General features: G+C 41.0%; 52 protein-coding genes (1 of these 52 only partly in view). 27 read left to right on the forward strand and 25 right to left on the reverse strand.

Going from position 1 to position 57,671, the window contains the following annotated elements:
- A protein-coding gene (locus JWR23_RS09615; RefSeq protein WP_299515636.1) for a hypothetical protein crosses the window boundary here: on the forward strand, positions 1–26 show its 3' end. Its footprint begins 778 nt before the window's first position; the window shows 26 of its 804 coding nt (coding positions 779–804); its start codon lies off the left edge, out of view; it ends in the stop codon at positions 24–26.
- A 47-nt stretch (positions 27–73) separates the two neighbouring features.
- Here JWR23_RS09615 and JWR23_RS09620 read toward each other — a convergent pair whose 3' ends face one another.
- Together JWR23_RS09620 and JWR23_RS09625 are read right to left on the reverse strand one after the other, a co-directional pair.
- Entirely contained in the window at positions 74–283 is a 210-nt protein-coding gene (locus JWR23_RS09620) for a helix-turn-helix transcriptional regulator (protein ID WP_299515637.1), read from the reverse strand.
- Positions 283–1,206, reverse strand: coding sequence for an IS1595 family transposase (locus JWR23_RS09625; protein WP_299515638.1), 924 nt, complete (start codon positions 1,204–1,206; stop codon positions 283–285). Before JWR23_RS09625 ends, JWR23_RS09620 begins: the two co-directional genes overlap by 1 nt.
- Before the next feature lie 128 nt (positions 1,207–1,334).
- Between JWR23_RS09625 and JWR23_RS09630 the strand changes: the two genes are divergently transcribed.
- From JWR23_RS09630 to JWR23_RS09640, 3 genes are all read left to right on the forward strand, one after another.
- Entirely contained in the window at positions 1,335–2,435 is a 1,101-nt protein-coding gene (locus JWR23_RS09630) for a P63C domain-containing protein (RefSeq protein ID WP_299515639.1), read from the forward strand.
- A 192-nt stretch (positions 2,436–2,627) separates the two neighbouring features.
- Positions 2,628–2,984: a hypothetical protein gene (locus JWR23_RS09635; protein ID WP_299515640.1), complete on the forward strand. Its 357-nt coding sequence runs from the start codon at positions 2,628–2,630 to the stop codon at positions 2,982–2,984.
- A gap of 131 nt (positions 2,985–3,115) precedes the next feature.
- Positions 3,116–3,577: a hypothetical protein gene (locus tag JWR23_RS09640; protein WP_299515641.1), complete on the forward strand. Its 462-nt coding sequence runs from the start codon at positions 3,116–3,118 to the stop codon at positions 3,575–3,577.
- A 281-nt stretch (positions 3,578–3,858) separates the two neighbouring features.
- Here the strand turns inward: JWR23_RS09640 and JWR23_RS09645 are convergent, their stop codons facing one another.
- Entirely contained in the window at positions 3,859–4,032 is a 174-nt protein-coding gene (locus JWR23_RS09645) for a hypothetical protein (protein WP_299515642.1), read from the reverse strand.
- A gap of 244 nt (positions 4,033–4,276) precedes the next feature.
- On the opposite strand from JWR23_RS09645, the gene JWR23_RS09650 reads away from it, so the two are divergent.
- The 3 genes from JWR23_RS09650 to JWR23_RS09660 all read left to right on the forward strand — a co-directional run bounded on the left by JWR23_RS09650 (position 4,277) and on the right by JWR23_RS09660 (position 7,700).
- Complete coding sequence (locus tag JWR23_RS09650; RefSeq protein ID WP_299515643.1) at positions 4,277–6,505, forward strand: transglycosylase domain-containing protein; 2,229 nt, start codon at positions 4,277–4,279, stop codon at positions 6,503–6,505.
- Positions 6,506–6,575: 70 nt separating this feature from the next.
- On the forward strand, positions 6,576–7,205 hold the full coding sequence (locus JWR23_RS09655; RefSeq protein WP_299515644.1) for an NAD(P)H-dependent oxidoreductase: 630 nt from the start codon (positions 6,576–6,578) through the stop codon (positions 7,203–7,205).
- 129 nt (positions 7,206–7,334) lie between these two features.
- On the forward strand, positions 7,335–7,700 hold the full coding sequence (locus JWR23_RS09660) for a response regulator (RefSeq protein ID WP_299515646.1): 366 nt from the start codon (positions 7,335–7,337) through the stop codon (positions 7,698–7,700).
- Here the strand turns inward: JWR23_RS09660 and JWR23_RS09665 are convergent.
- Complete coding sequence (locus JWR23_RS09665; RefSeq protein ID WP_299515648.1) at positions 7,697–8,407, reverse strand: LytTR family DNA-binding domain-containing protein; 711 nt, start codon at positions 8,405–8,407, stop codon at positions 7,697–7,699. The two genes, JWR23_RS09660 and JWR23_RS09665, sit on opposite strands and share 4 nt — an antisense overlap.
- A 132-nt stretch (positions 8,408–8,539) precedes the next feature.
- Between JWR23_RS09665 and JWR23_RS09670 the strand changes: the two genes are divergently transcribed.
- From JWR23_RS09670 to JWR23_RS09680, 3 genes are all read left to right on the forward strand, one after another.
- On the forward strand, positions 8,540–9,643 hold the full coding sequence (locus tag JWR23_RS09670; protein ID WP_299515649.1) for a sensor histidine kinase: 1,104 nt from the start codon (positions 8,540–8,542) through the stop codon (positions 9,641–9,643).
- A 167-nt stretch (positions 9,644–9,810) separates the two neighbouring features.
- A complete protein-coding gene (locus JWR23_RS09675; protein ID WP_299515650.1) occupies positions 9,811–10,719 on the forward strand; it encodes a hypothetical protein in 909 nt (302 codons plus the stop codon).
- A 35-nt stretch (positions 10,720–10,754) separates the two neighbouring features.
- Complete coding sequence (locus JWR23_RS09680) at positions 10,755–13,649, forward strand: outer membrane beta-barrel protein (RefSeq protein WP_299515651.1); 2,895 nt, start codon at positions 10,755–10,757, stop codon at positions 13,647–13,649.
- Between the two features lie 228 nt (positions 13,650–13,877).
- On the opposite strand, the gene JWR23_RS09685 is transcribed toward JWR23_RS09680, so the two are convergent.
- Complete coding sequence (locus tag JWR23_RS09685; RefSeq protein WP_299515653.1) at positions 13,878–14,528, reverse strand: YceH family protein; 651 nt, start codon at positions 14,526–14,528, stop codon at positions 13,878–13,880.
- Positions 14,529–14,654: 126 nt separating this feature from the next.
- Here JWR23_RS09685 and JWR23_RS09690 point away from each other — a divergent pair, with 126 nt between their 5' ends.
- A complete protein-coding gene (locus JWR23_RS09690) occupies positions 14,655–15,473 on the forward strand; it encodes an MBL fold metallo-hydrolase (protein WP_299515655.1) in 819 nt (272 codons plus the stop codon).
- Between the two features lie 442 nt (positions 15,474–15,915).
- Here JWR23_RS09690 and JWR23_RS09695 read toward each other — a convergent pair whose 3' ends face one another.
- From JWR23_RS09695 to JWR23_RS09710, 4 genes are all read right to left on the reverse strand, one after another.
- Positions 15,916–16,497 (reverse strand): DUF4142 domain-containing protein, encoded by a 582-nt coding sequence (locus JWR23_RS09695; protein ID WP_299515657.1) that lies wholly within the window; start codon positions 16,495–16,497, stop codon positions 15,916–15,918.
- 120 nt (positions 16,498–16,617) lie between these two features.
- Positions 16,618–17,577, reverse strand: coding sequence for a D-2-hydroxyacid dehydrogenase (locus JWR23_RS09700; RefSeq protein ID WP_299515659.1), 960 nt, complete (start codon positions 17,575–17,577; stop codon positions 16,618–16,620).
- Between the two features lie 5 nt (positions 17,578–17,582).
- Positions 17,583–19,334: an L-lactate permease gene (locus JWR23_RS09705; RefSeq protein WP_299515660.1), complete on the reverse strand. Its 1,752-nt coding sequence runs from the start codon at positions 19,332–19,334 to the stop codon at positions 17,583–17,585.
- Positions 19,335–19,547: 213 nt separating this feature from the next.
- Positions 19,548–20,090, reverse strand: a complete 543-nt coding sequence (locus JWR23_RS09710; protein WP_299515661.1) for a DUF4142 domain-containing protein — start codon at positions 20,088–20,090, stop codon at positions 19,548–19,550.
- A 133-nt stretch (positions 20,091–20,223) separates the two neighbouring features.
- Here JWR23_RS09710 and JWR23_RS09715 point away from each other — a divergent pair, with 133 nt between their 5' ends.
- The gene (locus JWR23_RS09715; RefSeq protein WP_299515662.1) at positions 20,224–21,687 is read left to right on the forward strand and encodes a glycosyl hydrolase family 28 protein; all 1,464 of its coding nucleotides are present in this window, start codon (positions 20,224–20,226) and stop codon (positions 21,685–21,687) included.
- A gap of 331 nt (positions 21,688–22,018) precedes the next feature.
- Here the strand turns inward: JWR23_RS09715 and JWR23_RS09720 are convergent, their stop codons facing one another.
- Genes JWR23_RS09720 through JWR23_RS09730 form a run of 3 tightly spaced genes read right to left on the reverse strand, consistent with a single transcriptional unit; the run spans position 22,019 to position 26,519 of the window.
- Entirely contained in the window at positions 22,019–22,873 is an 855-nt protein-coding gene (locus JWR23_RS09720; RefSeq protein ID WP_299515664.1) for a sugar phosphate isomerase/epimerase, read from the reverse strand.
- 35 nt (positions 22,874–22,908) lie between these two features.
- On the reverse strand, positions 22,909–25,203 hold the full coding sequence (locus JWR23_RS09725) for a c-type cytochrome (protein WP_299515666.1): 2,295 nt from the start codon (positions 25,201–25,203) through the stop codon (positions 22,909–22,911).
- Between the two features lie 29 nt (positions 25,204–25,232).
- On the reverse strand, positions 25,233–26,519 hold the full coding sequence (locus JWR23_RS09730) for an MFS transporter (RefSeq protein ID WP_299515667.1): 1,287 nt from the start codon (positions 26,517–26,519) through the stop codon (positions 25,233–25,235).
- Between the two features lie 407 nt (positions 26,520–26,926).
- On the opposite strand from JWR23_RS09730, the gene JWR23_RS09735 reads away from it, so the two are divergent.
- Complete coding sequence (locus tag JWR23_RS09735; RefSeq protein WP_299515669.1) at positions 26,927–28,015, forward strand: type I phosphomannose isomerase catalytic subunit; 1,089 nt, start codon at positions 26,927–26,929, stop codon at positions 28,013–28,015.
- A 216-nt stretch (positions 28,016–28,231) separates the two neighbouring features.
- On the opposite strand, the gene JWR23_RS09740 is transcribed toward JWR23_RS09735, so the two are convergent.
- The 4 genes from JWR23_RS09740 to JWR23_RS09755 form a co-directional block, all read right to left on the reverse strand.
- Positions 28,232–28,591 (reverse strand): hypothetical protein, encoded by a 360-nt coding sequence (locus JWR23_RS09740; RefSeq protein WP_299515671.1) that lies wholly within the window; start codon positions 28,589–28,591, stop codon positions 28,232–28,234.
- 129 nt (positions 28,592–28,720) lie between these two features.
- Positions 28,721–29,854 (reverse strand): glycerate kinase, encoded by a 1,134-nt coding sequence (locus tag JWR23_RS09745; RefSeq protein ID WP_299515673.1) that lies wholly within the window; start codon positions 29,852–29,854, stop codon positions 28,721–28,723.
- Between the two features lie 434 nt (positions 29,855–30,288).
- The gene (locus JWR23_RS09750) at positions 30,289–31,071 is read right to left on the reverse strand and encodes a molybdopterin-dependent oxidoreductase (RefSeq protein WP_299515675.1); all 783 of its coding nucleotides are present in this window, start codon (positions 31,069–31,071) and stop codon (positions 30,289–30,291) included.
- Positions 31,052–31,750, reverse strand: coding sequence for a cytochrome b/b6 domain-containing protein (locus JWR23_RS09755; protein WP_299515677.1), 699 nt, complete (start codon positions 31,748–31,750; stop codon positions 31,052–31,054). Before JWR23_RS09755 ends, JWR23_RS09750 begins: the two co-directional genes overlap by 20 nt.
- Positions 31,751–31,892: 142 nt before the next feature.
- Between JWR23_RS09755 and JWR23_RS09760 the strand changes: the two genes are divergently transcribed.
- The 3 genes from JWR23_RS09760 (at position 31,893) to JWR23_RS09770 (ending at position 35,064) form a co-directional block, all read left to right on the forward strand.
- Positions 31,893–32,402, forward strand: coding sequence for a hypothetical protein (locus JWR23_RS09760; RefSeq protein ID WP_299515678.1), 510 nt, complete (start codon positions 31,893–31,895; stop codon positions 32,400–32,402).
- Between the two features lie 96 nt (positions 32,403–32,498).
- A complete protein-coding gene (locus JWR23_RS09765) occupies positions 32,499–33,005 on the forward strand; it encodes a hypothetical protein (protein ID WP_299515679.1) in 507 nt (168 codons plus the stop codon).
- 238 nt (positions 33,006–33,243) lie between these two features.
- Positions 33,244–35,064: an ABC transporter ATP-binding protein gene (locus JWR23_RS09770; protein ID WP_299515681.1), complete on the forward strand. Its 1,821-nt coding sequence runs from the start codon at positions 33,244–33,246 to the stop codon at positions 35,062–35,064.
- Between the two features lie 17 nt (positions 35,065–35,081).
- Here the strand turns inward: JWR23_RS09770 and JWR23_RS09775 are convergent, their stop codons facing one another.
- Positions 35,082–36,425, reverse strand: a complete 1,344-nt coding sequence (locus JWR23_RS09775) for a PQQ-binding-like beta-propeller repeat protein (protein ID WP_299515682.1) — start codon at positions 36,423–36,425, stop codon at positions 35,082–35,084.
- 174 nt (positions 36,426–36,599) lie between these two features.
- On the opposite strand from JWR23_RS09775, the gene JWR23_RS09780 reads away from it, so the two are divergent.
- Complete coding sequence (locus JWR23_RS09780; RefSeq protein WP_299515684.1) at positions 36,600–38,102, forward strand: PAS domain S-box protein; 1,503 nt, start codon at positions 36,600–36,602, stop codon at positions 38,100–38,102.
- Positions 38,103–38,253: 151 nt separating this feature from the next.
- Here JWR23_RS09780 and JWR23_RS09785 read toward each other — a convergent pair whose 3' ends face one another.
- From JWR23_RS09785 to JWR23_RS09805, 5 genes are read right to left on the reverse strand one after another with little or no spacing between them, the layout of a single operon-like run.
- Entirely contained in the window at positions 38,254–38,832 is a 579-nt protein-coding gene (locus JWR23_RS09785; RefSeq protein ID WP_299515686.1) for a YdeI family protein, read from the reverse strand.
- Between the two features lie 37 nt (positions 38,833–38,869).
- Positions 38,870–39,436, reverse strand: coding sequence for a DUF4256 domain-containing protein (locus tag JWR23_RS09790; RefSeq protein WP_299515687.1), 567 nt, complete (start codon positions 39,434–39,436; stop codon positions 38,870–38,872).
- Complete coding sequence (locus JWR23_RS09795) at positions 39,433–39,822, reverse strand: DoxX family protein (protein WP_299515688.1); 390 nt, start codon at positions 39,820–39,822, stop codon at positions 39,433–39,435. Before JWR23_RS09795 ends, JWR23_RS09790 begins: the two co-directional genes overlap by 4 nt.
- A 6-nt stretch (positions 39,823–39,828) precedes the next feature.
- On the reverse strand, positions 39,829–40,293 hold the full coding sequence (locus tag JWR23_RS09800) for an SRPBCC domain-containing protein (RefSeq protein ID WP_299515692.1): 465 nt from the start codon (positions 40,291–40,293) through the stop codon (positions 39,829–39,831).
- A gap of 1 nt (position 40,294) precedes the next feature.
- A complete protein-coding gene (locus JWR23_RS09805; RefSeq protein WP_299515696.1) occupies positions 40,295–40,615 on the reverse strand; it encodes a helix-turn-helix transcriptional regulator in 321 nt (106 codons plus the stop codon).
- 289 nt (positions 40,616–40,904) lie between these two features.
- Between JWR23_RS09805 and JWR23_RS09810 the strand changes: the two genes are divergently transcribed.
- From JWR23_RS09810 to JWR23_RS09840, 7 genes are all read left to right on the forward strand, one after another.
- Complete coding sequence (locus tag JWR23_RS09810; RefSeq protein ID WP_299515699.1) at positions 40,905–41,291, forward strand: hypothetical protein; 387 nt, start codon at positions 40,905–40,907, stop codon at positions 41,289–41,291.
- 137 nt (positions 41,292–41,428) lie between these two features.
- Positions 41,429–41,674: a heavy metal-binding domain-containing protein gene (locus tag JWR23_RS09815; protein WP_299515710.1), complete on the forward strand. Its 246-nt coding sequence runs from the start codon at positions 41,429–41,431 to the stop codon at positions 41,672–41,674.
- Between the two features lie 56 nt (positions 41,675–41,730).
- Positions 41,731–43,005: an efflux RND transporter permease subunit gene (locus tag JWR23_RS09820; RefSeq protein WP_299515712.1), complete on the forward strand. Its 1,275-nt coding sequence runs from the start codon at positions 41,731–41,733 to the stop codon at positions 43,003–43,005.
- The gene (locus JWR23_RS09825; RefSeq protein WP_299515713.1) at positions 43,002–44,894 is read left to right on the forward strand and encodes an efflux RND transporter permease subunit; all 1,893 of its coding nucleotides are present in this window, start codon (positions 43,002–43,004) and stop codon (positions 44,892–44,894) included. The genes JWR23_RS09820 and JWR23_RS09825 overlap by 4 nt, the downstream gene beginning before the upstream one ends.
- Before the next feature lie 4 nt (positions 44,895–44,898).
- A complete protein-coding gene (locus tag JWR23_RS09830; protein WP_299515714.1) occupies positions 44,899–46,131 on the forward strand; it encodes a TolC family protein in 1,233 nt (410 codons plus the stop codon).
- The gene (locus JWR23_RS09835; RefSeq protein ID WP_299515715.1) at positions 46,106–47,383 is read left to right on the forward strand and encodes an HlyD family efflux transporter periplasmic adaptor subunit; all 1,278 of its coding nucleotides are present in this window, start codon (positions 46,106–46,108) and stop codon (positions 47,381–47,383) included. Before JWR23_RS09830 ends, JWR23_RS09835 begins: the two co-directional genes overlap by 26 nt.
- Positions 47,376–48,626: an efflux RND transporter periplasmic adaptor subunit gene (locus JWR23_RS09840; protein WP_299515717.1), complete on the forward strand. Its 1,251-nt coding sequence runs from the start codon at positions 47,376–47,378 to the stop codon at positions 48,624–48,626. Before JWR23_RS09835 ends, JWR23_RS09840 begins: the two co-directional genes overlap by 8 nt.
- 453 nt (positions 48,627–49,079) lie before the next feature.
- Here the strand turns inward: JWR23_RS09840 and JWR23_RS09845 are convergent, their stop codons facing one another.
- Positions 49,080–49,580, reverse strand: a complete 501-nt coding sequence (locus tag JWR23_RS09845; RefSeq protein ID WP_299515719.1) for a hypothetical protein — start codon at positions 49,578–49,580, stop codon at positions 49,080–49,082.
- 321 nt (positions 49,581–49,901) lie between these two features.
- On the opposite strand from JWR23_RS09845, the gene JWR23_RS09850 reads away from it, so the two are divergent.
- Positions 49,902–50,636 carry a LytTR family DNA-binding domain-containing protein gene (locus tag JWR23_RS09850; protein WP_299515739.1) on the forward strand — a complete coding sequence of 245 codons (735 nt, stop codon included), beginning with the start codon at positions 49,902–49,904 and terminating at the stop codon, positions 50,634–50,636.
- Between the two features lie 445 nt (positions 50,637–51,081).
- On the opposite strand, the gene JWR23_RS09855 is transcribed toward JWR23_RS09850, so the two are convergent.
- Positions 51,082–51,888, reverse strand: coding sequence for an HNH endonuclease (locus JWR23_RS09855; RefSeq protein ID WP_299515720.1), 807 nt, complete (start codon positions 51,886–51,888; stop codon positions 51,082–51,084).
- A 176-nt stretch (positions 51,889–52,064) separates the two neighbouring features.
- On the opposite strand from JWR23_RS09855, the gene JWR23_RS09860 reads away from it, so the two are divergent.
- Together JWR23_RS09860 and JWR23_RS09865 are read left to right on the forward strand one after the other, a co-directional pair.
- Positions 52,065–53,798: an AAA family ATPase gene (locus tag JWR23_RS09860; RefSeq protein WP_299515722.1), complete on the forward strand. Its 1,734-nt coding sequence runs from the start codon at positions 52,065–52,067 to the stop codon at positions 53,796–53,798.
- Positions 53,795–54,736, forward strand: a complete 942-nt coding sequence (locus JWR23_RS09865) for a hypothetical protein (RefSeq protein WP_299515723.1) — start codon at positions 53,795–53,797, stop codon at positions 54,734–54,736. The genes JWR23_RS09860 and JWR23_RS09865 overlap by 4 nt, the downstream gene beginning before the upstream one ends.
- On the opposite strand, the gene JWR23_RS09870 is transcribed toward JWR23_RS09865, so the two are convergent.
- On the reverse strand, positions 54,729–57,539 hold the full coding sequence (locus JWR23_RS09870) for an ATP-dependent DNA helicase (protein WP_299515725.1): 2,811 nt from the start codon (positions 57,537–57,539) through the stop codon (positions 54,729–54,731). The genes JWR23_RS09865 and JWR23_RS09870 overlap by 8 nt on opposite strands.
- Positions 57,540–57,671 lie beyond the last annotated feature (132 nt).

Here is a 57,671-nt window from a genome sequence, read left to right on the forward strand (position 1 = left end):
ACTGGAAACTGCCTTTGAAGCAATAGTATTGACTAACGTTAATTTGTGCTTTTAATATAGTCCTTTTAAACAATTATAAAAATTCTTTCACATCCATACCCAATACATCCGCTATACTCTTTAAGCTAAGTATATGGCAATTTCGCATACCACGCTCTAAGAATGATAAGTTAGACATATCAATCTTACTTAGCTTAGCCATTTGATCTATGGGTATTTTCTTTGCTTTGCGGGCAGTCCTTATTTTCTGCCCCATTTCTTTAAGGTATATTTCGTTCTCCATTATTTAGCTGTTAATCGTTTCCATTTTAAAGTACCCTCGCAATTAGCTAAAGCATCTGCAAATCTTTCATCTTGTAAAGCTTTACGGTGGTTGTAACGAAACGCACTTTCATCACAATAGCGTTGTAGGTGCTTTGGACTAACCGAATGATGTATACCATTGATTTGTTTCTTTAAGATGTTCCAAAAGCCCTCTATTGAGTTTGTGTGAACCTTAATATCTTCATAACGTACATATTCTTTCTCTCTGTGATTAACACGTTTGTGAGTGTAATCTAAATGAAGTTTATTATATGCGTTATGCTCGTCTGTTACCATAATGCTATCAACGGCAACAAACTCTTTTATGGTAGGGATAATGTTATCTGCATCGGTTTTGGCTATAACTCTTGCTTTTACATTTCCGCCTCTTTCAACCGCACCTAATACCATAGCTTTACCACCTGCACCACCTTTTACAGTACGTTTGCTTGCATGTTTGTTTGATTGAGAGCCACCAACGTAGGTTTCATCTATTTCGACAATGCCCTCTAATAATTCAGGAGAAGCAACTGTCAGCATTTCACGGATGCGGTGGTTTAAATGCCATGCTGTTTTTTGCGTAACGCCTAACCATGCGGCTAATTGTAAACTGCTTATTCCTTTACTATGAACAGCAAGTATATAAGTAGCTAAAAACCATTTTTGCAAAGGGATTTTTGTATTTTCATATATAGTACCAACTGTAACGCTGAATTTCTTACGACACTCTTTCTCTTTACATTTAAAAATACGGTTGTTAGTAGCAAACCTTTTGACATTGGTAGAGCCACAGCAAGGGCAAGCCGGAGTATTGCCCCAACGTTGCAATTCCAGTTCTTCACGGCACTTTTCTTCTGTATTGAAGTGTGCTTGAAAGTCGAATATGTTTTTAAATATTTTCATTGTCGTATCGTTTGCTTTATCAAAGATAATATAATTTTGTGTCAAACCAAAATTATATCAAATAAATTGATAATTTATTTTTTGATATCAACTTTTTACGTATCATTGCATATCGAAATATTGAATATATGAATGCAGCACAACAAGTAATAAGCAAATTCGGTGGACAGACAGAATTATCGCAGTTAATTGGAAAGGGACAGAGCACCATCGCTCATTGGGCTAAAACGGGCATTGTTCCTGCAAAATGGCGAACAATATTATTGCAATTAGCTTCAAGTAAAAATATAGAATTGATAGCCGCGGATTTTGAGCAGGAACTGATTGTTTTAACTGAAACATACGAAGAAAATCAACTACAAAAAGCAACTCATTGGGGTGAACTAATGCTTGGCGAGAATAGCATCCCATGTTATGTTTTGAACGATGGACAGCGTATTTTTAGCCTAAGTGGGGTGGTTTCAGCACTAACGGGGGGAGACGGCGGACAGTTAGCAAGTTATATAAATGTTCGTGCCATTAGAGGGTATTTACCCGAAGAATTGATACCCGCGGAAAATGGCTCAATCCCTGCATTAATAAACTTCGATACGCTTGGCCAAGGGGTTGGGAAAACCGCTATTGGTGTCCCCGTTGAAAAATTTATGGATATCTGCATAGCGTTTTCTACTGCACTACAGGATTCAACAGATGCATCTATCAAACTAACTGAACGACAAAAAGAAATTGCTATTAAGGCAAATTCATTCCTTAGGGCAACTGCTAAAGTTGGGATTATTGCATTAGTCGATGAGGCTACGGGCTATCAATACGATAGGCCGATGGATGCCCTTCAATTTAAACTTAAACTTTTTTTACAGGAAGAAATGAGGGTATGGGAAAAAACATTTCCCGACGAACTTTGGATACAATTTAGTAGACTGACTAACTGGAACGGCAGCATTCATAGTCGACCAAAATATTGGGGTAAACTTATTAACGAATTAGTATATGGTTATTTGGATAAGGACGTATACGGATGGTTAAAAACAAACGCACCTAAACCCGTTGGAAATTTAAGCTACCATAGATGGTTGACAGAACAATATGGTTTGAAAAAATTAATGGAACATATATGGCAACTTGTAGGTATGGCATCTGCTTGTGTAACGATGGAGCAACTTCGTAGAAAAATGGCTGAAAAATATGGAAAGGTTGGGGTTCAAATCACTTTATTTATAGACCCCTGAAAATAAAAAAGGGGCGTAGAGCCCCTTAAAGATCGTCGTGACGGACGCAAGATTGATAAGTGCAAATATATACACTCTTAACCTCGGTAAACAGCCATCCCATGAGTGGTCTCTCATTAGGCGTAAGTGTTTATCGGGGCTTTCTTGTATAACAAATGTACGAAAAAGTAGTAACTTTATAATATGAATACAATGAGATTTGAAAATCCGCCATTAAGTTTTAACCCGAAAGTTCTATTTATAGAACAGCAAGAAAACGGATGGCAATATAAAATATATGCTGATGGAACTGAAATAGGATTGCTACTGTATCGTAATGATTATGAAGCTATACCGAATGACAATATAGTTTTCACTGATGAGGACAAAGATTTTTTAATAAATGCTACGAGCATCAACTTTAAGAAAAACCCCAAAGAAGCATCTAATATATTTCACTCAATAATTAAAGCGAGTGTTAGTAAGGCGGCTACCGAAAAGAAAGAAAAGCCAAAACCAAAATCTAAAGATAAGCCGAACGATGGTGCTACGGTAGTAGGCGGTGGATAAGGTAACGAATTAATGACTCCCTCGTCAGCGTGTCCCCATATTCGGAACGTCCGAAACGCTTTGCCCTATGCAAAGATAGCATAACTTACTAATTACTTGTATATTGAGGGGCTAAACCAATAGCCTCTTTTATGGATATAACGGAAATTACACCGATACAACAAATTGACAAAGTCTTAGATTTTTTTAAGGGTGATAGGGGGCATGTTTCTTTCGATCACGTGATTACGAGGCTTGACATAGATGGGGTAACGTTTAATGGAGATATACTAAGGCGTATCATTGAAAAATTAATACGGGACAACTATGTTTATATAGCAGTACCGCAAGGGGCAAATTTTGAAAAATATGCAGTCACTTTTGAGGGGTATATATTTATAGGATATGAACGGCAACAAACACTTCAAAATGAAGAGGTCTTTAGAATTTCCCAAATGGAAATTGATGCAAAGAAGTATCGGGACAAATTGTTTTGGGCAACCTTGATCGCAGGTATTGCTGCCTTTCTTCTTTTGTTATGGCAGGTTTTTCTTTGGATAAATCCAACTTACTCAAGTTTCCCCTATACAATTTTTGGAATAGTGAGAAAATAACGGCCTTAATTCTACTCATGGTCTAACAGGTATATAGTCTCCTCTTGATACAAAAGTAACCAAAAAATCAAGTCAGGACGATCGCTGCCACTACACAGGCCAGACTCCCGGCCGCGCGCCCTGACAGGCCAACGCTTCTTTTTATTGTTTATTAAATTAATATGAAAAATGTAGGTCCTGTTGAACAAAGCGTCAGCAAATAAGCTTCGGGCGAAAGCAGGAAAAACTGGTGGCCAATGCGCATAGGGAGGGGCATAGCGTCTTTTTGCCCGGGGAATGGCTCATGCGCGACCTGGAGCAAAATTATGCAGCCCGAGGTTTTTCCTGATTTGCAGGGCAAAGGCCTTGTGCGGCAAAGAAGCCTCTTTGCTGACTTGATTTTTTGTTACTTTTTCATCAAGGAAAAAGTAATGGGCCTTAGCGGCCAAGAGCGTCACCGAGCGGCTAACCGCCATGCTTAGCAGTGAGCATTGATCACCCATTTACACATCCGTAAGAAACATTTTACCTATCCTAACGTTTGTAACCATACAATTTAGTTTAGTTTTGCTGTCGAAGCGGAAAGCTGAAAGACTAAAGCTGAAAGCGAATTGCGTGGTTATTAATTTTCCACAAGCTGAGTGAGCAGAAAGCCGAAGGACCGAAGCTTAAAGCTTATTGCGTGGGCCATTAGTATTATGGAGGCCTTATTTATCATTTATGAAAACGAATAACTTGTTAAGTCGCCTCAACCCTAAGTACGTACGCATTGCGGGTGTTGTTGTTGCTATATTGTTTGTTATGCTGCTTATTGGCGGGTACCTTATCTATACCAAACGCGAGGCTATTTTACAGAGCGAAATTGCCAAAGCCAAGGCTAAGGCCATGAGTCTTTACCATTTGGATTTGCAAATTGAGTCGGCACATTTTACGGGGATCACTACGGTTAGCTGCCAAAATATTACTATTGTGCCCCAGCAGCGCGACAGCCTGCTAAGCATTAAGCATTTTGAGGTGAGCATTAAAATATGGCCCCTTATTTTCGGCAACATCAAACTGGCCGATGTGGAGATGCAAAACGCACACCTGAACCTGACGGATATTAAAGGGGTTAAGAACTTCGATTTTTTATTTAAGAAGAAAAAAGATTCGACCGCCACACATACTAAAGTCGACCTGAGCGAGCTGAGCAACAACCTGATAAAAGAGGTACTATATAAGATACCCGATAATTTGGGGGTGGATAATTTCCTGGTGTCGTTTACCAATGATAGTACGCGGGTTAAGCTGCTTACTACCACCGCCAAGATTGATGATGGCGACCTTACGTCAACCATAAAAGTTAATGATACTGTGGCTACCTGGCATTTTGCCGGCACCATGCACCCCAGCGATAAGGAGATTGACGTTAAGCTTTATGCCGATAAAGGCAAGGTTGAAATTCCTTTTATTGAGCGGCACTTTAAGGCCCGTGTTAATTTTGATAACCTAACCATACGCCTCAACAACGTTAAACACAGCAATGGCGAAACGCAGATTGCTACCTATTGCAGCGCGCATAACCTGCTGGTGAATCAGCCGGGGTTGGCGGCTAATGATATTGTGGTTCAGGATGGATCGATAGAAGCCAATGTTTTTGTGGGTACCAATTATGTGTCGCTGGATAGCTCGTCGGTTATTCATTTAAAGAAGCTGAGCGCGCACCCGTTTATAAAATATACGCTTAGTCCGGTTAAAATTTATGAGTTGAAGCTAACCACCGGCTGGCAAAACGCACAGGATATTTTTGACTCGTTCCCTGTGGGGATGTTCGAGACCTTAGACGGTATACAAGTTGCCGGCAAGCTAAACTACGGCTTAAACTTTTACCTGGATATGAGCAAGCCGGATAGCCTGCAGTTTGATTCAAGGATGGATAAAGACGCGGCGTTCCGCATTATAAAATACGGTAAAACCGATCTGGGCAAGCTAAACAAACCGTTTGTTTATACCCCTTATGAAAATGATAAGCCCGTGAAACCGCATGCTATAGGGCCCGAAAACCCGGAGTATACGCCGCTGGAAGAGATGTCGCCCTACCTGCGCAACGCGGTTATGACTGCCGAGGACCCTACGTTTTACAAGAACCACGGGTTTGTAGAGAAGGCCATACGGCAATCTATCATCACCGATATTAAGGACCATAAATTTAAGCGGGGCGGTAGTACAATATCTATGCAACTGGTTAAAAATTCGTTTTTAACCAGGCAGAAAACGCTGGCGCGCAAAATTGAGGAGATACTGATAGTATGGATGCTTGAAAACAATAACATCATGACCAAGGACCGCATACTGGAAGTATACTTTAACATTATTGAATGGGGCCCTGGCGTTTATGGCATTAGCGAGGCGGCGCATTATTATTTTGGTAAGTCGCCAAGCGAGTTGACGTTGGGCGAGAGTATATTTTTAGCCAGCATTGTACCCCGGCCCAAAGCAGGTTTATATGCTTTCCTGCCGGATGGTAGCTTAAGGCCGGGACTGGAAAATTATTTTAATTCGCTGGGGCGGATGATGACGGGTAAGGGATTTACACAGGCAGACAGCAGTTCGTACGGTTTTTATACGGTACGCTTAAAAGAGAGTATGCGCAGAAATGTTGCTCCGGTTGATTCGGCAGCGGCCAATAAAATGCTGAATGCGCCCGTTGATGATGATCTTGGACTCCAATTGCCAATTATAGAGGAGCCACAACCGGTGAAGAAGCCTACATTCTTTCAAAGACTTTTTGGGAAGAAGGATACCCTGGCAAAAAAAACAGAGCAGCGTTTAAAGGATGAGGAGCAGCAAAGAATAAATGCTATTGATACCGCGGGCAAAACCAAAAAACAAATACGCCAGGAAAAACGGGAGATAAAAAAGCAGGAAAAAGAACGCAGGCAAGCATTAAAAGACCAGGGATTATTATAATTACTCCGGGATGACGTAATTAAATGTTGCAACATGTAATTTTGTTTCAAATTTTATTCGGAACAACATCATGTCACTTTTAAAACAACTTAACTGGCGCTATGCCACCAAAAAATTCGACAGCACTAAAAAACTAAGTGCCGAACAATTAGATACATTATTAGCTGCAGTAAGGCTTTCACCGTCATCAGCAGGATTGCAGCCGTATAAAATATTGGTTGTTACAGATCCGGAGATAAGGGCGCAATTACGTGAGGCCGCTCATGGCCAGCCGCAACTGACAGACGCATCGGCGGTAATTGTTTTCGCTGCCGAAACCAACCTGGATGAAGCTTATGTAGCTAACTATATAGACCGTATTGCTGCCACGCGAGGTATCGATCGTGCAAACCTTGAAGTTTTTGAGCAAAACATTAAAGGCAATATAGACCGTATGGCCGAGGACCAGAAAATTGTATGGAACCATAAGCAAAGCTACATCGCTTTAGGTGTTTTACTTAGCGCAGCTGCCGAATTAGGTATTGATGCCTGCCCTATGGAAGGTTTTGCCGCCGGCAAGTTTGACGAAATATTAGGTTTAAAAGAATTAGGATTAGCCTCTTCTGTAATAGCTCCTATTGGTTTTAGGGCCGATGATGATATTTTTAGCAATGCCATCAAAGTGCGCAGGCCTACAGAGGAATTGTTTATTCATATATAATATTAGATTTAGTTTTTGCGATGAGCGGTGCGGGTGAAAAGTCGCATCGCTTTTTTGTTGTGTAAAATTTTTTAACTTATTGTTAATATGGCACGGGCTTTGTAATATAACCAAGCAAAATATAACACCATGTCGAAGAAAATATTAATTGTGGATGATAATGAGCTTGTGGTGGAAATAATGACATACATATTGATGAATAAAGGATATGATGTTATTGCACTTTACAATGGCGATGAAATATTGGATCATATAAAAACCGACCATCCTGATCTGATCATATTAGATATGATGCTGCCCGGAGCGGACGGACGCGATATCTGTAAAGAGATAAAGCTGAATAAAGACACCAGCAACCTGCCCGTGATAATGTGTTCGGGCAATGAGGATATAAAATTATCAATGCATCAGCAAGGCGCGCCAAATGATGTGTTGCACAAACCCTTTGATGTTAATTCGCTGGTAAATATGGTTGAATATCAGTTAGTTGCTTAGGTTAGCTTACCTGTCATGCGGGTAATTACATCTTTGTAGCTGTCGCTGAAAGGTATTTCTACACCGGCAATTTTTATTCTTCCCTTGCGAATGGAGTGCACATGCTCCAGGTTAACAATGTATGATTTATGCACCCTGAAAAACTCATCAACCGGTAGCTGGCTTTCTAATGATTTAATGGTAACCCTGGATATGATAGCCTTTGGTACACTGGCCAGATAAATTTTTACATAATCTTTCAACCCTTCAATATAAGTTATATCATCGTGGTTTACTTTGATTAGGTTATAATCGGCATATAAAAAAATGTATTTCTTCCGCTTCGCGGGATCAGCTTCGGCAGCCCGTTTAGATTGTTCGAATATTGTTGTGGCTTTATTGCAAGCCTTTAAAAAACGTTCTAATGCTACCGGTTTAAGCAGATAGTCAACCACGTCCAGTTCAAAACCATCCAGTGCAAACTGGTCGTAAGCGGTAACAAAAATTATTAGTGGTTTTTGTGCCAGGCTCTTTACAAACTGCAAGCCATTTATGCCGGGCATTTGTATATCGCAAAAAATAAGATCCACCTGTTGCTCCTGCATAGCTTGCATAGCCTGAGTAGCCGACCGACAGCTGGCCACCAGGTTCAAGCTATCCACCATGCGGATATTATCCTCAAGCAACTCCAGTGCAAGCGGCTCATCGTCTATTATTATGCAGTTCATAATGTTGGTTAATGCAATAATACTAAGATATTATTATAAAACAGCAAGCAGGTTAACAGCATTTCGTCGCAACAATACAGGCTTTTGTCTCATAGTTGTTACAGTCTCCTAATTTCTTATTTTATTTGTGCTATGAAAAAACTGATCAATAATCGTTGGTTCCTGTTCTCCATGCCTTTTGTAATATGGTTCCTGGTATTAATCTTGCCATTTTTAGCAAGTACCGATAGTAATAATAATTTTTTGCCGGAAGGCGCTCACCGCCGGTGGGTGCTTAATATCATGACCTCTAATTTTTTATTGTTGTGTGTTTTTTACCTGCACACCTATTTAATATACCCGTTAATTAATAAAAAAGTAATTTGGTATGTGCTGGCGCTTGCTGCATTGCTTGGTTTATACTGGTTATGCTGGTATTTTTTGCGATCAGAGCCTCACAACGCGCGCTTTATTATGCTGCGCACACAAGGCGGCCCGCTCTCTCCGCATTTTCCAAAATCGCCCAACATCCGTGTGCGCCGTTTTGGGGGACCACCAGATTTCTTCCCGCTTTTATCGCCACTGGTTGCCATTTTATGCAGTGTATGTTACCGTGTGATATTAGATAACCGCAGGCGCCTGCAATTATTAAAAGAACAGGAAACCAGTCATTTAAAATCAGAATTAACCTTTTTGCGGTCGCAGATAAGCCCGCATTTTATGTTCAATATTCTGAATAACCTGGTAGCATTGGCCCGCAAAAAGTCTGATGACCTGGAACCGGCTATTGTAAACCTATCGCAACTAATGCGCTATATGCTGTATGAAAGTGATGATCACCGGGTGTTTCTAAGTAAAGAAATTGAATACCTGAGAAGCTATATAAACCTGCAAATGCTGCGATTTGGCAACAACATGAAGGTAAACATCGACGTAAAGGGCGATCCGGATCTGTATACCATAGAGCCAATGCTGTTGATCCCCTTTGTTGAAAACGCCTTTAAACACGGTACAGGCATGGTTGCCGACCCCGTTATCGCCATATCAATATCCATAGATGAAGAAACCCATTTAATGCGATTTATAGTAGTTAATGGGGTTAGTGCCCTGGATGTATCAAAAGACAACAGCTCGGGAATAGGTATAGCCAATGTAAAAAGAAGACTGGCTATTTTGCACCCGGATAAACATGAGCTGACCATACTGAATGAAAATCATTCATTTACGGTAGACCTTTCAATCTATCTCTCCAATTAATTACTAATTTTTTAGTTTACCATAAAGCCTTGTCGCTTCAATACGTAAAGTGGTCGCAACAATCAACTTAATGGTATACTTTATTTTCGGCATTAATAATCCGTTATTATAATTGTATGGTGTTAGCTTTTAGGCTGATGCTTCTTTTAAACCTAATCAATAAAAAAATGAAAAAGCTAATCTCTTTAACAAGTTTATTCCTGCTTTCTTGCTTAACTGTGTTTGCACAAGAAACTAAAAAGTTAAAAGAAGTGCAGGCTGCTAATCTATGGGCACCTTCGCCAATAAAAATTGATGGGGTGCTTAAAGAGTGGGGCGATTCTTTTCAGGCTTATAATAAAGCCACCAAGTTATATTATACCATATCAAATGATGATAAAAATATTTACCTGGCCATAAAATCAACCGATGCGGTTAACAATAACAAAGTTACAGCTGGTGGCATAACCCTTACTATAAACACCGACGGAAAGAAAAAAGAAAAAGATGCATTTAGCCTTACCTATCCGGTTATACAAAGGCCAACAAGAACCATGCGAGGCCCGGGTGTAGGCGGCCCCGGTGGTGGTGGTCGTTCGGTAGCTGTTACTGATGTAGTAGTTACCGGCGGTCCAGGTGGCCCGGGCGGGCAAACCGTGGATTCGGCAATGATAAAAGCGGCACATGAGCGTACTATTGCGGCCGCCAAAGAAATAAAAGTTGCCGGCTTTAAAGACATAACCGATTCGCTTGTTTCTATATATAACGAGTATGGTATTAAAGCCGCTATTGGTTATAACGCCATGGGGAATTTTACATATGAAATGGCCATACCCATTAAACTGCTTAACTTAAAATCTGACGGACAGGAATTGAACTATAACGTAAAAGTTAACGGCATTGTAATACCCGCTGCGATGATGCAGGCTATGTCCGAAGGTGGCAACGGCGGCGGCGGTGGCGATGGCCAACGCGTTGTAATGTTTGGCGGTCCGGGTGGTGGTGGTGGTGGCCCACGTGGCGGCGGTGCCAGCACTTTCCAGGAAATGACAAGCCCCAGCGATTTTTGGGGGAAATATACTTTAGCAAAAAAATAATACCCCCTCTCTCTATACGATTATAAACTTACAACATGAAAAGATTACTTACCGTAGCCGTTTTGATATTATTATCGGGCAGGCTTTTTGCCCAGATGCAAACGCGCGCGGCTTCACCGGCCGCGTTGCCCCCTCCGTTAACCTCACGCGAGGTAAGCGGTGTTGTTAAAGACGAAAGCGGGCAAACATTAATTGGTGCTTTAGTTACGCTTAAATCAAAACTGGATACCATAAGAACCTCAACTAATGATGATGGCATATTCATAATAAAAAATGTAAAACTGGCCACTTTTAATATTACCGTTGAAAGCATTGGCTCGGTTTCTTTTATTAAAAAATACTTAAACAGCGATATTACCAAAAGGATAGTCTTAGACCCTATTACGCTTAAAACCAAAAGCAATGAGCTTAATGAAGTAAAAATTAATGGTACCCCTAGTATAACTTATAAAGTAGACACGGTTGAATACCGTGCCAGTGATTATAAAGTGCGTGCTAATGCAACCTTAGATGAATTGCTGAAAAAAATGGAGGGCATGGAAGTTGGAACTGATGGAACATTAACCCATCAGGGCCAACAGGTAGTAAAAGCTAAGTTAAATGGTAAAGACTATGCAGGCGGGGACGTTGCCCAGGCCATTCAAAATTTACCTGCAGACATTGTTGAAAAAGTACAGGTTGTTGACGATTATGGCGACCAGGCCGCAAGGACCGGTGTTAAAGATGGCGACCCGCAAAAGATATTGAATATTACTACCCGTGCAGACAGGTCTGTAGGTACTACCGGACGTTTAATAGGGCAATATGGAAGCGCCGACAGGTATAACGCTCAGCTTTTTGTTCAACGCATAAACGCTAACCAGCAATTAGGTATAATTGGCAACTTACGCAACACCGTGCTTGGTGTTGCCTCTACCGGCCTGCAGGGCGGCGCAACCAATAGCGGTGGCGGCGGCACAGGTGTTGGTACAAATGCCACCGGTGGTGGTGGAGGTGGTGGCACTGGCGGCAGTGGTGGTACAACCCGTTCCGGATCGCCATCATTTAACTACCGCGACCAATGGAGCAAAAGTGTACAGGCGGTGGGCAGTTATACCTATATGTTTAATAATAATAACGCTTTAAGCGATAGTTACGGACAAAGATATACCAGCTTTGGCCCGAGCAATTTTGTTAACAAGAGTACAAGAGAAACAGACACAAAATCGCACAATGTTAGGTTTGAAATGGATATCAACCTGGATAGCGCCAATTACTTGCAAATAACACCAACTTTTAGCTATAGCAATTCGCCAACCTCAAGCAATACCTATAGTGATAATATCAATCATTATACTACAGGTTTTGAGCACGTAGTAAATAACGGTATTAACTCTACTTTAAACTCAAGCAGCAATTTTGGCCTTACCGCTTTTTACCTGCACGTATTTAAAAAACCGCGTAGAAACATTTCTTTACAGGTAGGCATTACCCACGCTAACGCCAAGGCCGATGGCGAACAAAATACCGCATACCACTATTATGCCGATACAACTCAAAACGTTTTAATAAGAGACTCATTGGTACATTTATTAACTCACAGAACCAATGCGACAACAACCTATACAGCTACATTGACCTATGTTGAACCACTGAGTGCCCACTCTCAATTAGAGTTTGCCGGAAATTTGAGTCAGAGAAATAACAATACGGTATCCCTGCAGGATACCGTATTGGCAAACGGACAAATAGTGCCCGTTTCAAAGTATAGCACTATATATAATTATGATATTACCGATACACGCGCAACTTTAGATTATCGTTACAATGGAGCCAAAGTTAACTTATCAATTGGAGCTGCCGCTGTACCGTTTCTGTTAAAGGGCACTAAGTTTGACAATACAGTGGGTGCAAATGCGTCTACATCACGTTATGATTTCAGGGTAATACCGGCTTTCCGTTTTGCCTATAGCTGGTCTCGTACAGAACGGTTTACCTTAAACTATACCGGGCGTAACCAGGAGCCTGATTTTACGCAAATACAACCATTTACAGACAGATCAAACCCTGATAATATTGTGGTTGGTAACCCTAACCTTAGTCCCTCATTTACCAACACACTTACCGCCCAATACAATAATTATTTGGCAAACTCTAAATTTAATGTTTCGTTAGGGGTAACGGCAAGCAGTATTGATAATTCAATAGTTCAAAATACGCTGCAAATACGGGTGCCGCTTACGGTAAATGCTTTGGATCCTACTAAAAACACATTTAAAAACATATCAGAAACACATTATCTTAATTTAGATGGCGCCCAAACACTGGTTGGCAGATACACCATTGCCAAACAACTGGACGACCGCAGGTATAACCTGTCGTTAAATGGAAATATAACTTATAATTACTCGCCGGCAATGAGTAATAATCAACTATACCATCAAACAACCTGGAGATTGGATGAGCGTTTTGGTCCGCGTATAAACCCAAGTGAAAGCTTCGAGATCAATCCATTCGTTGGATATGATATTTCAAGAACATTTACAACATTGTTTAATGCAAATTCAACGCAATTACAAACAACCTCGTTAGGCCTTACCAGCAAGATGTATTTCTTTAAAACCTGGCAGATCAACTATGATGCTACCAAGAAATATATAACCGGTATTAGCGGTGCCAATACTAATCCATTAATTTTAAATGCCGGTTTTGAAAAAGAATTTTTTGCCAGACGAAACCTGGTACTAACATTTAATGTTTATGATTTGCTGCACCAAAACAATTACATACAGCAAACAGTAACCTCTACCGGGGTAACCAATACCTTGTCTAATTCATTGAGCCGTTACTTTATGGTGGGCCTGCGCCTTAACCTGCAAAAATGGAGCGGTACACCAACACGTAATGGCCAGCAAATGATGCGCCGTGGCGATGGTAGCTTTATATATTAAAAGAGAATAGTTTAAGTTAGATTGGAAGGTGATGGATTCAAATCCATCGCCTTTTTTTGTTGCATTAGAACGCGCGCCGTTGACTCACCCCACGGCACTTCGTGCGCGACCCTCTCTTCGCCTTCGGCGGAAAGAGGGTTGTTTCTTTTAAGCCGGAATCCCGGCACCCTCTTTCCGCGCAGCGAAGAGGGTCGACAAGCGGAGCGATGTCGGGGTGAGTAATCGACATTAACTCAACTCCTTCATCAACTTATCAAAAGCCGCCTTCAGCTCTGCCAGCTCCAGCTCAACTTTTGAAAGGCGGGCCTCAATGCCACTACCAGGCCTGCCCGGTAATTCATCCATTTCGTCATCCTCGCTTATCTCTGGCACGCCGGCCAATAAATGAGCGTACCGTGCTTCTTTTTGACCGGGGTGTTTGGGCAACTGCATTAAATATGGCATATCGCCGCCGGCAAGCTTATCTAAAACCTCCTGCACTTCTTCTATCGATTCAAATTCGTACAACCTGCCCGAATTGGTATTTAATTCGCCGGGGGTTAATGGCCCCCGCAGCATCAGCAGGCATAGTATAGCCAGTTCTGACGGTACAAGCGGATATACAATGGCAAAGTTGTGCTTATATTTTACCGATCGGATAGAGCCGCCTGTGGCTGTTGATATTAATCCACGCTTTTTGAGCGTGCTCAATGCGTCCATTACAATAGCTTCTTCATACTGCACCACTGGTTTGCGCGATGTTTTTTGATTACACGCTGCGGTAAGGCCATTAAGCGTCATGGGGTAATAGTCGGGCGTGGTTTTGCATTTTTCCATTAATGAGCCCAAAACACGCAATTCGGCAGCATCAAGTATTGGTAAAGTTTGTGGAGTGTCCATTTTATAATGTACTAAGCTGATTTGAATATAGAATTGTATTTCCGCTATTTAGATAGATGCGATTTTAGCAATAAATATTTAATCTTTTAGCTTAAATATTTAATTAAAACCGGTTAATTTGTAGTAATGTCTTTATTTGTAGCCTCGTTAAATTCCGGAAGCAATGGTAATTGCTATTACGTTGGTAATGAGCATGAGGCGGTATTGATTGACGCGGGCATATCCTGCCGCGAAACCGAAACCCGCATGGCGCGCCTGGGCCTATCCATGCGCAAGGTAAAAGCCATTTTTGTATCGCATGAACATTCTGACCATATACGGGGCGTTACCGTACTCGCAAAAAAATATAAGCTGCCGGTTTATATAACCCCGCTTACTATGCACCATGGTGGTTTAAGATTAGATGACAACCTGGTAACAACGTTCTTTGCCGACCAGCCCATACACATAGGCGAACTATTGATCACCGCGTTTTCAAAGCTGCATGATGCCGCCCATCCGCATAGTTTCACTATTGCCTGCGGCGATGTGAAAGTTGGTGTTTTTACCGATCTGGGTGTTGTGTGCGAAAATCTGATCCTGCACTTTCAACAATGTCACGCCGCTTTTTTAGAAGCTAATTATGATGAGGGAATGTTAGAGAGCGGCAACTATCCATTTCATTTAAAACGGCGCATTCGCGGTGGCAATGGCCACTTATCCAACAGGCAGGCATTAACGCTGTTTATAGATTATAAGCCTGCGCATATGAGCCACCTGTTTTTATCGCATTTATCAAAAGATAATAATGACCCTATATTGGTTCATAATCTTTTTAATACCCACGCCCGGGGTGCAGAAATTGTTATCGCATCAAGATATGTTGAAACGCCTGTTTACCACATCAGCGGCACGGGCAACCCAGCAAACGCCGCTATAGCGAGCCTTCAGTTCAGCTTATTTTAATCATAGATGAGCAGGCACCTTGACATGGTGCCAAAGCTATTGAGCCGTATACATTTCACGATGTCCTTTTAATACCTGTAAATAAAACGGGCGCTTTTTAACAGATAGTTTACGTTTTTTAGGAGTGAGAAGCGTTAAAAAAGGAGAAGTTCGCTAAAACTTCTCCTCTAAAATTAACTGATCTCATTATTCTCATAAAGAACGAATTGGTTTAGTCCGATTGTAACAAGTGCACAAAGGTATAAATTCCTATGTACTAGGTAGAATAAATTTTAAATTTCTTTTTTAATCTTTTCCCAAAATCTTATTAGGCAAAAGCACCATCTTGCAGTTTATACGTCTGCAATAAAAATATTTCAAAAAACAGGGCCATAATTGCAAAAAGCATATATAAGCGGTTTTTTTCTATGTGCTTTTTACAAATAATGTATTTTAATGAAAATTATTTCATGCCATCATGAATAGCCTTAATGTTTGTTAAATGCCCTTTAATTGTGGGCAATGTTTTATCAACAAAAGCTTTCAGATCAGCATCTTTAAGCTTTTTAGAAGCATTTTCAAACATATCAACAGTAGCTTTATGGTCAGAAACCATTTTATCCACATAAGCCTTATCAAAATCAGCGCCTGACTTTTTAGAAAGATCAGTAATTGCCTTTTTCGAATCGGCGTTAACTGAATCAGGCAGGGTAATGTTTTTAGTTTTTGCAACCGCTTTTAATTCCTCACCCGCTTTTGAGTGATCCATAACCATCATAGCAGCAAAATCCTTTACTTTGGCATTGGTTGCTTTTTGTTCGGCAAGCTTACTCAGTTCTACCTCTGTCATCCCGCCATTAGCCGCATCAACAGCAAATTTTGCGTCATCCTTGTCAACGGCTATCCCCGTCATGCCCGAAGTTGTCGTGTCTTTTACCTTGTTTACACTATCCGCAGAAGCGGTACTGTCTTTTTTAGTGTTGTTGCAGGCCTGAAACATCAGCCCGGCCAATGCAATCATTACAATCAAATTTAGTTTTTTCATGGTTTATTTTTTTTCTTCTTATGATAAACCACTTGAAAAACAATATGTTTTGAAAAATATTTAATAGGTTTCTTTCATTTCGAACGATCGTTCAAAATGAAAGAAATTAATAAAATATAGTTATCTATTCACTACATTAACAGCTGCACCATCAATAAAAGCCTGCAAATTACTCACCACCGTATTCATCAATCGCGTACGCGCCTCTTTAGCTGCCCAGGCAATATGCGGGGTAATAATACAATTCTTCGCTTTAAAAAGCGGGTTGCCTGCAGAGGGCGGCTCTACAGATAGTACATCAATGCCCGCGCCGGCTATTACACCATTATTCAGCGCGTCGGCCAGGTCGGCATCAACTACAATAGGCCCTCTTGAAGTATTTATCAAAAATGCCGATGGCTTCATTTTTCTTAAATTTTCTGCGTTTATCAACCCCTGCGTTTCGGGCGTTAACGGGCAATGGATACTGATCATATCCGATCGTTGCAAAAGCTCATCCAGGGTTACCCATTTAAAATTCTCGCGGTGCGATTGGTCGGTATGTGTTCTGCCGGTGGCGATAATGTTCATATCAAACGCGGTGGCGATATCGGCAACTTTTTTGCCTATCGTTCCAAACCCAATTATGCCCAAAGTTTTACCGGCAAGCTCTATCAGTGGATAATCCCAAAAACAAAAATCGGCAGAACGGGCCCATCTGCCGTCCATAACCGCGTCACTGTGTTTTTGTACATGCAGGCAAAGCTCCAGCAAAAAAGCAAAAACCAGTTGCGCCACAGCAGGGGTGCTGTAGCCGGGCACATTGCTTACAATTACGCCGTTCTTTTTGCATACTTCGGTGTTAATAATATTGTAACCGGTAGCCAGTACGCCAATGTATTTCAAATCGGGCAGTTGGTTTAATGTGGCTTCGTCTAACGGGGTTTTATTGGTTAAAACAACCGTTGCCCCTGCACAGCGTTTGGTTATTTCTGCATAAGGGGTGCGGTCATATATGGTTATATCGCCTAATTTATTCAGCGCATCCCATGACAGGTCGCCGGGATTAAGTGTATATCCGTCAAGTACTACTATCTTCATATTATTTAAGCTGATCCTTTACGCCCGGTTAATTTAATTAATGCTACAAATATCGCAATAAGTAATGCCAATATAATTAACCAGGTATAGCCCGGCAACGCTGTATTTAAAGCTACCGTATTTACGGTAGCAACAGGCGTGCTTGCCGGTATTATCCATTTAAACCAATAGGCTTGCCCCATCACCAGCAAACACAAAAACAATAATATAAAAAAGCTATGCTTTAGCGTGAACCGAAATAGCGCCGACTCCTTCCCAATCAAATTACCGGCAGCTGCAGCTACAGCTATAGATTGTGGCGATATCATTTTACCAACCACACCACCCGAGCAATTGGCAGCAACGGTAACCACCGGGGCAACCCCAATTTTGGTGGCAGTTACATATTGTAATTTTGTAAATAACGCGGTTGATGCGGTGTCTGATCCGGTTATAAATACACCCAGCCAGCCTAATACCGGCGCAAAAAATGGAAACAGCGGACCGGTTGCGGCTAATAATAACGCTATGGTTGTGGTAATACCCGAATCATTTACTATGTAAGCAAAGCTTAAAACCGACATGATGGTTATTATTGGGAACATTAGTTGCTTTAAAGTAGCCGCAAAAACCACTGTGCCTTGTTTATAGGTTAGGCCAACAACAGGTACAGCTATCACGGCTGATAAGAAAACGGCTGTACCTGCTGCCGATAGGTAATTAAACTTAAACACATGCGGCAACAATGTGCCCTTTTGATCGGCTATACTATTATGCAGCCCGGGGAAATTGAATTGCAGTTGCCCTTGAGTATTCAGGAACTCTTTAACAGACGGTAATCCCCAGGTTAATATTACTATAGTTAATAACAAAAATGGCGACCAGGCGGTAATGATCTGGTTAACAGTATAAGTCTCTTTTATTGTGGTTAAAGGAGATTTTTCATTAGCGAACCGCCATACGGTTTTCGGTTTCCAAAATTTTAAGAAAACTATTAAGGCTATAATTGAACCAATGCCCGCAATAATATCGGGCAATGCCGGACCAATAAAATTAGAAGTAAAGAATTGCAGCAACCCAAATGAAAGGCCCGAAACTAATATGGCTGGTAACACTTCAATAGATCTTTTAAAGCCGGACATTAATACTACCAGGTAAAACGGTGTAAATACAGATAAAATAGGCAGCGTTCTGCCTACCATCTGTGATATTTCCATTTCATGAATACCTGATATTTGTGAAGCTACTGCTATGGGTATACCTACCGAGCCAAATGCTACGGGCACTGTATTGGCTATTAAGCATAAGCCGGTAGCATACATAGCATCAAACTCCAACCCCACTAACATGGCAGCAGTTATAGCTACCGGCGCGCCAAATCCTGCCGTGCCCTCTAAAAAGGCGCCGAAAGAAAAAGCGATGAGCATGGCCTGTAATCTTCTGTCGGGAGTAACAGCGGCCATAAAATGTTTAATGATCTCGAACTGGCCGCTTTTTATAGTTAAGTTAAATAAAAACACCGCGGCAATAACTATCCAGCAAATGGGGAAGAACCCATATAGCGCCCCGTTAGCTACTGATAAAAGCGCCAGCCTCACCGGCATCCCATAAATCAAAACAGCTATAAGTATGGCTACGGCACATGCCATTATACTGGCTTTATAGCCTTTTGTTTTTTTGATAACCAGCGCCCAAAAAATAACCAATATAGGTACCAATGCCACTAATGCAGAAAGCGTTAAGCTATTAAGCGGGTTAACGGGCTGTATCCAGGTCATGATAATTGGTTAGCTAAATTTAGTTGAATATTTTATAAAAGCAACTGCCCGCGTTTATCTTTTATAAAAACGGGTTTAGAATCATGGTAATTCGGAAAAACGGGGAGATTTATAAATCGCTTCATTAACCCCTCCCTACCCTCCCAGGGGAGGGAATCACACGACCCACAGCTTTTTTATCTTCTGAACACTCTTAATTAGATCTCTAAAACCTTACTTCATACTATCCTGTATCGCCTTAATATCGTCTGCCTGTTTTTTTAATATTGCCAGTGTTTTTACAGCAAAAGCGTTTAGTTCTTTATCCTTTACATCATCTGTCCCATCATCAAATAACTTAACCGCTTTTTCATTGCCTTCGGCTAACTTGGCAATAAATGCTTTGTCGAATTCGCTGCCGCTCTTTGAGTTTAGCTCGTCTTTTTCCTCCTGCCCGTCGCTGTTAAGTGGCAGATTTATTTTTTTAGCTGTGGCTATGTTCATTAATTCTTCGTTGGCTTTTGCATAGTCTTTTAAAATCTTAGCGGCCAACTCCTTTACTTTGCTGTTAACTAACTTGTCTTTTGCAAAAAAGCTTAACTCTACCTCGGTAGTGCCGCGGTCCGCGGCCGAAGCTGCAAAATTTGCATCGTCTTCGCTTACCAACGACCCTGTTTGATCAATGCCAATTATCGAGTTTTCTTTTTTGCTGTCTTTACATGCCTGAAACATTAAGGCAGACAACATGATCATAATAATTGAACTTGTTTTTCTCATCTTTCTTTATGTTTTATAATTGTGGCTACAAATTTATTTGTTTTACTTTTTTTTGCAAGAGCCGATATAAACTTAGTCGCTTTTACCGACATTTATACTTCCATCTCCTTTAAAAGCGCCTAAATTATAACCTATGAATAAATTAAGATTTTTAAGCCTGTTGTTAACGGGTATGCTATTCCTGCTTGTATTAAACACTAATGCAACCGGCAAACCTAAAGGCAAGATAGTAGTTTATCCGGCACCCGCGGGCGAAGTTTTAGACCAACGCTATAAAATATCGGTCGTAGGAAAGAACGTTGCGGTTTATACAGCTAAAATAGCTGCCAATGGTACGCCAGATCAGTTTAAAGGAATAGCCGATATAAAAAATTCTCATAAATATTTTGACACCGCTGCCTTTGCATATTTTGATATGCAGGGTTCGGCAACAGTAACCGTTACCGTTCCTGAAGAGGTTACTTCTGTTAAAGTACTACCCACATCTTTTGGAGTTAATGCTACTATACATGGGCGCTCCATCTCTTTCGTGGTTTCATCGCCCAAAAACCTTACTATCGAGATAAACGGCGAATGGGTAAAATCGCTGCACCTTTTTGTTAATCCGATTGAAGCCAATGTGCCCAAAGCCAATGACCGCAACGTAATATATTTTGGCCCGGGTATACATACTATAAGCCACCTGGAAATTGGCGATAATAAAACTATTTATGTTGCTGGCGGCGCAATAGTGCGGGCGGTGATAGATTCAAGCGAGAAATACCGTGTTAATAAAGGCGATGGCATGCGCAATTATTCGCCATCTATATCTTTACGCGGACGGAATATTACCATCCGCGGGCGTGGTATTATTGATGCCGGCGCGTGCCCTACTCATGCCCGTAACTTATTATTTATACGCGGGCAAAATATAAATGTAGAAGGTATTATCCTGCGGGATGCCAGTACTTGGAACGTTCCTATCCGTCAATCGGATAGTGTGACCGTTGATAATCTAAAGATATTTGGCTATCGTGCCAATACAGATGGTATTGACATTTGTAACAGCCGCTATGTAACTGTAAAAAACTGCTTCCTGCGTACCATGGATGACCTGATAGTGGTTAAGGCGGATAAGGGCCAGGGCGACGCTAAACACATACTGGCTACCAATTGCGTACTATGGAACCAGCTGGCCCACGCCCTTAGCATAGGCGCCGAGGTTAGTGATAATGTTGATGATGTGCTTTTTACCAACTGTGATGTAATACATGACAAGGGCCGCGAATGGTCTATGCGTATTTATCAATGCGATGGCGGCACGATAAGCAATGTGCATTTTGAAGATATCCGTATTGAAGAAGCGCATAAGTTTATTTCTGTATGGATAGGCCACGCTGTATGGACAAGGCCCGGCGACGGCTTTGGCAAAGTACAAGGCATTAGTTTTAAAAACATAACCGTGCTTGGCGCTCCGCTTACTGTCGACATGGTTGGTGCTGACGCCGATCATGCCATAAAGGATATAAGCTTTAAAAATGTAGTAATGAATGGGCAGGCCCTTACAGCCGCGCAGATTAAAGCCAATACGTTTGTGAGTGGGGTAGCGGTAGAGTAACTCTTCTATTGGGTTTTGTTTCACGCGAGGGTGAAACAAATGAAACAAGTGAAACAAGATTTTGGCTTAACCAATTGAAATACAATAACTTGCCTAAAAGTGGTGAAACAAAATGTAACAACTTATTCGTCAGTATTTTTATGGGTAACTATTGGTTAATTTGTTGGTAATCAAATTATTGCAAAACGGGTGATTTCTATGTGGTGAAACAAGATGAAACAACATCGCTGACGATATAGTGCATCACATTCCTCCTATGACGGGTTATATATAAAAAAGGCGGCCCGAAATTGAAATTCGTGGCCGCCTTTTTATGATTTATGCAGGTCGCTTACCTGGTCAATCCTTCCAAATACTTCAAACTAACCGGCATTTGCGCGTCAATAAATTCCGGCTTGCTTTCGTCTTCAATATAGTAGTATTTGATTTTGGTTTTTCGTGCCGCTTTTAATACAGCCTCCATATCTATCTGGCCTTCTCCTACTGCAACAAATGTTGCCGATCCGCCACGTTCTAACCCTTTTTTCACGTTTTTAACGTGCATCAATTTAAAACGATCAGGATATTTTTGCAACAAAGCAACCGGATCCTGGCCCGGCCAGTAAACCCACATTACATCCATTTCGAACGATACATATTTAGGGTCGGTGTTTTTTACCAGGTAATCAAAAAGCAACCCGTCGCCTAACTCTCCGGCCGGTTTAAACTCAGGACCGTGGTTATGGTAGCAAAAGGTCAAGCCGTTTTCGGCCAATGTTTTACCAAATTTATTAAAGTCTATCGCGGCTTGTTTAACTACATCAGCGTGCAGATCCTTAAAATCGCCGGGGTGAGGGATAGAGCCTATACGCACAAACTCGGCACCCAAAGCTTTAGCCTGGGCAATAACTTTATCCATATGCTTGTCCAGGTCGCCATAACCTACACCTATACTGGTACAACGCATTCCGCGTGCATCCAACAAGGCGCGCAACTCTTCGGGCGTTTTTTTAAAAAGGTTCGAAAATTCAATATTGGTAACTCCCAGCGATTTAATTTTATCTAAGGTGCCCGGTACATCTTTAGCAAAATCATCGCGGTAAGTATAAGATACTACTCCCGGTATATCTTTTAATAGCTTTTTTTGGCCGAATGCAATTGGCGCCAAAAAACTGCTTAGAACAAGGCAAAAAATAATTCTTTTCATAATTGGTTTATATTATAGTAGGTTAAATTTACAGATCAATTGGTTTTTAACGAGGGATCAAGCTCATCCATAGTGAATGATTTTTCCCTTTTACTATATTTATTACGGATGTTTGATACGTCGTCGACAATGATCCTGCTGCCATTGTTGTTCCACGCGTGACGAACGTAATTTAATATCTGCACAATATCATCGTTGCTAAAATCTTTGTTATCGGCAAAGCCCGGCATTTCGCCACCTATCTCGGGTGCTTTATATAAATGCCCTTTTACCATAACCGGGCCGGATAATCCTTTTAAAATTATGGATATCAATACCTCTTTACTCCCATTTATTATTTCCGATCCGTTAAGCGGCGGGGCAAGTGATGGTATACCATTGCCATCTTCGCCATGGCAGGTTTTACAAACCGTATTAAAAATAGCCGCACCTTTAGGGTATAACTTTGCCAGGATTTTAGGATCGCTATTGCGTTTGGCTTCGTTCATAGCGGTAATAACCCGTAATATGCGTTTGTTTACGGCCATACTGGTATCGGGCACTATGGCTTCAACCCGTTTCTGAAAGGCTTCTTCCCTGTTTTGCAGGTTGCTTACAATGGCATCGGCAACAAATAGATTTTTAGGGTATTTTTTGGCAAGGCTCAATAGGATATTATCAGCCGCTGCTTTGTCAAAAGGCTGTATGGCATTGGTTGCAAACGCTACATACGGCGCGGCAATGGTGTCATTTTTAGCTACATTTTGCTCAAACGCGCTGGCAAATTGTTTATAGTTGCTTTTATTGACAACCGATGGAGAGACCGTTATGGCCTGCATACGGATATTCCAGGTTGGCGATTGCAGCAAGGCCAAAACCTCGTCGGTTTTTATCTGGCCCATACCCTCTAATGTCCATAAGGCATGGGTAACTAAAAACACATTGGTCGATTTTATAGCCGCCTGCAAAGCCGGTATAGCTGCTGCTGGTTTACTGTCAACCAATATTTGTTGTGCCTGGTCGCGTACATAACCGTTAGGACTACCCAGCAAGGCTACAAGTTTTAAAGGGTCGTCCGGGAAAGTTACGCTAACCAGTTTTTTACCGGCCGGATAAACTTTATACAAGCGACCGCATGATAATGGCTTGGTCAGATCGCGTTTTTTTATCTCTTGTTTCAGGTAAGCGCTCAAATAGGTTCTGTGCTGAATAATACCACGGTACATATCTACAATATATAACGCGCCATCCGGACCATCATACAAACTTACCGGGCGGAAACGCTCATCAACACTGGCTAAAAACTCGCGGCCATGATATGCCTCACGGCCCTTTACCACATTGCCGTTCTCGGCCAGTATATCGCGCTTAATTAAGTTGGCCGATGGTTCGGCAACAAAAGCATTAAAATCGTAAGCCGGGCCAAATAGTCCGCCGCGATAGATCATCGGTCCGCAAGCGGCTGTAAAATTGGTTAGCCTTAAGCTATCATCTAATACCCCCTTCATATAACCGCGGTTAACACCCGTTGTCGGTCTTATCGGGAAAGTGCGGTTATCAGCAACGGTACGCTCGCTATAGCCCGCTACATTACGTTGGTTTTTATTATTCAACCCCAATCCCGGCGGGAAGTAATCGCCAACCAGGTTGGTTGAGTTATCGTTGGCATACATGCGGCCCACATTATCCTGGGTAATGCCCCATTGTCCCTTTTCGTGCGCTTTTTCTGTCAGCCATTTATCGCCCATTTTGCGATAGCGCTTTGGCGAGTTGGCATTGTATATCCAGTTGTCCAACCCGCGATATAATCCGTTTGATGAATGCTCTACGTTACCGCCATCGGTATATTTGCTGTCTATTAATGTCTTTTTAACCGGCTTGTCGTTTTCCAATTTATAGTACCATAGGTAGGGTGGCTCGGCTACTAATATGCCATCTTCAACCAAACAAAAAGCGCGAGGCATAACCAGCGAGTCTATAATTACCTTGCGGTCATCCATCACCCCATCACCGTTTTTGTCAGACAGCATAACCACTTTGGCGCTTGGCACATTTTCGCCATTACCTAAGGTGTCGGGCATATAATCTTCCATTTCTAACACCCATATCCGGCCTTTCTTATCAAACATCATAGCTACCGGCGAGCTTATTAGCGGCTCGGCCGCTATCATTTTTATAGCCATGCCCGGCTCTAATTTCATTTTACTGATAGATTGATCAGCCGGCACTACCGGCGACGAATTAGGATCCGCCGGCGGCGGATTATTCATCACAATAAGTTTGTGGGTTGTACACTGGTACAAAACCCCAGCGGCCAGTATTAATAAAACTATATAAATATACTTTTTCATGTGTATTGACTTAATGACTTTAATAATGGTTATAAGTTTAAAGGCTTCATGGTTGATGTAAGCCGGTGAATAATGAGCCATGAAATACTATATGCCAACGCGCACATAATAAATATAATGTTATAGCCGGCACCTATATTACCTAATGTTACATAATGATCTAATAATACGCCAACAAACAACTGAAACAGTGCCGATGCCAGTGAGCCGGTCATCCCACCCATACCCACTACTGAGCTTACTGCTTTTTTAGGAACAATGTCTGACACAACTGTAAATATATTAGAGCTCCATGCCTGGTGCGCGGCCATAACCAAGCCAATAACTGCAACCGCTATCCAAATATTAGTTGTATAGCGCACCAGTACAATTGGCAGCACTACAATAGCCGCTATTAATAACGTGGTTTTACGGGCCTTTAATACCAGCCATCCTCTTTTTATTAATGCCGATGATAAATAACCGCCGCCTATGCTGCCAATAGTAGTTGCCCCATAAATAGCAACCAGTTCCAAACTTGGCTTTTTAAGATCGAGGTGATACACTGATGCAAAATAAGACGGCAGCCAAAACAAAAAGAACCACCACACAGGGTCAGTAAGCGCTTTGGCTGATATAAACACCCAGCTTTGTTTTACACTTAACAGCTTGCTCCATTTTACAGGCTTTTCGTTTTCTCCGTCACCGGGTTCGTTATCGCTATGTATATAATCAAACTCTTCTTTACTTAATCTTCTTTGGCGTGATGGTATCTCATAAAATATCAGCCACAATACCAGCCATACAAAGCCTATAGCGCCGGTAATTAAGAAAGCAAGGCGCCAGCCATAAATGGCCAATATTAACGGAACTAAAATTGGAGCTATGACGGCACCAACACTTGTGCCCGAATTAAATATACCGGTAGCCAAAGCTCTTTCTTTTTTCGGGAACCATTCGGCAGTGGCTTTTACTGCCGCGGGGAAATTTCCGCCCTCGCCCAGTCCCAACAATGACCTTACCGCGCCAAACCCGAAAGTGGTATTAACAATAGCGTGTAGCATGGCGGCAATACTCCAAACAACAATGGAAATGGAATAGCCTATTTTTGACCCGATACGATCTATAAACCCTCCAAAAACTACATAGCCTAACGCATAACAAGTAGTAAAAGCAGCTACAATATAGCCATAGTCGGATTCTGTCCATTTAAAAGCAGCTTCCAGCGTTGGCTTAAGTAAGCCAATAATCTGCCTGTCAATATAATTAATAGTAGTAGCAAAGAAAAGAAGGGCACAAATAACCCAGCGGTAATTTGTAATTACGGGTTTACTCATTTATAGCTGTTTACTAAAATACAATTTAGGTTTGGGCAATATTGGTTTTAATCAGACAAATAAACCCGAATTTTTTAATAAAACCCTAAATATCCGCCATCAATCACTAAATATATTTACGCAATCGTTTTCATAACAATTCTTTTACTTAAAAAAGGCCATGAATAGGTTGTTAATTATAATTGATTTGTAGGCAGCCCCGGCGAAAAACATTCTTGTTCAATAATAGCTATCAATAGCGTTGGATTACGATCTAAACCATTTAAATTGGCCAAATAAATCTTGCATTGGATTATGCTGCATGAAAACGCCTCCACGGGCAATATTATAAGTTTAAAAGAATTATAAAAATATCGACCACCTATAATGAGAAAAGGCAGGGAGAAATATTACGAGAATATAACTAAATGAAACCATCAGAAACTATACTAAAACTATTAAATAACCGGGTAGTACGTTCTTACACCGGCGGTAAGCTTATTGAACAGTGGCAAGGCCTAAATAACCCTGCTGATAATGATAAACCTGAAGAGTGGCTGGCATCAGTAGTAGAAGCGCGCAATAAAAACTATATCCCTGGTGAGGGTTTAAGCACTGTATTAATGCCTGATGGCTCAACGGCAAAACTTATCGACCTGATAAAAGCCGACAGCGAAGGTTTTTTGGGTGAGGAACATGTGGCTAAATATGGCGTACATACTGCGGTGTTGACCAAGGTACTGGATGCCGCAGTTCGGTTATCTATCCAGGTGCATCCTACAAAAGCTTATGCCAGGGACTATTTTAAATCAGACTATGGCAAAACCGAGGCCTGGTATATTATGGGTGGCAGAGAGATAAATGGCGAGCCGCCTTATGTGCTGATTGGGTTTAAACCCGATGTAACCAAAGCGCAATGGAAAAAATATTTTGACGAGCAGGATATTGACGGCATGATAAACGCCCTGCATAAATTTTATGTACAGCCCGGCGATGTGTTTTTAATTGAAGGTGGCCTGCCCCACGCTATTGGCAGTGGCTGTTTTTTGATAGAGATACAGGAGCCTACCGATTATACCATGCGGGTAGAACGTAAAACATTTGATGGCAGCACATTGCCGGATATGCTATGCCACCAGGGCGTTGGTTTTGATGCCATGCTGGATTGTTTTACTTACGAGGGGCTATCTAAATATGACACATTAAGAAAATATGCCAAACACCCGGAGCCTGTTGTTTTAGAAGATGGCACTACGGTTATTAAATTAATAACCGATGCTGATACTGCTTGTTTTCAAATGGATAAGTTGATTATCCCCGACATTTATCAATTGGATGATGACTCATTTAAAACGCTTATTATTTTGGCTGGCGAGGGCTGGTTTGTGCACGGCGGCGAAACCATAGAGGTTAAACAAGGCGACACTTATTTTTTGCCTGCGGATGTGGGTGAGGTACATATTGAAAACAGTGGTGCTGATGATTTAGAAATTATTGCTTGTTATCCACCCCAATAAACCCGATATAATACGGTACCCTTGTTTATGAGACCAGAGCCAAATAAAAAGTGGGGATATAATAACAAAATAAAAAGTAACGCCCACCGGCGTGGGCGATGAGATACCATACGCAATATCTGGGCAGCAGGCGAACGGAAATAAATTAAAAACAATCACCTTTTATACTAAAAATCCGCCCCGAATTATCGGGGCGGATTTTTTAGTGAGCCTATATTACACCGGGTTAAGTACTTTTACCCTTAGGTTGCGCAATTTTATAAGGAGGCGAAATACCTCGCTATTCATAAGCTCCAATGGTGGTCGCTTGGTATACTTAAGCTCAACTGTGGTTATTACTTTACTTAGCTCATTAAGTATAGATGCCTCTAATGGCAAATTGTTATCTAATTGTTCAGCATCATTAACACCGGAAGTTTTACTCAAAAAGTAATTACTTTTATTTAGCCGTATACCATATATCAATTTATTATTAGGCTCTTTAGTAATATGATTAATAGTAAAAAAATAAGTCTGGCTGTTAATATTTGCCTGTATCATGCTGTTAGTTCTTAAGGTAAACTGGGGGAATTTCATATAATTCTTTTTTACGTTAAAAAGCAACAAGGTCTATTATATATAATCAGACAACTAGTATGCCAGTGTGGCACCTATAGGTTGTAAATCAAACAGGCAGTATAGAAAGTTTCTAATTTAGGACAGTTATTAGTTGCTTAAAGCCAATAGGTTACCTATTTCCATAGCGGTACGCACCAGATTTGTGTGCGTATTCTTTAATGCGGTAGCTAAATCTGTGGGTTCAATATTAATTGAGCGAAGCATGTCAAAGTGTTGATTTAATGCTTCACTATACACTATGGCCACTTTTCCGGCCAAACCAATTACCTTCAAACCCCGTCTCTTAGCCAAAGCAGCCACCACAGCAGGGGCCTTTCCTTGTAATGTTTGTTCGTCAATACTACCCTCGCCGGTAATTACAATGTCGGCATTTTGCAAAGAAGCTTCAAAACCGGTAAGTTCTAAAAAATGCGTCGCGCCACTTACCAGTTTGGCATTTAAAAAGGCATGCAACCCGGCTGCTGCTCCGCCGGCAGTACCGCCATATTGAATATGCGTTATATCTTTTCCGGTTTCCTGTAGTGCTATGGCTGCAAATTTTTTAAGCATGGCACCAAGCTTTACCACATCAGCAGCTGTTGCGCCTTTTTGCGGACCAAATACCGCGGCTGCCCCATCGGCACCTAATAGCATATTATCAACATCGCATAAAATAGTTATATCGCAAGCAAAAACACGTTTATCTAAAGGACCAATATCAACCATGGCCAGGTCAATGAGCTGAGCCGGAACAGGGGTCAGCTCCCGGCCATCTGTATCATAAAATAACATACCCAGCGCACTTAATATACCCGCACCCCCATCCACTGTTGCCGAGCCGCCCATGCCAATTATAATTTTATCTGCCCCTTTATCTAATGCCTGTTTAATAAGCTCCCCCGTTCCGGCGGTGTTGGCTAACATAGGGTTTAATTCGCCTGGCTTTAGCAAGCGCATGCCTGACGCATCGGCCATTTCTATTATTGCAGTGCGGCTATTGTCAACCCATCCAAATGTTGCTGTTATTTCGCGCCCCAATGCATCATGCGCCGGGACGGAAATTATTTGGCCATCCAGGTGTTTTATAATTAAACTACCCGTGCCATCGCCACCATCACCCACCGGAAAAAGCCGGCAGGTGCAATTAAGATCGCTTTGCTGCAGTCCTTGTGCTATGGCCTCTGCAACACCTTGCGCGTCAAGACTGTTTTTAAAAGCGTTTGGAGCGATCAATACATTCATACCAGCTAAATTAAGGCTAAAAGCCGGTACTAACTAATGCGTTAAGCGCACCAGCGAATTGCGAACAAGAATTATGGCTAAAGTGGCCGCTGTGACCGTCCTGCAATAATTTACCATTTAAACGGCAAGCCCCTTAATCATATTAAACATGCGCTTGATGCTTAATTTTAAATCGCTAAACACGTTAATTTTTGAGTTAGATTATTTAACATAGTTGATTTTCAGCCAATTACAATTTTTAGTGTACCAGGGTGTACCCAAGTGTATCAACGTGTACCTGGTACAGTTACAGTAATAACATTTAACGGGTATAGGTTTATTGCTGCATTTGCTTACCTCACGGGCGAACTAATTTTTTATATCGAATTTAATCACTAAACGCGTTTATTTTAATATCAAAACACAATACATATTTGGCACTTCGCGTCTTGAACCTACAACCCTGAATAATAATCATACCCGCGCTCTGCCCAGTAATCGGGCGGGCGGGTATTGCTAAAGGTTATGGTGCCTATGCGTTTAAGGTTTTTAATGCCGTATTTAACGGGGATAATAAGCCTTAGCGGGGCACCGTGCTCCAATGGTAATGGTTTGGCGTTAACCTCGTAAGCCATTATGGTTTGGGGGTGCATGGCGCTGGGCATGTCAATACCCACATAGTAACCCTTATCCGGCGTTTCCATGCCAATATATCCCAGTTTGGCCTGGTCGTCTAATTTATAGTGGGTTATAAAATCGCTGAATTTTACGCCACCCCAATACTGTATCTGGTCCCAGCCCTCCACGCATTTAAAATCAAAAACTATTTCTGTTTTAGGCAATGCCTTCAGGTCATCTAACGATACCTGCAGCATTTCGCTGTTCTGCTTTTTAACCTGCAGTTTCCAGGCTGTTATATCAAACTTCTTTTCGGCCTCAATACCAATATCACTATTAACCCGCACCTTTTTTGCAGCCATTGATTTTGGATAGGTTTTAACCAAATTGTTATTGCTGAAAACCTTGCGGAAAGCCAGCTCGGTTTTGTTAAGCGCGCGTCGCAGGGGCTTGCGCGCACCACCCGTAACGGTTATTGTTTCTATCGGCGAATTATATAACCATTTCCAGGCAAGGGCCCCGCCCAGGGCAGCTGCGCTAAAAACACCAAACGAAATAAAGTTTCGCCGGCTGATCTTTTGATCTATGGTTAGCGGTTTTTTAATCTTTTTCGTTTTCATCAGCAACTTTAATTTTTGGTTTAGGTTGGTCATCAACCACCTCGAACCCTGAAATAACAGAGCTAAAATTACGCCATCCTGCCAGGATAACCTGCACCACATGGATAACGAAAAACAACACATAACCAATAGTTAGCACAAAATGCAATATCCGCGCAAAATGATACCCACCGCATAGCCAGATTAAATAATAAAATTGCACCGGCTTATAAACAGCAAGCCCGGTAATTACCGAGCCAATACCCATAATGATAATGGCCGTATAAGCAATGCGCTGCGCGGCATTATATTTTTTTTGCGGGGGCGCCATTTTACGGATATGCAGGTCATGCAATAAAACCAGCCATGCTTCTTTAAACGAATGTTTATTGGGCACCAATTCACGCCACTCGCCCGAGATAAGAGTGTATAGTATATAAAATATCCCATTCAGGATAAAGAACCACATGAACAGGAAATGAAAGGCCATTCCTTCTGAGAGGCGGTGCACCAAATGAAATTTTTTATAGAACCAATCCGGAAAAAAATGAAAATAAGTGTGACCAAACAGGGTGATTTTATATTCGTCATTGGCCCAATAGATCAGCATTCCGCTCCATATCATAATGGTGAGTAGCGGGAAGTTAACCCAATGCGTCCATCGCATGGCTAAGGAATGTTTTTCTTTAATGGTTTTCATTTGATTAGTGAATTTAGCAATAAAATATAAAAGCTGATGCTCCTTCACCTTTTATATATGCAATTTGGTTAGCTTCCGATTTTAAATATACCAGCCATATTACTATTTTTAACACTAATTAATTAATCTGCATTTAATGATTATGAAAAACTTACTATTCCTGCTCGCCTTTTGTACCACTATTACTTTTGCACAAGAAACCGTAAAACAAACCAGCCAGTTCAGTATTAGCGGACAGGTTAAAAAGGCGTCGGTTATTACCATGGATTCGCTAAAGCAGTATTCCATACAAACCATTGGCGATATTAAGGTTACCGATCATACCGGTGCGTTTAAGCACGAGGATGACAAGCTAAAAGGTATCCTGGTAAAAGACATTTTAAGCCATACTGCTTTTGATGTAAGCAGCCCAAAGCTGTTAAGTACCGTTTACTTTCAATTTACAGGCGCTGATGGTTATAAGGTTGTTTACTCGTGGAACGAATTGTTTAATACCGAAGTGGGAAATCATGTATATATCATCATGGAAAAAAACGGCATAAAAGCTGCCGATATGAAAGAAAGCCTGCAAATGACCTCCATGATGGATTTTAAAACCGGCAGGCGGTATTTACATAACCTGGATAAAGTTATTGTATCAGCAGTAAAATAATTCTTTGCCACTTATTTCCTGCACGGGGCTCCCTGCATGAGCAAAAACTTTTTTATATAACAATTGTTCCACAGCATATTACTAAGAACCTCCGTTATGAAAAAGTTGATTTTTATCACCGTCCTGCTTTTAAGCAGCTTTAGCCCCAAATTTGCTGATGCGCAGATCAGTATCCGTGTCAATATCGGCAGCCAGCCGGATTGGGGACCTGTTGGTTATGATTATGCCGATTATTATTATATACCTGATATAGACACCTATTATTCCGTACCGGCACATCAATACATCTACTATCAAAATAATAGCTGGGTGCGGACCACTTATCTGCCGGCAAGATATCGGAATTACGACCTTTATCGCGGGTATAAGGTGGTGATCAATGACCGTGATCCATGGCTAAGAAATAACAGCTACCGAACCAGATACGCCAATTACCGGGGGCGTACCGGTCAGGTCATCATCAGGGACAGCAAGGATGAAAAATACAACAAGCACTGGAATAAACAGATGGAAAAAGATGATAAGAAACAGTACAAAGAACAAGAGAAAGAATTTAAGCATGCAGACAAGCAATGGAAAAAAGAGCATAAACACGATCGATAAGAAAATTGCAGACTGACAAAGACAATAAGGCCGGGTAAAACTTAATTACTGTCTTCTTCCAATTAATTAGCAATGTTATAATCACACGGCAGTTATCGCTTATTGCGGGCGTCTTAGCACTAACCATTTCTATAACCAACTTCGTAAATTTTCAGGATATGGATTTTTACCTGGCGGTGTCATTTCCGGCGGGTTATTAGTGATAGCTTTGTTTATTAACAAAATGCAGTGAGGGCTTATGGCTAAAACAATACCAAAATCTGATCTTTCTTTTAAACAACGGTTCGCGGCTTTAAAGAACCTGCCGGAACTATTCAGGCTCGTATGGCAAAGCAGCCCACGCAAAACAACGCTGAGTTTCCTGCTGCGTATCGCCCGCTCGGCGATGCCCGTAACTTTGCTGTATGTGGGCAAGCTCATCATCGACCAGGTGGTGCTCCTCAACCGGCACGGCGGAAGCCAGCACGAATTGTGGCAACTGGTGCTGATAGAGTTTGGGCTGGCAGTGCTGACCGATGGTCTGAACAGGATGATCAACCTGACGGACAGCCTGCTCGGCGACTTGTTTTCTAATTATACCTCCATGCGCATTATGCGCCATGCGGCCACGCTTGATCTGGACCAATTCGAGGATTCGGTTTTCTATGATAAACTGGAAAGGGCCCGGCAGCAAACCGTCGGCCGCAGCGTCTTGTTATCACAGGTGATGAGCCAGGTACAGGACCTGATCTCAATGGCTTTTCTCCTGACAGTGCTATTGGCTTTTAACCCCTGGCTGATCGTGTTATTGCTGATTGCTATTATTCCCTCGTTTTTAGGGGAATCTTATTTCAACAGTCGAAACTATGCGCTTACACGGAGCCAGACGCCAGAACGGCGGGAACTGGATTATGTGCGTTATTTGGGTGCCAGTGATGAGACAGCGAAAGAAATAAAAATATTTGGCCTGGCCGATTTTATCACCAGTCGTTTTAAGACCCTTTCCGATCAGTTTTATGCCGATAATAGCAAACTGGCGGTCAAGCGCTCGGGTTGGGGGTTGTTCTTTTCTGTGTTAGGTAGCATCGGCTACTATGCGGCTTACGGGTTTATTATTTACCAAACGGTAACCGGGAAAGCTACGGTAGGTACCTTAACCTTTTTGGCAGGGTCTTTCCGCCAGCTGAGCGCCCTGATGGAAAGTATGCTGAACCGCTTTACTACCGTGTCTCAGGGTGCCATTTATCTGAATGATTTTTTAGAGTTCTTCGAGATCAAACCAAAGATAAGCGTAGCTGCTAAACCCCTGCCATTTCCAAACCCGGTTAAACAGGGCTTTACTTTTGAGGATGTTGGCTTCAGGTATCACCATGCAGAGAATTGGGCCAACCGGCACTTGAACTTTACTTTGCATCCCGGCGAAAAATTAGCGTTGGTTGGTGAGAATGGCGCGGGCAAAACTACGTTGGTAAAGTTGCTGGCCCGGCTTTACGATCCGACTGAAGGACGTATATTATTGGATGGAGCAGACCTTAAGGAATACGCTATCGAAGATCTCCGTTTAAATTTAGGCATTATTTTCCAGGACTACATTCGTTATCAAATGACCTTTTCCCAAAATATTGCGGTGGGTAATATCGGCGAAGTAGACAATAAAGTTTTGATCCAAAAGGCGGCACGGGAAAGCCTGGCGGATGCGCTGGCTGAAAAACTACCTAACCGGTACGAGCAATGGCTGGGCAGGCGGTTTAACAATGGTGTGGAGCTATCGGGGGGCGAATGGCAAAAAGTAGCGCTGGCCCGGGCATATATGAAAGATGCGCAGGTGCTGATCCTGGATGAGCCTACAGCTGCATTGGATGCACGGGCAGAATATGAAGTGTTTCAGCGGTTCGCTGAGCTAACCAAAGGGAAATCGGCGGTGTTGATCTCGCACCGCTTCTCTACCGCCAGGCTGGCCGACCGGATCATCGTTTTAGATAAAGGCACCATACTGGAAGCAGGGACCCATCAGGAGCTGCTGGCTGAAAACGGCCGCTATGCTGAACTCTTTCATTTACAGGCAATGGGCTATAAATAATCGCCTTGTTTGTTTAATTAGTTCAAATTAATGGCATATAAATAACCATCAGCGCTACCAAAATATATGACATCATTACTTATCACGGGCGAAGACACTATCGGGCCGAGGGTATAAAGCTTATTCATCACTGTTACACTCGTAGCATACAAAGAGTTATTCATTCCCTTTGCAAGGAAATTAAAATCAATATCGCCCTTCGGGTTAAGCACATTAGCGGCATTTTTAGTCCGGCCAGCCGTAGAGAATTTACCGGCCAACCTGCCCGTCCGGAGATCAACCGCAAATAAACTACCCGAAAAATCTCCAAAGTAAGCCGTGTTTCCCGAAATGAAAGGTGATGAGTAAATATATCCGTTGGTCTTAAAACGTAATTTTTCCTTTCCGGTTTTAGCATCAAATGCCAGGAAAAGGAAGGTGTCTGAAGTTCCGATATAAACCGATCCATCCTTAATGGCCGCCGTTGTTAGCACCCAGGAGTTATCAGCACCATACTTCCAGACTTGTTTTCCATTATCTGCATTTAAAGCATAAAAGAAACCATCGCGCGAACCAAAATAAACCATGCCATAAGCACAGGTTGGAGACGACTGAATACCTTCCAATAGATGATAAACAGGTTGTTTACCGGTCGCGAATTTCCATTCCAACTTACCCGTGCGCGCATCCAGAGCATACAGAAAGGTATCCCAACTACCAATATAAACTTTGCCCTGGTATAATGCCGGGCTTGCGCGAATGATGCCGTTGGTTTTAAATGCCCACTTCTTTTTACCGGTATGAGCGTTTAAGGCATACAAGTTACCATCACTACTTCCAAAATAAACGGTAAGATCTTTATCATTCAAATCAAGCACGGGCGATGAAAGAAAAAAATCATACTGATCTTCCATATATTGATCCTTAGGGCTCATAGTCCATAAGCCCTTTGCTCCAACTTTTCGTTCCCCGGCTGTTTTAAATTTCCAAACTAATTTACCGGTAGCCGCATTCAATGAATAATAATAGCCATCATAACTGCCAAAGTATACTATATTTTTGTACACTGCCGGCGATGAATGCACTGCACCTCCCGTAGTAAATTTCCACAAAAGCTTACCGGTTTGTAAATTAATGGCATACAGGTTATGGTCTTCGCTGCCTATATAGGCTATATCTTTACAGATGGCCGGTGAAGAAAATACTTTCCCCCGGGTTTTAAACCTCCATTTGATATCTCCCAATCCGGTATGATTATTTAAAGAATAAGCGCCAATGCGTATTCCGGAGGTTTGGAATATACCATATGCAACATCAGAATGATTTTGAGCATTGGTAGCATTCATCCATAAAAATGCAATAGCAAAAAGATACTTAATCATAGTCTTGATGATTGGTTATGAATAAAGAGACACCGAATGTAATAATAATAGACATATGTATTAAAAATCATTAACGCCCGAAATGTGATTATCGCTAAACAAAACACTATTTTTAACGTATAATGCGAACACTTCGCAACTTTTGTTTACTTTATATAATAACAATACGCTCACATGTCAACCAAACTCGACCTTTACCAGAAAGTTATACCGCTTGCTCATTTGGGAGTATGGGAAAGGAACATAGAAAAAGACGAGGGTTACTGGAACTCTGTTGTGCGGGAAATTTTTGAAGTTGGTCCTGTTTATTATCTGGACCTGGAAAAGACCATCGGACTTTATTCAGATGCTGCAGCTATCAGAAAACTAATTGATAATGCTATAAAAACAGGCGAGCCGGAAACCGGCGACTTTCAAATAACTACCACCAGCGGCAATATTAAATGGGTAAAGGTATACATCAAGGCCGGTTTTGAGGATGGCAAATGCACGGTTATCTACGGAACCCTTGAAGATATAACCGCCCAGGTGACCCTGGTTAACAGCCTGGCCGAGCAGCAAGAACAGTTTCACCACGCGTTTGACTACGCGCCTATCGGCATGGCCCTGGTTTCTACCCGGGGCGACTGGATCAAGGTAAACAAAATGCTGTGCCAGATGCTGGGCCGGGAAGAACAACAATTGTTAAAAGCGACCTTTCAGGACATCACCCATCCGGATGACCTTGACACTGACCTGCAGCAGATGCACCAGCTACTGGACGGCCAGATCGCCAGTTACCAAATGGACAAGCGGTATTTCCATGAAAGTGGCAATATTATATGGGCGTCTTTACATGTCACTTTGGTTCGCAATCAACAGGGCCAGCCGTTGTATTTCGTTTCTCAGATCCAGGACATAACAGAAAGAAAAAAGCATTTGGATAGGCTGCAGGCGGATATAGAAGAACGCAAGCTACTGGAACGCGAGCGCACACAGGCGCTGGAGATCATTAACGCTCAAAACGAACGCTTGCTGAACTTTGCTCACATTGTTTCCCACAACCTGCGGTCGCATGCCGGCAATATCCAGATGCTGACAGATATGATCCTGAAGGAAGAGGATGTGGACGAAAAAAACGAGCTGATCAGTATGTTGGGAATAAATGCGGTCAACTTACAACAAACGCTGTTGCATTTAAACGAAGTGGTTGATGTGAACGCTACAGGAGCAGAAAGCCTCAAACGATTAAATCTGGTCAGAGAGATTCGTAAAATCGGGGCGGTATTGTCTGGATCATTGAAACAGGCGAGCGCTGAACTTTCCATTAAGGTAGCGCCAGCCATTGAGATCGAATACAACCCGGCATACCTTGAAAGCATTTTGCTCAACTTGCTGAGCAACGGCATCAAATACCGCAATCCCGAAAAAGCACTGAAAATCTGCATACAGGCTTATATGAACAATGGGCAGCTTATCCTTGAGATTGAGGATAATGGTTTAGGTATAAACCTTGACCTTCATGGCCAGAAAATTTTCGGTATGTATAAAACATTTCATGGCAATAAAGATGCCCACGGCATTGGACTATTTCTGGTCAAAAACCAGGTAGAGGCCATGGGAGGAAACATTACTGTGGAAAGCAATCAGGGAGAAGGGACCATTTTTAGAATTGAGTTTAAAAAAAATGTTGCCTAAAACTCACAGGCATTTCCCTCCTGAATTCAGCGGGCGAACACTCATATAGTATGTCCAGCTCAATTATGTTTGCTCCGGGCCCTTGATAGCATTACTATACTATATAGTATAGTAACTGTCCAATAAGCTTATTTATTTCTCATTGAATTTGCTAATCATCCAATCCCTTTCCATTGAGAATTTGCTGCATACATTTTTCAACCCTGGCCTCCCGGGTTTTGGATTGTTTGGGTGCAGAAAAATAAAAAATGTATGCCCTTTGCCGTCCCGGCGTTAATGCACTAAAGGCAGCTTTCAAGGCGGGGATTTTATCTAATTTATTTTTAAATTCTTCAGGAATGATGAATTCTGCAGTCTTTTTAAAATTCACTTTCAAACCAGCTTTTTCCACCTCGATGGCTTCATAAATATAGGCTTTCAAGATAGGTTCCATCTCAACTATTTGCCGAACATTGGTGAACCGGATCTGGCGCGCCGCCTGCACATTTTCCGTTTGTTGTGTCATAACACCATTGGCATCATTTAACAAGGCCCCTTTGAAAAACAAAAGCGCGCAGTATTCTTTAAACACATGTATTAAAACTATGTTACTTTTCTGAAACGTGTAACACGGAACGCCCCACTTCAATTCTTCGGCCAGCCCACAGTCAAGAACAATCATTCTCAATTGCTCCAGTTCTTCCTGCCACTTTTTGGCTTTACTAAAATAAAAATCAACCTTTGGATTCATACTATTCTTTGTCTTAATATTAGCTGTTTGTACAAATTCAGATTTTTAGCGAGCCGCGGAAACCCCTGGCGGCGTAATAAGATTCTGCTCCGTTGTGATAAACAAATACCGTATCGTAGCGCCGATCGCAAAAGATAGCCCCGCCAAGTTTTCTAATATCGGCAGGTGTTTTTACCCAACTCGATGTTTTCAAATCGAAGTTTCCAATTTTCTGCAACTCCCGATATTGTTCTACCATTAAAAGTTCAATTTCCATAGCCGCAGCCATATCAACTGCGCTATTTTCCGGTTTAAATTCTTTCCTTGCCTCCAGCGCTTCACGGTCATAACAAAGACTTCTACGGCCCTTAGGGCTTTCTGCCGAACAATCATAAAAAATGTATTCGCCCGTTTGTTTATCATAATCAACTACATCCGGTTCGCCGCCGGTTGTTTCCATTTCATTTAGCGACCATAGTTTTTCAGTATTAGCCCCTAACTTTGCTGCTACTTCGGCCCATTCAAGGCCTTTATGGCGGTTTATATTTTTCTCAAAACGAGCTTTTAATATGCCGAGTAGTTCTTCACCTTGTTGTGGCGACAATTCCTTTTTCATGCTATTCATTTATAATTAACGGAAATTATTTTTCTATTATCAGGCCTGAAATACCACGACAAAATAACAAAAACAGTTTGCATAAATGGCCCTATAATTCCTTTTAAGCTATCATCACCACTTGCCAAATGCGAAACAAGAGCCCCCGACATTGCAAAAAAGAAACCGGCATAAGCCCATTCTTTAACCAATTTAAATCGGGGAATTAAAATAGCTATTACTCCAAGTATTTTCCAGGCACCAATAATGTACAGGAAATATAATGGATAACCTAAAGGAACAACCAGGTCAACCATGCTTTTTGCATGAAATATTTGCTGCAAGCCGCTTATTGTCATGCCAAAAGCCAATAAAGCTGTGGCAACCCAATAGATAATTAATTTTCTCTTTTCCATAGTGTATTATTTTAATTTGCTTGCTACATCCTGCAAACGGTTATGTGCCATATTTATGCCTTGAGCAAAGGGTAACTGCAGCACCTGGTCTCTTTGTGCCGCCGATTCATATATTACATGCATATTGAGTTTGCTAATGTCGTCGGTAAGTTGTTCAAATTCTAAAAACTCAAGCTGAACGCCAAAAGGCATATTCTCCATTTCAAATGTCCGCGTGATCTTCCGGTTTGGGCTAAACTCATGGATTACCCCATTGAACCCGTATTTGTTTCCTTTAGCATCGGTTGTTTCAAATTGGTAACTGCCGTGCTTTTTATTTTCGAGTTTCAGCACTTTTGTTCCCATCCATTGTTCAACAATGCCGGGCTCTATATACGCTTTAAAAAGTAGTTCCAACGGCAAATCAAATTCCCTTGTAATCACTAATTCCTGTTTGCCGTCCTCGGCATTAATTTTTGTTTTTTGTACCACGTTATTTGCTTTTATATTTTTTCATAATGGTTTCTAATTTATTGAATCGGTCTTCCCACATTTGGCGGAATGGCTCAATGAAGTCGGCTACCTCTTTCATTTTTTTTGCATTAATATGATAGTGAATCTCTCTGCCGTTTTGCTCTTGTTTAAGCAATTCGCACTCGGTGAGTATTTGCAGGTGTTTTGAAACAGTGGGCCTGGCGGTGTCAAAGTTTGTAGCTATGGCTCCGGCAGTCATGGATTGTGAGGCTACCAATAGAAGTATGGCCCTTCTTGTCGGGTCTGCTATGGCTTGAAATACGTCTCGTCTTAAATTCATTATGTAGCTATTTGACTACAAATATACATGTAGTTATTTAACTACACAAATTCTTTTTCAATTGTGGCCCGGCCTTATGCCACGGCAACATCAGCCTTGTAAACAGTTGATTTTATCTGATGTGCAAAGGGTTGCGGCAAGCTAAACTGCCTGGACTATTGCAATAAAAGCTGCAAAGCTTGAGAAGAATGTACGACTAATGTAAATAAATAAGGAAGCCGCCTCAGTAAAGAGGCGGCTTTATAACTATATTAGAAAACAAAACGTATAATTTTATTATCTTCGAATTGTGAAACGCACCGCGCTTATATCATTAACAGTTATTTACCTGCTTTCGGCATTAGGTATCACTGTTAGTAGTTTTTATTGCTGCGGTAAACTGGAATCTACCAGTATTTCTTTTGACAGCGCTCAAAAATCGATTTGCAAAATGGCAACAGGCTTACCGGGTTGCTGTAAAACAAAAACGCAATTGTTAAAAGTAAAGGATCAGCATGTTGGTTCAGAGTCTTTCAGTTTGAATGCCAATTTGTTCAATGCCATTATCCCCACTTGTTTAATAGTAGATTTCAGCGTTTATAGCTTCAAACCTGAATATACCGCTTTTAACAGTCATGCACCGCCTGATCAGGCTAAAACACCTGTTTATATCCTTAACTGTAACTACAGAGTCTAATCTGTGCCTTTTCTTTATAGCCTTACGATCCGTAAACCGGCTATCCTTTGAATTAAAATCCATCATCTTAATTTATAATCAACGCATCAGGCATAATATGGCCTGATGCCATTTATTCATTTTTTAATTTTAACAACATGAAAAAAGCAATGCTGATGGCGGTAGCCATTCTGTTTTCCGCCGCTACCGTTTTCGCCACAAATGGCACAAACCCGGTATCCGACACCACCAAAACTAAAAAGGTTAAACCAGTAAAGGTTCAGTACACCTGTACCATGCACCCGGAAGTATTAAGTGACAAGCCCGGTAAATGTCCTAAATGCGGCATGGCCCTGGTGAAAAAGGAACCCGCAAAAAAGAAGGCTGAAACAATGAAAATGTAATTCATTTAAGCCCGTCTGTCGGCCAGCCGGCAGATGGGCTTATCAAACTTTTTAAGATGATCAATCAACTTATTTCCCTGTCTCTAAAAAACAGGTATATCGTATTACTGATTGCCATAGCCCTCTTTGCCTGGGGAGCTTATGCAGTACGTGAAAATCCCATTGATGCCATTCCGGATCTATCGGAAAACCAGGTGATCGTATTTACGGAATGGCAGGGCCGCAGCCCCCAGATCATGGAAGATCAGGTAACCTATCCGCTGGTGAGTAACCTGCAGGGCATCCCAAAAGTTAAAGCGATCCGGGCTACGTCCATGTTCGGAATGAGTTTTGTCTATGTTGTTTTCCAGGATAATACAGATGTTTATTGGGCACGCAGCCGTGTACTGGAAAGGCTCAGTTATGCCCAGCGCTTGCTGCCCGAAGGGATCACACCAAGTTTAGGACCCGATGGCACAGGTGTAGGCCATATCTTATGGTACACGCTGGATGCCAAAGGGATTAACCTGGGCGAGCAAAGGGCGTTACAGGACTGGTATATAAAATTTGGATTGCAAACCGTTCCGGGCGTAAGTGAGGTAGCTTCATTTGGCGGTTTTGAAAAGCAATACCAGATCAATATTGATCCGCATAAACTCAGCTATTATAATATTCCCCTATCGCGGGTGCTCAAAGCGGTTAAAAGTAATAATAATGATGTAGGCGGGCGCAAGTTTGAAATGAACGGTACCGGTTATATTGTACGCGGCCTGGGTTATATTAAAAGTTTACAAGATGTGGGAAACATATCCATCGGAACCATCAAAACCGTACCTGTCAGAGTAAAGGATATAGCAACCGTGCAAATGGGCGGCGACCTGCGCCTGGGCATATTTGATCAGAATGGAGAAGGGGAAGCGGTTGGCGGTATTGTGGTGATGCGTTACGGAGAAAATGCGGATAAGGTCATTCATGCGGTGAAGGATAAAATGGCCGATATCCAAAAAGGTTTACCGCCGGGTGTGAAATTTAAGATCGCTTATGACCGGAGTGAACTGATCGAAAGCGCTATCGGGTCGGTCAAACGTACGTTGATCGAGGAAATGATCACGGTGTCTATCATCGTTATCCTGTTTTTATTGAGTTTTAAAAGTGCGTTAAGTATCATTATTCAAATTCCCATTACCATCGCGGCCAGCTTTATCCTTTTGAATGCCTTTGGCATATCCTCCAATATCATGTCCTTAACAGGCATCGCCTTAGCTATTGGTGTGATCGTGGATAACGGGATCGTGATGGTCGAAAACTCGCATCGGAATTTATCCATTGCACAAGAAAAAGAAAAATCATGACCACTGCAGAACGAATTAAAATCATAGAAGCCTCCTGCAAACAGGTTGGCCGCGGCGTGTTCTTTTCCACGCTGATCATTGTAGCTTCCTTTCTCCCGGTATTTATGCTTCAAGGCCAGGAAGGTAAACTGTTCGGCCCTTTAGCATGGACAAAAACTTTCATTCTGGCTATTGATGCCATCCTTGCGGTTACGCTGGCTCCGGTGCTGATTTCCTTTTTTCTGAAAGGCAAGTTGAGCTCAGATGACCGTAACCCATTGAACCGTTTTTTAGAACGCGTTTACCGGCCCATTTTAAACTGGTGCACCACCTGGCGCAAAACCACTATAGGTATTAATATTATCGCGTTATTAATCAGCATCCCACTTTTGTTGAGTTTGGGTAGTGAATTTATGCCACCTTTGGACGAAGGAACCATCCTGTTTATGCCGGTTACCTTACCGGATGTATCCAACTCGGAAGCCAAGCAACTGTTGCAGGTACAGGACCGGATCATTAAAAGCGTGCCGGAAGTAAAGAACGTTTTGGGTAAGGCGGGCCGGGCGAATACGGCAACCGATAATTCTCCTATCAGCATGGTGGAAACTATCATCCTGTTAAAACCCACCAGTGAATGGCGCAAGGGTATTAAAAAGGAAGATATTATCAATGAACTCAATAGCAAACTACAAATACCGGGTGTGGTGAATGGCTGGACACAGCCCATCATTAACCGGATCAATATGCTGTCTACAGGTATCCGTACCGATGTAGGTTTGAAAGTTTATGGTCAGAATTTGGATACCATTTATGCCTTGTCTAATCAAATGAAGCAGGCTTTGCAGGGTGTCAACGGTGTTAAAGATCTTTATGTCGACCCGATCACCGGGGGTAAATATTTGGATATCCAAGTCAACAAGGATGCTATTGGTAGATATGGCTTAAGTGTAGATGACGTAAACGAAGTGGTGGAAAGCGCATTAGGTGGGATGAATATTACGCCTACTATTGAAGGGCGCAGGCGTTTTAGCGTGAACCTTCGTTTGGCGCAGGATTACCGGAGTAATCTGGATGAGATCAAGCGAACACTGGTACAAACCATGAATTACGGGCCCATTCCTTTATCATCCGTTGCGGATATTAAGATCAGCGATGGACCGGCGATGATCCAGTCTGAAAATGCCTTATTAAGAGGAACGGTATTATTTAACGTACGTGATCGCGACCTGGGCAGTACTGTAAAAGAAGCACAGGGCAGACTGAATACGATGGTCAAAAGTTTACCTAAAGGCTATTTTATCGAGTGGAGCGGACAGTATGAGAATTTGATCAGGGCAGAGCGTACCTTAAAGCTCATTCTTCCTATTGTATTGGTCATCATTTTTGGTTGCCTGTATTTTGCATTCCACTCTATCCGCGAAGCTTTTTTCAGTTTGATCAGTATTCCGTTTGCGCTGATCGGCGGGGCTTATATGGTGTATTTCTTTGGGGTGCATTTATCGGTTGCCGTAGCTGTCGGCTTTATCGCACTCTTTGGTATAGCCGTAGAAACGGGTATAGTCATGGTGATCTATCTCAATGATGCAATGCAGCAATTAGTGGCTTTAAAAGGCAATAGTAAAGAAACCATTACCCGTGAAGACCTGCGCACTTATGTGATGAACGGTGCAGTAAAACGCTTACGGCCAAAACTCATGACAGTTTGCGTGGCCCTGTTTGGTTTAGTGCCCGTACTGTGGGCTACCGGAACAGGAAGCGATGTGATGCTGCCCATCGTGCTGCCGATGATCGGCGGGGTATTAACTTCTTCCACCCATATTTTACTCGTTACCCCCTTGATCTTTTTAATGGTGAAGGAATACGAATTAAGAAAGCATGGCAAACTGGAAGTATTGGATGTAAAGGAATAAGATCATGAAAACAACATATCAAATTATATTTACAATGCTCATCAGTTTCGCGGGCGTCAGTACTGTGAAAGCACAGCGATTGTCTTTAGACAGTGTTTTGGCATGTATTACTGCTAACCCTGTGTTGCAGGCTTATGATGCCAAAATTAGTGCGCAGGATGTTTATGCTACAGGTGCTAAAAGCCTGGATGCGCCAAAGATCAGCGCTGGCCAGTACCAAACACCTTACCAGGTCAATCCCAACACGGGTTCCTTTATGATCCAGGCAGAGCAGATGTTCACCAACCCGGCAAAGCTGCGGGCGAAGGAAGATTATATGAAAGGGATGTCTAAAGTAACTGCCGAGGATAAGAACTATCTGAAAAACCAATTGATCGCCCAGGCTAAGCAATATTATTATGAACGTGTAGTGCTTGAGAAAAAGCTAACCTTATTAAAAAATACGCAAAGCCTGCTGGAGTATATGCTCAAGGATGCAAACATCCGGCTTACCTATGGCAAGGAAAAACTGCCCAATATTTACAAGGCCAAAGCAGATTTGTATCAGCTGGATAATACCCGAGAACAATTAAACAATGAGATCAGCCAAAAAAACATCATGCTCAATACGCTGATGAACCGGGATAAGCAAATGGCATTTGCCATAGATACCAGCTTTGTATTAAGGGATTATGAAACCGCTGTAACAGATACCAGCAGCCTTGCAAATGCCCGTAGTGATATTAAAGGGATCAGCCGGAATATTGATTTACAGCAATTGAATGCCAAAATGGAATACAGCAAGCGCAAGCCCGATTTTGGTCTCCAGGCGGGGCATATGTTCAGCTATGGGGGAATGGCTAACCAATATATTTTGATGGCTTCGGTGACTATACCCATCGTACCCTGGGCATCTGCAGCATATAAGGCTAACCTGAAAGGTATCCGGTATGAGGTAGCTGAACTACAGCAAAAGAAACTGGATATGCTGAACCAGGCCGAAGGTAAGCTGGCCGGTTTAAGAACTGATATGAGCAGCAAAAAAAGGCAGCTCAAAAATTATAACCAAAACATCATTCCTGCTTTGCAGAATACTTATAAAACATCCTTACTGGCTTATGAGCAGAATACCGGCGATCTGCCATCAGTATTGGACAGCATCAAAGGTTTGCAGTCGGCCAGGATGGATGCATTAGACCGTTTGCAGGAACTTTTATTAGTACAGGTAGCTTATGAAAAAGAAAATGAAACCCATTAGGATCATATTGGCCAGCTTCTTGTTAATCACGATGCTGATTAGTGCCTGCTCGGATAAAAAAGAGAAATCAGCTACATTTGTTACAGCACAGGTAAAAAGCGATATCAAATATACCTGCCCGATGCACCCGCAGATACTGGAAGATCATCCGGGTAATTGCCCGATCTGCGGTATGACCCTGGTTAAAAAATCAGGTCAGGCCAGTGAGCGGGCAGGCATCAGTCTGAATACGGTATTGCAGCCGGTTAATTCATCGGTGATAGCTGACATTGATGCAATCAGCCCTGAAGAAAAATCAGTATCAACTCAAATTGTGGCCCAGGGTTACCTGGATTTTGATACCCGGACATTTAATAACATTGCGGCCCGCTTTTCGGGGCGTATCGAAAAGCTGTACATCAAATACGCATTTCAGGAAATACATGTAGGCCAACGCATTTTTGATATATATAGCCCGGACATGGTTGCAGCGCAGCAAGACCTGATCTACTTGAGCAAAAATTCAGCCCAAGAAACGGAATTAATCAATGCGGCCAAACAAAAACTATTGTTATTGGGAATGACCATGCCACAAGTGGACCAGGTAGTCAAAAGCGGTAAACCATTTTATAGCCTGCCAGTGTACAGTCCCTATGAAGGACACGTTCATGATATGCCGCATAGTCAAATGGCTGGTGCTGCGAATACCGCAGCGCCATCGGATTTGGCTAACAATCTTCCGCTTTCCATCAAAGAGGGAATGTATGTAGAAAAAGGGCAGAATATTTTTAATGTGGTCAATCCACATAAATTATGGGCAGTGATCAAGATCGATCCATCGGCAGTTTCCGCTTTAAGAATAAACCAGCGGGTAATGATCACCTTACCGGATATGCCCGGCAAAACGATCAGCGGGAAAGTCAACTTTATTGAACCGACCTTACAGGACGGAGATAAAACTACCAGTATCCGGGTTTATATTGACAATATGGATCATGCCCTGAAAGTAAACAGCCTGGTCAGGGCTTTCATCCAAACCGGATCAGCAAAAGGCTTATGGATACCAAGATCGGCATTATTAGACTTAGGCCGTACAAAAGTAGTATGGCTTAAAAAAGGCAACTTGTATAAGGCACATGAAGTTAATACCGGGATTACTAACCGTATGGAGGTACAAATCACGAAAGGCTTATCCATTACCGATAGCCTGGCTTCAGATGCTCAATATTTAACAGACAGTGAAAGCTTTATTAAAACGTCAGGCAATGAATAATAAGATCAAACAATATATATGGCTAAAAGCATTTCGATTATTAGCCTTTTCCTTACTGATAGCTACGCTGTTCGCAGCGTGTAAGCAAAAACCACAGCAGGTGGCAAAAACGCAAAGTAAAACATATTATACCTGTTCCATGCACCCGCAAATCCATGAAGATCATCCGGGCAACTGCCCGATCTGCGGAATGAAACTAATCAAAGTCGAACTTGCAGGTGGGAGTAGCAGCACCGATATGAATAAGATCGATTTAACTGCTTCGCAGATCCAGTTAGCAGGTATACGGACGGATACAATTCGGGAAGAGAATGTTGGGATTGAAAAAACACTGACCGGAACGGTAACCGCTAATGAAAATACAGCAGCAGAATTAAGCGCCAGGATCGCAGGCCGGATACAACAATTATTCGTTAAAACTATCGGCGAAAAAATATCGGCGGGGCAGCCTGTGTATTCCATTTACAGTGAAGACCTGCTGGAAGCAGAAAAGGAGTACCTGCTGGCCAAACAGCAGCAAAAAGTGCTGCACAACCCGGATGTAGATTATCAGCAACTGACCAGTGCTGCCGAAAATAAATTACAATTATGGGGCTTATCTTCGGCACAGATCAGGAATTTAGCAGCATCAGGTAAAGTAGCTGCGACGACTGTGGTTTTAAGCAAAATTAGCGGAACGGTTAGCGATATAACCGTTCATGAGGGTGACTATGTGACCGAAGGTATGTCTATACTGAAAACGCAAGCCTTAAATAATTTATGGGTGGAGGCTCAATTGTATGCCAGCGAAACCGGGAATTATAAGGTAAGTGACCGGCTAATTGTTTCCTTTCCTGATTTGGGCGGACAGGTCATCGCCGGTAAGGTTGAATTTATTAATCCTGAATTATCGGATGCCTCCAAAGTAGATCTGATCAGGATCAGTATCCCTAACCCGCAGAACTTAATAAGACCAGGAATGCTGGCCTATATTTCTATTGCTAATGGCAAACAGCGTTCATTAGCCGTGCCTGCCTCTGCTATCTTAACAGATGGCCAGGGCAGTAAAGTATGGGTAAAAAATCCAAGCGGCGGCTTTTCACCCAGGATGATTAAGATAGGATCTGGAAATCCAAACTATGTGCCTGTCCTTTCGGGTTTAACTAATGGTGATATTGTCGTAACGAGTGGTGCCTATTTATTGAATAGCGAAGCAATATTTAAAAATGGGAATAATAACAGCATGAGCGGAATGAAAATGTAGCTAAAATACGCCGATTACTTATTTGTGTAATTTTACTTAACTACAATGATGGAAACCATCCATCATTTGTAATAAGATTAGGTTGAAAAATCCCAGCAGATTATGCCGCATTTCCTATCCCGGCAACAAAAATAATAATATATTCACTTTCCCGAATTGGTTCAATCTAATTTAAAATAAGGGTAAAATAAGGGTTGGCTATTAGTCAGCCCCCTCAGGGCATAGTAATCCATAGTTGGAAACTACGGATATCGGGCATTTTCCGGAATGACGATGTTGGCCAATATTCAATACCGAGCTAACAAACCCTGATCTTAGATTGATGAAAGAGGTGAGCGTGGACGCTCACAATGATTGGTCTGTTTTATACGCACGCGGTTTGGTTATTAACCAATAATTATTCATGCATTTTTATTATCAAAAGTAAAAAAGAAGGTTCTATTTTACATTGAATCAATTTGCTGACTCTTGTTTTTTTATTTTATCTAAGACATCCATAACGCCATCTACTACTCTTAGCACAAAAAATTGTTCGGCATCTTCAACATTAACAATCCATGCACTTTTTTCTCTAAAGTCTATTTTAAGAGTGGAGGTAATTGCAAAATCGAAATATTTACTTTTTACAATAGTTCTTATATCGGCAGGCATCTGCTTTTCGTTCCCAAAAGCCATATGATACACTAATTTGCCGTTCTTTGTAAACAACGCTTTGTTTACCTGGTTATTCAGAATAAAATCTACCAAATAATTTTTATCAGCCTGAAACCATATAGGTGCTTCAGCGCCTTTAAATAAACTGGCGAATGACTCTGAGACCTTTTTTGATACCTCAATTTTAGTTGCTCCACCCGAAATAGTAACCTCTTTTAGTTGGACCTGAGCAGATGCACTGTTGACCCCAATTGCTAATATTAATCCACTTAACAAAAAGGGAATAATTAATTTTTCCATGATGTCTTAATTTAAGTTTTTTAATAAACAGATTTAATATAAAGTGCAAAACTAAATCACTTTTGAGGGGTTAAATTATAGTATGCATATATACAGGCAATCTGGATTTATACGACAAGATTATGTGGATAGAATACCCTATTAATAGGTAAACGCCGTTTATCCGTCGAAATAAGTTGTTGGTTTTACTTTTTGGGTTGTTTATCTAAATTAATGGCAGTCTGTAACTACCAACCAGTTAATGCGTCATATTGATAATTGTGTCTTTATTTACTTCCTTGTCTGAATATGCAATACGGAAATAGGATAAACTTATTAAATATGCGGTGGAGATGCTTAATCATAGATGATGATCCAATTATTTTAAAGACAATTAAAAAGTGGTCCTCCATGGTGGAGCAGCTTGAAGTTGTGGCTGTATGCAACAGCGCTTTACAGTCAATGGAGATCATGAAAACAGAAAGGATAGATTTACTCTTTCTGGATATAGAGATGCCTGAATTATCAGGTATTAGTTTTCTAAGAACCTTACAAAATCCCCCCAAAGTAATTTTTATTACTGCTTATGCAGAATTTGCCGCCGAAGCTTTTGATTTAAATGCGGTGGATTTTTTACTAAAGCCAGTTAGTTTAGAGCGTTTTTTAAAAGCTGTTAATAAGGTGATTGGTACCGGCATTGCTCCTGTAGAAGGACTGAATATGCATGTGGAACGCGAATGGTTATATCTTAAAGCAAACAGAAAAACAGTTAAGATTTTTTTGGACGAAATTGTTTATGTAGAAAGTGCTAAAGATTACATTAAGATTTACACGCAGCTTGATACACCTTTAGTGGTTAAGTATTCTTTAACAGCATTTGCAGCAAAGTTACCGCATAAATTATTTGCTCGGGTCCATCGGTCTTTTATTGTCGCAATTAACAGAATTACTGCCTTTACCAATTACGATGTTGAACTTGGTAAAATCGAAATACCATTAGGAAGACACTATTTAGGGCAATGGAAAAGTTTGTCGAAGACAAATAAAGTTTTGGTGAAACACCCCATTTTGTTATAAAGCAGGGGAGTATCGAATATTTCTATCAACCTTTTGCAATGCAAGGGTGCCTAATTTCGAAAAAACCAATGGTACCCGAATTTGTACCCTATTAGGTTAATGAAAGTTGATTTTATTTGATTTGCTCTTTTTTTGAAAAACTGGTTAAAATGGGTTTAAACGCAAAAAAGCCTCACTTTTCAGTAAGGCTTTTTTGCTTCTTAGCGGAATGGACGGGACTCGAACCTAACCCTATATCATTCACTATTTCAATATTTTATAAGTTTGCAATAGTGGTTACTCTCGAATTTCCCACAAGTAATTTGCAACAGTTTAATTCCTAATGACTTACATAAAGATAAGTATTAATAGCGATTGATGCAATTATTTTTATCGAATGATTACTGTAATGTGGCTATAATTAGTTGATGCCAATAATAATTAGAAAATAAATAGACTTAATGAATTATTGTTCAAATTTATCAAAAATATTTTCCGTATGATATATCAAAGCTTCTTCCATCGGCGGATAGTACAAGGGCTTTGCTATTGATTTTTGATCAATAATTTTAAGTAAGCTTTGTAAAAATTCGCTGCATTCACTAACTCTTGAGCTTATCTGCACCTTCCAATCGAGATCTAAAGTAAAATAACCTTTATCAAATAATTTATCATAAAATATAGATAAACAAAGCCCATTCCCTGGATTTAAACGATGTTCTATTTGATGCGCCCAAGGGATTATATGGCTTGCAATCAAAAGCTCTCCTTCGGTTATTCCAGTCAGGCAGCATTCATAATTAAAATTTTCCATCACACGCTGCCTGAAAACAGACTGTTTTAATCTGATATTAACTTCGCGTTTAGCATTCTCAATGGCGTAATCGTTTACTTCCGCGGCAGGCAAGGCAAGTTTACCTGTAGTTAGAGACAATGGCAAACCGTAAAAATCCAAAATATTACGCTCTACCCGAGCATTGCGAATATGCAAATTATGAGTGCGGATATCACCAACCCATCTAGTGCGGTTTTCTGATTTTGAGAGATTCTCATCGATCAGCAAGTCCTCTATATAAACGTAAGGAATGCTATAGTAATCTACTAAATTAGTTTCACTACCAATCAATATGATATTAAAGTCACTACCAAATCTTGAGTAGTACTCGTTTATTTTCAGTTTGGAAAGCCCAAACCAATATTTTGAACCGACATCTGCCTTTAAGACATAATTTTTCAGTTCGAGCTTTTTTCGATTTTTATGCACCCAATTCATATTATTACAGTCAACCTATTTATTAGTTAAGGTAAGGTCAAATAAACGGTATTTTCAGATTAAGCCATACATAAATCTTATTGAATAACATGGTAAATCAAACTCTCATTGCCAAAGAATTAAATAATCGTTAAGTTTAAATATTATTATCACCGAAGCCTATACCGCTATACATAATGATCGATATTATAGAATTAAACGAACGAGTATTCCAATTCCTTTATGACAAGAACTTAACATATACTTATCGTAAGAGTAATTATGCCAGTCGTTTAGATCAAGGGTATTGGTTTTATGGAAATGAGGCCTATATGGCGATTTCATTTTGGTCTGGTATGGACTGGAAAAACCGCACACCAAACATCATATATGTTGTTACACAGAATGGAAATATCTATTTGGAGATTAGTGTCTCCGATTCAGATCGAAAGCGAGAATTTGTAACAAACTATCTTGCTGAACCCTTAGAACTCGGTACGGACAGTAGAAAATTTAGAAAATACTACGCAGATAATTGTGATATCCCAGACGCAATAGGCAATCTTGACAGGTTTTTAAATGGTGACAAACAAACCATTGATAATATTATAAGTGCAGAGTCGGTAAATTTCTTTCTTCCCAAAGAAGATTCGTTCAGTCCTTTAGATAAAAAAGATTTTAAACAAAGGCAACAGAATATTTTAAAATATAAGCAAACCTTTGAAGAGATACAAAGAATTGATGCCAAAGCACCATTTGAAAAACCTATCAAACTTCATTCTTTTAAAGTTTGGGACTCAGGTCCTATACCCTACGCGGAATTGGTAGATATACCACCAGACAATAAATGGATATTCATTACAGGAGAGAATGGATCAGGTAAAACGAGCTTTTTAAGATCGATCAGCACCGCTTTAGGTTACCGAACACTTGAAAAAAATGAACTCAGCAAAAACCCTAATTTTCGGTTCGAGGCGGAGTTGTTTTCCGAATATAACGACCATAGCCAAACCTTCGACAGGCAATTAAACGAAGGGACGAAAAACCGTCGCCCCAAAGTTGCTGGATTATGTATGTACGGCCCTTTCAGGTTATTGAACAGTAGAAAACTGTCTGAAGCAAAATTTAAATCCCTGTACACAAAAAACGGCTCATTCAGCTCGCTTTTTACCGACAATGCTCCATTGTTAGACATTGATAAACAATTAGATATTTGGAAAAAAGACCGTAAATCACTACCCCAATTAGAAAAAAGACAGTATCATATCAAAAATATCTTAACCTCGATAGTACCCAATTTATACAATGTAAATCTATATCTATCTGAAATCGGGAAACCCGTTGAATACCAAACGCGTAAGGATGATAACTCAAGCCAGCATACTACGCCATGGGAAAATTTATCCTCCGGCACAAGAAGTGTTTTTTCCCTAATTGTAGATATCTTGTTGAGGCTTTATGACCAGCAACCCAAAATTACAGACCCATCGGAATTGAAAGGTGTCGTTTTGATTGATGAGATAGATCTTCATTTACATCCTTTGGCACAAAAGGAACTGGTTGTAAATCTTTCCAATGTTTTCAGGGAAGTCCAATTTATAGTTACCACACACAGTCCTATTCCTTTATTAGGTGCACCACGTAACAGCATGATATATGTAATGCGCAATAATGATGGCGATGTATCCATAGAACGCATGGATGATAAAGTTATGTTCAGCAAAATACTTCCCAACGCTATTTTTACCTCTCCGATATTTGGCTTCCGAGACTTATTACCTAACTCGAAAGACAAAAATGAAATACCTTATTTGGACGATGACTTTGATCAAGTTAAGCGCCGGGAATACCTAAATAGGGATATTAGCCAGTATCTCACCAACGAAAAACAAAAAGAGTTATTGGCGCTATTTAACACCGGCAAAGAATGAGAAACGTAGTACGCAGTTATGTTATCACAAATGCACCGGCAATTTTGCAACTTGTCGGTACTATTACTGCATCAACAACCATTGCTAGGATGGGCAACGCAACCGGAATTAGCAGGGCAATATACAGTGACCCTTACTCGGCAGGCCCTGATGAGGGAAATCAATCACGTGTTATTGACAAACTAAACGATTGGTACTTTGGAAAATGCGCCTATTGCGAACGTTTTTATAAACTAGACGTTGAGCATTTTAGGCCTAAAGGAGAAATAAGAGATGAGGATAATGGTTTATTAAGGGCAGTCGGATACTATTGGTTGGGGTATGAATGGTCCAATTTATTGCCTTCATGCATCTCTTGTAACCGCGATGGAGGTAAAAATTCTAAATTCCCTTATGTTGCAGGAGGTAATTTAGTAACTGCGCCAGTTTTTGATGCTGTTGGCAACCTTGACCGAACCTTCTGCCTTGTTGAACATCATTTACTAGTGGGAGAATTGCCTGCATTACTTAATCCAGAAACCGATATTAATATCGTCAGCTACTTTGCTTTTGAAGTAGATAGTGATATGCAGGGAATAAAAATTAAAGGTATCGATGTGAATCGGCGTGGTGAAATTACAGCGAATGTTTGTAAATTAAACAGGCAAGAAATAAGGAGAGATCGTTTACAAGGTGTGGTTATGGATTTTGTGAATAGTGTCCATAATTCTGTTGCTATATTAAAGATAACTAACGATGATAATAGTTTTGCAGCACAATTAAACCTGCATATTAGAAAGGTATATAACGACTGCAATGAACCGAAGTTAAGCCATACCTTGCTTAGAAAGTATATTGTGAGCTCTTTGGAAAATTTCGAGGATATTGTTATTCCTTTTATCGTTCCGGAATTTCAACAAATATTACTTACCGCGTTTAAAAATTATACGGCTATTTAACAGCTTTGGCGTTGTGCTTGAGGCCTGAATAGCAAATATGATATTGCAAACATTCCTTACAAATCTCTTTTTTATCAACTTGGGTAAAGGATTGATTTCTAATAACGGCAGCAGCTCCTTTGATCTTTTCATTGGTTTCCTCCAGGTAATTTTGAGTGAGTGATTTCGGCGGTAATTGTGTATTATACTCTAAATCGTATATCTGAATATAGTCGGCTGTTTCTCCTGTCAATTCTTTATGTCCCAATGCATAAAGGTTTAACTGATCATAAGTTATCTTCTGATTTTGTACGTCCTGTTTAGATTTGAACTCAATGATCGTAGTTTCGTATTTATCTTCGTAAATTTTTTTTCTAATCAAATCGATCTTACCTGTTACTAAAATTCCTTCATCCAGGTTTAGTTGAATTTCCTGCTCAACATACTCGATATTTTTAAAGGAATCCTTGTTTTTGTTGTAGTATTCATCAACTCGTTTTTTCACCAAAACTTTCATTTCTTCAAGGATGGTGGACTTACCCAAATAAGGAAAATGCGATTGGTTTTCAGCTATCTTTTCTACCTCATCTTTGGATAATTCTTCGCCCAATTTACTTCGCTTATGTATTTCCATTAATGTGTTATGAAGAGATCTGCCAAACCCCATGCGTTGATCAAGCGGATAGGAGAAACCGTACATGGACACCAATTTGAACCGATACTGACACTCAAAGAAGTCCTTCAGTACGCTGAAATTTAAAGTAATCGAAACCGCATCTTCTTTTGGATTAGATTCAATCTTCACCATACTTTTAAAAGGCGGATGGTTTGTAACTATTGCGTCCGATTCGCCTAATTCCCCAACAAATATTGATGGCTTACGATAAAGTTGATTATTCTCATCCGGTGCTCTGGAAATAAATAAAAACTTTTGGGTCCGGGTAATGGCAACATAAAATAAGCGCCTTTCATCTTCTTCACTGCCGATATAACGCTGCTGGTTTTTTATAAGTGTTGGATCCAGGAAATGCCACTCTGTTAAACCGCCAATCTTTTTAGCGGGCATATAATTTTTGTTCAAGCCAGGTATAAACACTGCTGGAAATTCCAAACCTTTCGCTTGGTGAATGGTCATAATTTGAACAGCATTCGGTGTTTTGAAAGGGTTATTCAACCATCCTTCAGGGTAATGGTCCGAAGCACTATATTCAATAAACTTTAAAAAACTGTGGAGATGGAAAGAAGGTACTGACCCATTGAAATAAATTTCTTCAAAATCATTGATCACCTGACTAAATTTCCCCAGATTGTACATGATCACTTCAGCGTTCTCTTTGCTTAAAAAGGACTCTTCCGTTATTTCGGCCAGCTCCAAAAATTTCCAATATATTTTTTGCAAGCTATAAGCCCATATTGGTTTACCATTTTTGTCAATCTGTTTTTGAGGTAATTTGGCATCAAGATGAGTAATGGCTAACTGTAGTTTAGCCTTGTCGAAGGTATTGCTACGAATCTGCATCCATATATTGATGAGTTCGTTAGCATTTATATCCCCATGCAAATACTTAAAAATCCCTAACCCAGCTGTTACTTCGCTAACCGTGAATAACTGATTTACCCCGGCGGTTATATATGGTATCTCTAGTCTTTCTAATTCACGAACGATACCTGTCGTCTTGCTCCATGTACGCAGGAGTATCGCAAAATCAGAGTAGTCCAAACCGCGTTCAACCTCGTTTGCATTAGTGATATCTGATTTAAAAGGTAATCCTCTCAAGTCAGCAATCATTTGTGCAATTACCTCGTTTTCTTCTTTTGTAGTTATAAACTCGTTATATAACACATCATTATTCTTGCTGAAAAGTTGTTTTTCAGCAGAAATCATTGATTTAGCTATACGCTCATTACGTGAAATAACGGTTTCAGCTAAGGATGTTACCCCCTTTGAGCTTCTGAAATTTTGATCTAAAATAACTTCCTGGGCTGGCGCGTAATCAGTTAAAAAATTCTTTATGAAACTATTGTTACTTCCACGCCATTGATAAATGTTTTGATCGTCATCACCGACGACGGTTATTATGGGTTTTGCCACTTCATACAATTGTCTGATCAGCTCACCCTGTATTGGATTGATATCCTGATATTCATCTACGATCAGGTATTTGAGGTCTTTGTTTATTTTATTGAAAAGCTCTTTCTTTTCGTAAAGCTTATCAATTGCCTCGGTCATAATCATTGTAAAATCGAAGTAACAATTATCTTTTAACAAACCTTCATATTTCTCTTTTGCCATTTGGATATGAGCAGGTATCGGGCCGTTTAGTTCCGATTCTCTAATCACATTCATCAATTGAATAAACCTTTTGGTATCGATAAACATTTGCATTGTAACCTTATCGTTTCCGATCTTGGTTATATCTTTCATCCCTATTTTGTTGTAATTTTTATCTACAAAAAGTCGAAGCTTAATGTCGTCTAAAACACTAAATTTTTGATATTGATACTCATTTTCCTGTAGCGCCTTTAGACACCACCCATGAATAGTACCGATATACATATCGGCGACAGCCTGTATATTTTTTAGCCCCTCGTCCTCTTTGATCATTTTCAGAACCTTATTCCTGAGTTCAGCTGCCGCTTTTTCTGTATAAGTAAACGCAATTATATTCTGAGGGGTTACCTGCAAATTATTGTCAGGATTTAGTAAGTGTGCAATCTTGCCAGCAACTGTACTCGTCTTTCCTGACCCGGCGCAGGCAATAATCCTAAGATTCTTGTCGTTTTCCTGTATTGCCTGCTCCTGGTCTTTAGTAAAGTTTAACATAATTTATTTTGTTACGGCAATCGATTCGATATTCATCAGTGATCTCTTTTACCCTAAATAACACTTGTGTTATTTAGATGAGACATTCTATTGCAACTGTATTTTATGAAAGGTAATCCCGTTCCTCAATTA

The sequence above is a fragment of the Mucilaginibacter sp. genome (genome assembly GCF_028288205.1).
Classification (GTDB): domain Bacteria; phylum Bacteroidota; class Bacteroidia; order Sphingobacteriales; family Sphingobacteriaceae; genus Mucilaginibacter.

Bases quoted from the DNA above. Each gene is read 5' to 3' on its own strand.
- JWR23_RS09680 (WP_299515651.1), top strand. From the start codon at position 10,755: ATGAAAAGATTACTTACCGTAGCCGTTTTGATATTATTATCGGGCAGG.
- JWR23_RS09790 (WP_299515687.1), bottom strand. From the start codon at position 39,436: ATGAATAGCATGAAAAAGGAATTGTCGCCACAACAAGGTGAAGAACTA.
- JWR23_RS09780 (WP_299515684.1), top strand. From the start codon at position 36,600: ATGTCAACCAAACTCGACCTTTACCAGAAAGTTATACCGCTTGCTCAT.
- JWR23_RS09805 (WP_299515696.1), bottom strand. From the start codon at position 40,615: ATGAATTTAAGACGAGACGTATTTCAAGCCATAGCAGACCCGACAAGA.
- JWR23_RS09705 (WP_299515660.1), bottom strand. From the start codon at position 19,334: ATGACCTGGATACAGCCCGTTAACCCGCTTAATAGCTTAACGCTTTCT.
- JWR23_RS09720 (WP_299515664.1), bottom strand. From the start codon at position 22,873: ATGAAAAGAATTATTTTTTGCCTTGTTCTAAGCAGTTTTTTGGCGCCA.
- JWR23_RS09635 (WP_299515640.1), top strand. From the start codon at position 2,628: ATGAGATTTGAAAATCCGCCATTAAGTTTTAACCCGAAAGTTCTATTT.
- JWR23_RS09850 (WP_299515739.1), top strand. From the start codon at position 49,902: ATGCGGTGGAGATGCTTAATCATAGATGATGATCCAATTATTTTAAAG.
- JWR23_RS09870 (WP_299515725.1), bottom strand. From the start codon at position 57,539: ATGTTAAACTTTACTAAAGACCAGGAGCAGGCAATACAGGAAAACGAC.
- JWR23_RS09815 (WP_299515710.1), top strand. From the start codon at position 41,429: ATGAAAAAAGCAATGCTGATGGCGGTAGCCATTCTGTTTTCCGCCGCT.
- JWR23_RS09640 (WP_299515641.1), top strand. From the start codon at position 3,116: ATGGATATAACGGAAATTACACCGATACAACAAATTGACAAAGTCTTA.
- JWR23_RS09820 (WP_299515712.1), top strand. From the start codon at position 41,731: ATGATCAATCAACTTATTTCCCTGTCTCTAAAAAACAGGTATATCGTA.
- JWR23_RS09625 (WP_299515638.1), bottom strand. From the start codon at position 1,206: ATGAAAATATTTAAAAACATATTCGACTTTCAAGCACACTTCAATACA.
- JWR23_RS09675 (WP_299515650.1), top strand. From the start codon at position 9,811: ATGAAAAAGCTAATCTCTTTAACAAGTTTATTCCTGCTTTCTTGCTTA.
- JWR23_RS09795 (WP_299515688.1), bottom strand. From the start codon at position 39,822: ATGGAAAAGAGAAAATTAATTATCTATTGGGTTGCCACAGCTTTATTG.
- JWR23_RS09735 (WP_299515669.1), top strand. From the start codon at position 26,927: ATGAAACCATCAGAAACTATACTAAAACTATTAAATAACCGGGTAGTA.
- JWR23_RS09740 (WP_299515671.1), bottom strand. From the start codon at position 28,591: ATGAAATTCCCCCAGTTTACCTTAAGAACTAACAGCATGATACAGGCA.
- JWR23_RS09725 (WP_299515666.1), bottom strand. From the start codon at position 25,203: ATGAAAAAGTATATTTATATAGTTTTATTAATACTGGCCGCTGGGGTT.
- JWR23_RS09770 (WP_299515681.1), top strand. From the start codon at position 33,244: ATGGCTAAAACAATACCAAAATCTGATCTTTCTTTTAAACAACGGTTC.
- JWR23_RS09685 (WP_299515653.1), bottom strand. From the start codon at position 14,528: ATGGACACTCCACAAACTTTACCAATACTTGATGCTGCCGAATTGCGT.
- JWR23_RS09750 (WP_299515675.1), bottom strand. From the start codon at position 31,071: ATGAAAACGAAAAAGATTAAAAAACCGCTAACCATAGATCAAAAGATC.
- JWR23_RS09650 (WP_299515643.1), top strand. From the start codon at position 4,277: ATGAAAACGAATAACTTGTTAAGTCGCCTCAACCCTAAGTACGTACGC.
- JWR23_RS09855 (WP_299515720.1), bottom strand. From the start codon at position 51,888: ATGAATTGGGTGCATAAAAATCGAAAAAAGCTCGAACTGAAAAATTAT.
- JWR23_RS09715 (WP_299515662.1), top strand. From the start codon at position 20,224: ATGAATAAATTAAGATTTTTAAGCCTGTTGTTAACGGGTATGCTATTC.
- JWR23_RS09620 (WP_299515637.1), bottom strand. From the start codon at position 283: ATGGAGAACGAAATATACCTTAAAGAAATGGGGCAGAAAATAAGGACT.
- JWR23_RS09765 (WP_299515679.1), top strand. From the start codon at position 32,499: ATGAAAAAGTTGATTTTTATCACCGTCCTGCTTTTAAGCAGCTTTAGC.
- JWR23_RS09700 (WP_299515659.1), bottom strand. From the start codon at position 17,577: ATGAAGATAGTAGTACTTGACGGATATACACTTAATCCCGGCGACCTG.
- JWR23_RS09660 (WP_299515646.1), top strand. From the start codon at position 7,335: ATGTCGAAGAAAATATTAATTGTGGATGATAATGAGCTTGTGGTGGAA.
- JWR23_RS09655 (WP_299515644.1), top strand. From the start codon at position 6,576: ATGTCACTTTTAAAACAACTTAACTGGCGCTATGCCACCAAAAAATTC.
- JWR23_RS09760 (WP_299515678.1), top strand. From the start codon at position 31,893: ATGAAAAACTTACTATTCCTGCTCGCCTTTTGTACCACTATTACTTTT.
- JWR23_RS09670 (WP_299515649.1), top strand. From the start codon at position 8,540: ATGAAAAAACTGATCAATAATCGTTGGTTCCTGTTCTCCATGCCTTTT.
- JWR23_RS09645 (WP_299515642.1), bottom strand. From the start codon at position 4,032: ATGGCGGTTAGCCGCTCGGTGACGCTCTTGGCCGCTAAGGCCCATTAC.
- JWR23_RS09745 (WP_299515673.1), bottom strand. From the start codon at position 29,854: ATGAATGTATTGATCGCTCCAAACGCTTTTAAAAACAGTCTTGACGCG.
- JWR23_RS09825 (WP_299515713.1), top strand. From the start codon at position 43,002: ATGACCACTGCAGAACGAATTAAAATCATAGAAGCCTCCTGCAAACAG.
- JWR23_RS09840 (WP_299515717.1), top strand. From the start codon at position 47,376: ATGAATAATAAGATCAAACAATATATATGGCTAAAAGCATTTCGATTA.
- JWR23_RS09630 (WP_299515639.1), top strand. From the start codon at position 1,335: ATGAATGCAGCACAACAAGTAATAAGCAAATTCGGTGGACAGACAGAA.
- JWR23_RS09830 (WP_299515714.1), top strand. From the start codon at position 44,899: ATGAAAACAACATATCAAATTATATTTACAATGCTCATCAGTTTCGCG.
- JWR23_RS09845 (WP_299515719.1), bottom strand. From the start codon at position 49,580: ATGGAAAAATTAATTATTCCCTTTTTGTTAAGTGGATTAATATTAGCA.
- JWR23_RS09665 (WP_299515648.1), bottom strand. From the start codon at position 8,407: ATGAACTGCATAATAATAGACGATGAGCCGCTTGCACTGGAGTTGCTT.
- JWR23_RS09775 (WP_299515682.1), bottom strand. From the start codon at position 36,425: ATGATTAAGTATCTTTTTGCTATTGCATTTTTATGGATGAATGCTACC.
- JWR23_RS09755 (WP_299515677.1), bottom strand. From the start codon at position 31,750: ATGAAAACCATTAAAGAAAAACATTCCTTAGCCATGCGATGGACGCAT.
- JWR23_RS09695 (WP_299515657.1), bottom strand. From the start codon at position 16,497: ATGAAAAAACTAAATTTGATTGTAATGATTGCATTGGCCGGGCTGATG.
- JWR23_RS09710 (WP_299515661.1), bottom strand. From the start codon at position 20,090: ATGAGAAAAACAAGTTCAATTATTATGATCATGTTGTCTGCCTTAATG.
- JWR23_RS09690 (WP_299515655.1), top strand. From the start codon at position 14,655: ATGTCTTTATTTGTAGCCTCGTTAAATTCCGGAAGCAATGGTAATTGC.
- JWR23_RS09785 (WP_299515686.1), bottom strand. From the start codon at position 38,832: ATGAATCCAAAGGTTGATTTTTATTTTAGTAAAGCCAAAAAGTGGCAG.
- JWR23_RS09835 (WP_299515715.1), top strand. From the start codon at position 46,106: ATGAAAAAGAAAATGAAACCCATTAGGATCATATTGGCCAGCTTCTTG.
- JWR23_RS09730 (WP_299515667.1), bottom strand. From the start codon at position 26,519: ATGAGTAAACCCGTAATTACAAATTACCGCTGGGTTATTTGTGCCCTT.
- JWR23_RS09860 (WP_299515722.1), top strand. From the start codon at position 52,065: ATGATCGATATTATAGAATTAAACGAACGAGTATTCCAATTCCTTTAT.
- JWR23_RS09865 (WP_299515723.1), top strand. From the start codon at position 53,795: ATGAGAAACGTAGTACGCAGTTATGTTATCACAAATGCACCGGCAATT.